General features: G+C 65.2%; 64 protein-coding genes, 2 tRNA genes and 1 pseudogene. 13 read left to right on the plus strand and 54 right to left on the minus strand.

Annotated features, from left to right (window positions below):
• Positions 1–411: 411 nt before the first annotated feature.
• A complete protein-coding gene (locus tag BOO71_RS03805) occupies positions 412–1344 on the minus strand; it encodes a phosphotransferase family protein (protein WP_075830648.1) in 933 nt (310 codons plus the stop codon).
• Between the two features lie 64 nt (positions 1345–1408).
• On the opposite strand from BOO71_RS03805, the gene xpt reads away from it, so the two are divergent.
• The 4 genes from xpt (at position 1409) to BOO71_RS03825 (ending at position 5176) form a co-directional block, all read left to right on the plus strand.
• Entirely contained in the window at positions 1409–1990 is a 582-nt protein-coding gene (gene xpt / locus BOO71_RS03810; RefSeq protein WP_075830649.1) for a xanthine phosphoribosyltransferase, read from the plus strand.
• Between the two features lie 106 nt (positions 1991–2096).
• Positions 2097–2585, plus strand: a complete 489-nt coding sequence (locus tag BOO71_RS03815; protein ID WP_075830650.1) for a general stress protein — start codon at positions 2097–2099, stop codon at positions 2583–2585.
• Positions 2586–2631: 46 nt separating this feature from the next.
• Positions 2632–4194: an acyl-CoA carboxylase subunit beta gene (locus BOO71_RS03820; RefSeq protein WP_075830651.1), complete on the plus strand. Its 1563-nt coding sequence runs from the start codon at positions 2632–2634 to the stop codon at positions 4192–4194.
• Positions 4195–4429: 235 nt separating this feature from the next.
• Complete coding sequence (locus tag BOO71_RS03825) at positions 4430–5176, plus strand: type 1 glutamine amidotransferase domain-containing protein (RefSeq protein ID WP_254843010.1); 747 nt, start codon at positions 4430–4432, stop codon at positions 5174–5176.
• Here the strand turns inward: BOO71_RS03825 and BOO71_RS27570 are convergent.
• The 5 genes from BOO71_RS27570 to BOO71_RS03850 all read right to left on the minus strand — a co-directional run bounded on the left by BOO71_RS27570 (position 5173) and on the right by BOO71_RS03850 (position 10255).
• Positions 5173–6258, minus strand: a complete 1086-nt coding sequence (locus BOO71_RS27570) for a hypothetical protein (RefSeq protein ID WP_075830653.1) — start codon at positions 6256–6258, stop codon at positions 5173–5175. The two genes, BOO71_RS03825 and BOO71_RS27570, sit on opposite strands and share 4 nt — an antisense overlap.
• A gap of 30 nt (positions 6259–6288) precedes the next feature.
• Positions 6289–6717, minus strand: a complete 429-nt coding sequence (locus tag BOO71_RS03835) for a GNAT family N-acetyltransferase (protein ID WP_075830654.1) — start codon at positions 6715–6717, stop codon at positions 6289–6291.
• Positions 6714–8678: a serine/threonine-protein kinase gene (locus tag BOO71_RS03840; RefSeq protein WP_075830655.1), complete on the minus strand. Its 1965-nt coding sequence runs from the start codon at positions 8676–8678 to the stop codon at positions 6714–6716. The genes BOO71_RS03835 and BOO71_RS03840 overlap by 4 nt, the downstream gene beginning before the upstream one ends.
• Before the next feature lie 50 nt (positions 8679–8728).
• Positions 8729–9898: a hypothetical protein gene (locus BOO71_RS03845; protein WP_075830656.1), complete on the minus strand. Its 1170-nt coding sequence runs from the start codon at positions 9896–9898 to the stop codon at positions 8729–8731.
• 90 nt (positions 9899–9988) lie between these two features.
• Entirely contained in the window at positions 9989–10255 is a 267-nt protein-coding gene (locus BOO71_RS03850) for a hypothetical protein (RefSeq protein WP_075830657.1), read from the minus strand.
• A 64-nt stretch (positions 10256–10319) separates the two neighbouring features.
• Between BOO71_RS03850 and BOO71_RS03855 the strand changes: the two genes are divergently transcribed.
• The 7 genes and pseudogenes from BOO71_RS03855 to BOO71_RS03875 all read left to right on the plus strand — a co-directional run bounded on the left by BOO71_RS03855 (position 10320) and on the right by BOO71_RS03875 (position 14595).
• The gene (locus BOO71_RS03855; protein WP_075830658.1) at positions 10320–11639 is read left to right on the plus strand and encodes a replication-associated recombination protein A; all 1320 of its coding nucleotides are present in this window, start codon (positions 10320–10322) and stop codon (positions 11637–11639) included.
• Positions 11640–11677: 38 nt separating this feature from the next.
• Positions 11678–11754: transfer RNA gene (locus BOO71_RS03860), tRNA-His, on the plus strand.
• 92 nt (positions 11755–11846) lie between these two features.
• Positions 11847–11979: transfer RNA gene (locus BOO71_RS27575), tRNA-Leu, on the plus strand.
• A gap of 39 nt (positions 11980–12018) precedes the next feature.
• A pseudogene (locus BOO71_RS29150) lies at positions 12019–12276 on the plus strand (phage integrase SAM-like domain-containing protein); the annotation flags it as partial.
• Between the two features lie 3 nt (positions 12277–12279).
• Positions 12280–12894, plus strand: a complete 615-nt coding sequence (locus BOO71_RS03865) for a tyrosine-type recombinase/integrase (RefSeq protein ID WP_254843011.1) — start codon at positions 12280–12282, stop codon at positions 12892–12894.
• A 50-nt stretch (positions 12895–12944) separates the two neighbouring features.
• Entirely contained in the window at positions 12945–13406 is a 462-nt protein-coding gene (locus BOO71_RS03870; RefSeq protein ID WP_139322727.1) for a hypothetical protein, read from the plus strand.
• 91 nt (positions 13407–13497) lie between these two features.
• Entirely contained in the window at positions 13498–14595 is a 1098-nt protein-coding gene (locus BOO71_RS03875; RefSeq protein ID WP_075830661.1) for a DNA cytosine methyltransferase, read from the plus strand.
• Here the strand turns inward: BOO71_RS03875 and BOO71_RS03880 are convergent.
• The 27 genes from BOO71_RS03880 to BOO71_RS04015 all read right to left on the minus strand — a co-directional run bounded on the left by BOO71_RS03880 (position 14477) and on the right by BOO71_RS04015 (position 41844).
• Positions 14477–15643 (minus strand): HNH endonuclease, encoded by a 1167-nt coding sequence (locus BOO71_RS03880; RefSeq protein WP_075830662.1) that lies wholly within the window; start codon positions 15641–15643, stop codon positions 14477–14479. The two genes, BOO71_RS03875 and BOO71_RS03880, sit on opposite strands and share 119 nt — an antisense overlap.
• 335 nt (positions 15644–15978) lie before the next feature.
• The gene (locus BOO71_RS03890) at positions 15979–16569 is read right to left on the minus strand and encodes a hypothetical protein (RefSeq protein WP_075830664.1); all 591 of its coding nucleotides are present in this window, start codon (positions 16567–16569) and stop codon (positions 15979–15981) included.
• A gap of 78 nt (positions 16570–16647) precedes the next feature.
• Positions 16648–17496 (minus strand): glycoside hydrolase family 19 protein, encoded by an 849-nt coding sequence (locus BOO71_RS03895; protein WP_075830665.1) that lies wholly within the window; start codon positions 17494–17496, stop codon positions 16648–16650.
• A gap of 383 nt (positions 17497–17879) precedes the next feature.
• Positions 17880–18185: a hypothetical protein gene (locus BOO71_RS03900; RefSeq protein WP_075830666.1), complete on the minus strand. Its 306-nt coding sequence runs from the start codon at positions 18183–18185 to the stop codon at positions 17880–17882.
• The gene (locus BOO71_RS03905; protein ID WP_075830667.1) at positions 18182–18607 is read right to left on the minus strand and encodes a hypothetical protein; all 426 of its coding nucleotides are present in this window, start codon (positions 18605–18607) and stop codon (positions 18182–18184) included. Before BOO71_RS03905 ends, BOO71_RS03900 begins: the two co-directional genes overlap by 4 nt.
• The gene (locus BOO71_RS03910; protein WP_075830668.1) at positions 18594–19064 is read right to left on the minus strand and encodes a hypothetical protein; all 471 of its coding nucleotides are present in this window, start codon (positions 19062–19064) and stop codon (positions 18594–18596) included. Before BOO71_RS03910 ends, BOO71_RS03905 begins: the two co-directional genes overlap by 14 nt.
• A 73-nt stretch (positions 19065–19137) precedes the next feature.
• Positions 19138–21639: a hypothetical protein gene (locus tag BOO71_RS29025; RefSeq protein ID WP_175607354.1), complete on the minus strand. Its 2502-nt coding sequence runs from the start codon at positions 21637–21639 to the stop codon at positions 19138–19140.
• The gene (locus BOO71_RS26735; RefSeq protein ID WP_075830671.1) at positions 21636–22043 is read right to left on the minus strand and encodes a hypothetical protein; all 408 of its coding nucleotides are present in this window, start codon (positions 22041–22043) and stop codon (positions 21636–21638) included. The genes BOO71_RS29025 and BOO71_RS26735 overlap by 4 nt, the downstream gene beginning before the upstream one ends.
• A gap of 11 nt (positions 22044–22054) precedes the next feature.
• Positions 22055–23803: a hypothetical protein gene (locus BOO71_RS03930; RefSeq protein ID WP_139322729.1), complete on the minus strand. Its 1749-nt coding sequence runs from the start codon at positions 23801–23803 to the stop codon at positions 22055–22057.
• 244 nt (positions 23804–24047) lie between these two features.
• Complete coding sequence (locus BOO71_RS03935; RefSeq protein WP_075830673.1) at positions 24048–25763, minus strand: hypothetical protein; 1716 nt, start codon at positions 25761–25763, stop codon at positions 24048–24050.
• Positions 25764–25774: 11 nt separating this feature from the next.
• A complete protein-coding gene (locus tag BOO71_RS03940; RefSeq protein ID WP_075830674.1) occupies positions 25775–26158 on the minus strand; it encodes a hypothetical protein in 384 nt (127 codons plus the stop codon).
• 2 nt (positions 26159–26160) lie between these two features.
• On the minus strand, positions 26161–31599 hold the full coding sequence (locus BOO71_RS03945) for a hypothetical protein (RefSeq protein ID WP_075830675.1): 5439 nt from the start codon (positions 31597–31599) through the stop codon (positions 26161–26163).
• 12 nt (positions 31600–31611) lie between these two features.
• Positions 31612–32067, minus strand: a complete 456-nt coding sequence (locus tag BOO71_RS03950; protein ID WP_175607355.1) for a hypothetical protein — start codon at positions 32065–32067, stop codon at positions 31612–31614.
• A complete protein-coding gene (locus BOO71_RS27585) occupies positions 32006–32389 on the minus strand; it encodes a hypothetical protein (protein WP_075830677.1) in 384 nt (127 codons plus the stop codon). The genes BOO71_RS03950 and BOO71_RS27585 overlap by 62 nt, the downstream gene beginning before the upstream one ends.
• A 146-nt stretch (positions 32390–32535) precedes the next feature.
• Positions 32536–32865: a hypothetical protein gene (locus BOO71_RS03960; protein ID WP_075830678.1), complete on the minus strand. Its 330-nt coding sequence runs from the start codon at positions 32863–32865 to the stop codon at positions 32536–32538.
• Positions 32866–32930: 65 nt separating this feature from the next.
• On the minus strand, positions 32931–33596 hold the full coding sequence (locus BOO71_RS03965) for a hypothetical protein (protein ID WP_075830679.1): 666 nt from the start codon (positions 33594–33596) through the stop codon (positions 32931–32933).
• Between the two features lie 51 nt (positions 33597–33647).
• Complete coding sequence (locus BOO71_RS27590) at positions 33648–33812, minus strand: hypothetical protein (RefSeq protein WP_175607356.1); 165 nt, start codon at positions 33810–33812, stop codon at positions 33648–33650.
• A gap of 12 nt (positions 33813–33824) precedes the next feature.
• The gene (locus BOO71_RS03970; protein ID WP_075830680.1) at positions 33825–34199 is read right to left on the minus strand and encodes a hypothetical protein; all 375 of its coding nucleotides are present in this window, start codon (positions 34197–34199) and stop codon (positions 33825–33827) included.
• On the minus strand, positions 34190–34522 hold the full coding sequence (locus tag BOO71_RS03975; RefSeq protein WP_075830681.1) for a hypothetical protein: 333 nt from the start codon (positions 34520–34522) through the stop codon (positions 34190–34192). Before BOO71_RS03975 ends, BOO71_RS03970 begins: the two co-directional genes overlap by 10 nt.
• Positions 34516–34845: a hypothetical protein gene (locus tag BOO71_RS03980; RefSeq protein WP_139322731.1), complete on the minus strand. Its 330-nt coding sequence runs from the start codon at positions 34843–34845 to the stop codon at positions 34516–34518. The genes BOO71_RS03975 and BOO71_RS03980 overlap by 7 nt, the downstream gene beginning before the upstream one ends.
• Positions 34846–35009: 164 nt before the next feature.
• Entirely contained in the window at positions 35010–35564 is a 555-nt protein-coding gene (locus tag BOO71_RS03985) for a hypothetical protein (RefSeq protein ID WP_075830683.1), read from the minus strand.
• Between the two features lie 62 nt (positions 35565–35626).
• Positions 35627–36862 (minus strand): phage major capsid protein, encoded by a 1236-nt coding sequence (locus tag BOO71_RS03990; RefSeq protein ID WP_083652960.1) that lies wholly within the window; start codon positions 36860–36862, stop codon positions 35627–35629.
• 137 nt (positions 36863–36999) lie between these two features.
• Complete coding sequence (locus BOO71_RS03995; RefSeq protein WP_075830685.1) at positions 37000–37806, minus strand: HK97 family phage prohead protease; 807 nt, start codon at positions 37804–37806, stop codon at positions 37000–37002.
• The gene (locus BOO71_RS04000; RefSeq protein WP_075830686.1) at positions 37803–38021 is read right to left on the minus strand and encodes a hypothetical protein; all 219 of its coding nucleotides are present in this window, start codon (positions 38019–38021) and stop codon (positions 37803–37805) included. The genes BOO71_RS03995 and BOO71_RS04000 overlap by 4 nt, the downstream gene beginning before the upstream one ends.
• Positions 38018–39418, minus strand: a complete 1401-nt coding sequence (locus BOO71_RS04005) for a phage portal protein (protein WP_075830687.1) — start codon at positions 39416–39418, stop codon at positions 38018–38020. Before BOO71_RS04005 ends, BOO71_RS04000 begins: the two co-directional genes overlap by 4 nt.
• 16 nt (positions 39419–39434) lie before the next feature.
• A complete protein-coding gene (locus tag BOO71_RS04010; RefSeq protein ID WP_075830688.1) occupies positions 39435–41129 on the minus strand; it encodes a hypothetical protein in 1695 nt (564 codons plus the stop codon).
• A 118-nt stretch (positions 41130–41247) separates the two neighbouring features.
• On the minus strand, positions 41248–41844 hold the full coding sequence (locus tag BOO71_RS04015; RefSeq protein WP_075830689.1) for a terminase small subunit: 597 nt from the start codon (positions 41842–41844) through the stop codon (positions 41248–41250).
• A gap of 72 nt (positions 41845–41916) precedes the next feature.
• On the opposite strand from BOO71_RS04015, the gene BOO71_RS04020 reads away from it, so the two are divergent.
• A complete protein-coding gene (locus BOO71_RS04020; RefSeq protein ID WP_075830690.1) occupies positions 41917–42315 on the plus strand; it encodes a hypothetical protein in 399 nt (132 codons plus the stop codon).
• A 361-nt stretch (positions 42316–42676) separates the two neighbouring features.
• Here BOO71_RS04020 and BOO71_RS04025 read toward each other — a convergent pair whose 3' ends face one another.
• From BOO71_RS04025 to BOO71_RS04075, 13 genes are all read right to left on the minus strand, one after another.
• The gene (locus tag BOO71_RS04025) at positions 42677–43231 is read right to left on the minus strand and encodes a hypothetical protein (protein ID WP_075830691.1); all 555 of its coding nucleotides are present in this window, start codon (positions 43229–43231) and stop codon (positions 42677–42679) included.
• The gene (locus BOO71_RS04030) at positions 43207–43833 is read right to left on the minus strand and encodes a metallophosphoesterase (protein WP_175607357.1); all 627 of its coding nucleotides are present in this window, start codon (positions 43831–43833) and stop codon (positions 43207–43209) included. The genes BOO71_RS04025 and BOO71_RS04030 overlap by 25 nt, the downstream gene beginning before the upstream one ends.
• Positions 43834–43869: 36 nt before the next feature.
• On the minus strand, positions 43870–44088 hold the full coding sequence (locus BOO71_RS04035; protein ID WP_075830693.1) for an Acb2/Tad1 domain-containing protein: 219 nt from the start codon (positions 44086–44088) through the stop codon (positions 43870–43872).
• Between the two features lie 46 nt (positions 44089–44134).
• Positions 44135–44644: a hypothetical protein gene (locus tag BOO71_RS04040; protein WP_075830694.1), complete on the minus strand. Its 510-nt coding sequence runs from the start codon at positions 44642–44644 to the stop codon at positions 44135–44137.
• Positions 44645–44716: 72 nt separating this feature from the next.
• Positions 44717–44971 carry a hypothetical protein gene (locus tag BOO71_RS04045; protein WP_075830695.1) on the minus strand — a complete coding sequence of 85 codons (255 nt, stop codon included), beginning with the start codon at positions 44969–44971 and terminating at the stop codon, positions 44717–44719.
• Between the two features lie 51 nt (positions 44972–45022).
• Positions 45023–45379, minus strand: a complete 357-nt coding sequence (locus BOO71_RS04050; RefSeq protein WP_075830696.1) for a hypothetical protein — start codon at positions 45377–45379, stop codon at positions 45023–45025.
• Between the two features lie 10 nt (positions 45380–45389).
• On the minus strand, positions 45390–45554 hold the full coding sequence (locus BOO71_RS27595; protein WP_175607358.1) for a hypothetical protein: 165 nt from the start codon (positions 45552–45554) through the stop codon (positions 45390–45392).
• Entirely contained in the window at positions 45551–46339 is a 789-nt protein-coding gene (locus tag BOO71_RS04055) for a DNA-methyltransferase (protein WP_217694841.1), read from the minus strand. Before BOO71_RS04055 ends, BOO71_RS27595 begins: the two co-directional genes overlap by 4 nt.
• The gene (locus BOO71_RS27600) at positions 46306–46461 is read right to left on the minus strand and encodes a hypothetical protein (protein ID WP_175607359.1); all 156 of its coding nucleotides are present in this window, start codon (positions 46459–46461) and stop codon (positions 46306–46308) included. The genes BOO71_RS04055 and BOO71_RS27600 overlap by 34 nt, the downstream gene beginning before the upstream one ends.
• 156 nt (positions 46462–46617) lie before the next feature.
• The gene (locus BOO71_RS04060) at positions 46618–46938 is read right to left on the minus strand and encodes a hypothetical protein (RefSeq protein WP_075830697.1); all 321 of its coding nucleotides are present in this window, start codon (positions 46936–46938) and stop codon (positions 46618–46620) included.
• On the minus strand, positions 46935–47147 hold the full coding sequence (locus tag BOO71_RS04065; protein WP_075830698.1) for a hypothetical protein: 213 nt from the start codon (positions 47145–47147) through the stop codon (positions 46935–46937). Before BOO71_RS04065 ends, BOO71_RS04060 begins: the two co-directional genes overlap by 4 nt.
• A 54-nt stretch (positions 47148–47201) precedes the next feature.
• Positions 47202–47852 (minus strand): hypothetical protein, encoded by a 651-nt coding sequence (locus BOO71_RS04070; RefSeq protein ID WP_075830699.1) that lies wholly within the window; start codon positions 47850–47852, stop codon positions 47202–47204.
• 55 nt (positions 47853–47907) lie between these two features.
• Positions 47908–49011, minus strand: coding sequence for a hypothetical protein (locus BOO71_RS04075; RefSeq protein ID WP_075830700.1), 1104 nt, complete (start codon positions 49009–49011; stop codon positions 47908–47910).
• Positions 49012–49083: 72 nt separating this feature from the next.
• Between BOO71_RS04075 and BOO71_RS27605 the strand changes: the two genes are divergently transcribed.
• Complete coding sequence (locus BOO71_RS27605; RefSeq protein WP_175607360.1) at positions 49084–49251, plus strand: plasmid mobilization protein; 168 nt, start codon at positions 49084–49086, stop codon at positions 49249–49251.
• A gap of 85 nt (positions 49252–49336) precedes the next feature.
• On the opposite strand, the gene BOO71_RS04080 is transcribed toward BOO71_RS27605, so the two are convergent.
• The 8 genes from BOO71_RS04080 to BOO71_RS04115 form a co-directional block, all read right to left on the minus strand.
• Positions 49337–50104, minus strand: coding sequence for a hypothetical protein (locus BOO71_RS04080; protein WP_075830701.1), 768 nt, complete (start codon positions 50102–50104; stop codon positions 49337–49339).
• On the minus strand, positions 50101–50376 hold the full coding sequence (locus BOO71_RS04085; protein WP_075830702.1) for a hypothetical protein: 276 nt from the start codon (positions 50374–50376) through the stop codon (positions 50101–50103). The genes BOO71_RS04080 and BOO71_RS04085 overlap by 4 nt, the downstream gene beginning before the upstream one ends.
• The gene (locus tag BOO71_RS26740) at positions 50373–50588 is read right to left on the minus strand and encodes a hypothetical protein (protein WP_139322732.1); all 216 of its coding nucleotides are present in this window, start codon (positions 50586–50588) and stop codon (positions 50373–50375) included. The genes BOO71_RS04085 and BOO71_RS26740 overlap by 4 nt, the downstream gene beginning before the upstream one ends.
• A 161-nt stretch (positions 50589–50749) precedes the next feature.
• Positions 50750–51109 carry a hypothetical protein gene (locus BOO71_RS04095; protein ID WP_075830704.1) on the minus strand — a complete coding sequence of 120 codons (360 nt, stop codon included), beginning with the start codon at positions 51107–51109 and terminating at the stop codon, positions 50750–50752.
• Complete coding sequence (locus BOO71_RS04100) at positions 51106–51417, minus strand: hypothetical protein (protein ID WP_075830705.1); 312 nt, start codon at positions 51415–51417, stop codon at positions 51106–51108. The genes BOO71_RS04095 and BOO71_RS04100 overlap by 4 nt, the downstream gene beginning before the upstream one ends.
• A complete protein-coding gene (locus tag BOO71_RS04105; protein WP_139322733.1) occupies positions 51414–51737 on the minus strand; it encodes a hypothetical protein in 324 nt (107 codons plus the stop codon). The genes BOO71_RS04100 and BOO71_RS04105 overlap by 4 nt, the downstream gene beginning before the upstream one ends.
• Positions 51738–52229: 492 nt before the next feature.
• Complete coding sequence (locus BOO71_RS04110; RefSeq protein ID WP_075830707.1) at positions 52230–52616, minus strand: hypothetical protein; 387 nt, start codon at positions 52614–52616, stop codon at positions 52230–52232.
• Positions 52616–53302, minus strand: coding sequence for a hypothetical protein (locus BOO71_RS04115; RefSeq protein ID WP_075830708.1), 687 nt, complete (start codon positions 53300–53302; stop codon positions 52616–52618). Before BOO71_RS04115 ends, BOO71_RS04110 begins: the two co-directional genes overlap by 1 nt.
• Positions 53303–53578 lie beyond the last annotated feature (276 nt).

A 53578-nucleotide genomic window follows, 5' to 3' on the forward strand; every position in this document is an offset into this window, starting at 1 on the left:
GGGAGGGCTTTGGCAAACCAACGGCGGAAGGTGCGTTCATCCCAGCCGCTGTAGCGGCTGAGATTCAATGCATTGATTCGGCCAGGAATGGCCTGCCACAGCGGCATCAGGTGGAGGAAGAAGCGCTGTTGGGTAAGAGGAAGATGTAGCAAAGTCAGCAGTACGGGTAAAATGGTCATCGGGTCTCCTGGGGGCAGTCTTGAGAACTTCACCCTAGCGGAGACCCGTTTTTTGGTCCATTTCAATTTTTCGTCAAAACTGTCCGAACCATTGCTCATACGGACTCCGATTGAATCGTTTGCAAAAACGATGAATATCCGAGCGGAGCGAGAATGAGAAGAACGGGTTCCGGGCGTGGAGTTGGCAAACTGGCGCTTTCCCAGTTTGTCAACGAAACAGACGGAATCCGTATCAGCCCTGACGGCCCAGCCACTCCTCCCACTCTGGAAACTGCACCGACACGCGTAAAAGCTGCATCAGCGCAGTGCCGGGGCGGGTGTACCACAGGTCCGTCTCGTGACCCTCGGGAACGTAGGCGAGGCGGCGCGTGGCGTCTTCAAGCAGATAGGCCAGCAGACGCAGCGACGCGCCGCCGTCCAGCACGGCCTCCTCGTGGTAGCCGCGCAGCAGTTCGGGGGCGGCCAGCGGCCCGGCGTAGGTCAGGTCCAGCACCGGATCGCCCCAGCCCGCGTCTCCCCAGTCGATCAGCGCCGTAACTGCGCCCGTGTCCGTGACCATCAGATTTCCGGCGTGTAGATCGTTGTGCAGGAAGACCGGGGTGGGGGGCGGGGCCGCAGCCAGCAGGCGCGAAACCGTTTCCGTGGCCCACATCGCGTCGGCCAGTCCCAGCTTTTTGCTGTCGGTCACGCGGGCCAGGGTGCGGGGCGGGTTGGGCGGGACGATAGGATTGAGCCTGCCCTGCGGATCGGGGGCGGCGGTCACGTTCCGGTGAAGCCGTGCAAGCTCTCGCCCCGCCTCCCGGTAAGCGCGCAGCAGACGCGGATCGCCCTCGGCCCAGCCATAACTTTCCAGACTGCGGCCCGGTGCGAAGGCGTAGACGGTGACGGGCGCGTCCACCACATCCCGGTCATCGTCGAAGATCAGCAGTTCCGGCGTCCTCACCCCGGCGTGAAAGGCGGCGGGGGCGGCCACGCTCTCGGTCAGGGCGTCTTTGACGTCGCCGGGCATCGGAATGCGGAGAACTATGGGCTGGCCGTTCAGGGCCGCGCGGTAGACCCGGTTGACGATACCGACGCTGGGCAGCCGCTCCGGCGTCCCCTTCAGCCCATACTTTTGCGAGAAGGCGGCGAGTTCGGCAGGGGTCAAGTCGGGGAGGGCGGGCACGCGGCCCAGTCTGGTCTAAATTCATCCACGCCGCAGCGGCCACCCGGCGGATACACTTTCCCGCATGCAATCACTGGTGGACGCGATTCGTGAACAGGGCGTGATCCTGCCCGGCGGTTTTCTCAAGGTGGACGGGCTGGTCAACCACCAACTGCTGCCGGGCCTGACGCGCGAGATGGGCGTGCGCTTCGCGGAACTGTTCGCCCCCCTGAAGCCCAACAAAGTTCTGACCATTGAGGTCAGCGGTATCGCCCCCGCTATTTCCGCCGCGATGGAACTGAACGTGCCGATGGTCTACGCCCGCAAGAAGAAGCCGCTGACCATGAAGGAACCCGCCTTCACCGCTAGTTCGGTCAGCCGCACCAAGGGCGGCAACGTGGACCTGTTCGTCAGCTCCGAATTCCTGGGGCCGGAAGACCGCGTGGTCATCATCGATGATTTTCTGGCCTCCGGCGGCACGTTGCGCGCCCTGACCGGGATGATCGAACTCAGCGGCGCAACCCTGCTGGGCCTGGGCTGCGTGGTGGAAAAGCAGTTTGAACTGGGGCGCGAATTTCTGGCCGATCTGGGTGTGCCGATCCATACCCTCGCCAACATCGTCCGCATGAGCGAGGCCGAGGGAATCGTGGTGGAGGTGGGGCGCTAAACGCCAGAAAGCCAACGCTCTCTCTGGCAAAGGTAAAACCGGCTGAACACGGCGCTCAGATGGGCGGTGGTCCGGTTCTCTAGGCTGGGGCCAAGGAAGTGACCCCATGACCCAGCCCGATCCCCGTTCCGCCCTGATTCCAGACCAGAGTGCCCGCATCAACGTGGCAACCTACAGCACCTACCCGGAGGCCCAGCGCGCCGTCGATTACCTGAGCGACGAGAAATTCCCGGTGGAGCGCACCGCCATCATCGGTGAGGGCCTCAAGACCATCGAGCAGGTCACGGGCCGCCTGGACTGGGGCCGTGCGGCGGGCCTGGGCTTTGGGCAGGGGCTGTTTATCGGCCTGTTCGTGGGCCTGATCTTCAGCCTGCTGGGGCTGGGCGGCGGCAATCTGCTGTTCTCTATCGCCTACGGCATGGTGGTGGGGGCCGTCTTCGGTCTGGTCTGGGGTCTGGTCGGATATGCCCTCAGCGGTGGGCGACGTGATTTCACGTCCATTGGCGGGATGCGCGCTGACCATTACGTGATCGTGGCCGACGCCGAGGTGGCCGAAAAGGCCAGGGCGCTGCTGGCAAACCTGCCGACGCGCTGATTGGGCCGAAGAACTTCCTAACGCCCGTTTGGATAGGATGCACCCCATGACACAACCCGGCATGGAGTTGCAGGAATTGATCGCCGAGATGGAGCAGCGGCGCGGCAAGGTAGAAGCGGGCGGCGGCGCGGCGCGGCAGCAAAAGCAGCGCGACGGCGGCAAGCTGACCGCCCGTAAGCGCATCGACGCCCTGCTTGATCCCGGCAGCTTTTTAGAGATGGGAACCTTCGTGGAACACCGGGGCGGACGCCTGATGCAGGGCGTGGAAGCTCCGGGCGACGGCGTGGTCACCGGGAGTGGCACCATTGACGGGCGGCAGGTCTTCGTCTTCTCGCAGGATTTTACGGTGCTGGGCGGCAGCCTGGGCAAGATGAACGCCGCCAAGGTGACCAAGATCATGGATCTGGCCGCCAAAACAGGTTGCCCGGTCATTGGCCTCAACGATTCGGCGGGGGCGCGCATTCAGGAAGGAGTGGACTCGCTGTCAGGCTACGGCGAGATCTTTTACCGCAACGCGATTTACTCAGGCGCGGTGCCGCAGATCAGCGCCATTCTCGGCCCCTGCGCGGGCGGCGCGGTGTATTCCCCGGCGCTGACCGATTTTATTCTGATGAGCGGCGGCAGCAGCTACATGTTCATTACCGGGCCGGAAGTGATCAAGAGTGTGACGCGCGAGGACGTGACCCTTGACCAGCTCGGCGGCGCGGACGTGCATACCCGCAAGAGCGGCGTGGCGCACCTGGAATACGACGGCGACGAGGCCGTGCTGGCGGGGATACGTGACCTGCTGGGCTACCTGCCCCAGAACGCCCACGAGCAGCCCCCGGTGCGCCAGACCGATGACCCCGTGACCCGCCGCAACGACAAGTTGCTGGACATCGTGCTGCCCGATCAGCGCAAGCCCTACGCCATGCACGCGGTCATTCACGAACTGGTGGACGACGGCACCTTTCTGGAAATCCAGCCGAACTGGGCCAAGAATATTCTGGTGGGCTTCGCGCGATTGGGCGGGCAGAGCGTGGGCATCGTCGCCAACAACCCGCGCGTGATGGCCGGGACGCTGAACATTGACGCCAGCGACAAGGCCGCCCGTTTTATCCGCACCTGCGACTGCTACAACGTGCCCATCCTGACCCTGGTGGACGTGACTGGCTTCCTCCCTGGCGTGGCCCAGGAACACGCCGGAATCATCCGCCACGGTGCGAAGATGCTGTATGCCTACGCCGAGGCCACCGTCCCCAAGATCACCCTGATCACGCGCAAGAGCTACGGCGGCGCGTACCTCGCCATGAACAGCCGCGATATGGGTGCGGACGTGGTGTACGCGTGGCCCACTGCCGCCGTCGCCGTGATGGGCGCGGAGGGGGCGGCCAACATCGTCTACCGCCGCGAGATCAACGCCAGCGAGAACCCCGAGGCCACCCGTGCCGAGAAAATCGCCGACTATAAGGATGCGTTTGACAACCCATATGTGGCCGCCAGCAAGGGCTACATAGACGACGTAATTCCGATGGAAGACACCCGCGCCCGCCTGATCCTGACCTTTGCCATGCTCCGCGACAAGGCGGAGGTCAGGCCGTACCGGAAGCACGGGAATATGCCGCTGTAGGAAGATTAGAAGAATCAGGACGCGGCTCTGAAACTTGGGGCCGCGTTCTGTTCTCTGATTTGCCACGCATCTGCCAGATACCCGGTCATAAACGAACGGCCAAGATTCTCCTTTCTTCCCGCTGGCACGCCGTTTCCCACCTCCAGCGTGTCCTGTCTGACACAGCGCCCCCTAGGCTGGGTCTAGGGTGTCCGGCATGACTTCTCCTACTGCTAGCAAAAAAATCCTCGTCATCATGTCCAGCGATTCCGAATTGCCCTTGCAGAACGGCAAAACGCACGCCACCGGCTTCTACCTCAACGAGTTCGGCGTCCCCGCGCACCGGCTGGTGCAGGCGGGCCACACGCTGGAAATCGCCACGCCGCGCGGCAACCGTCCGCCACTGGATGCGGGCAGCGACAGCAAGGACTTTTTCAAGGACGAGGCGGAGTACGGGGAGATCAAAAAGTTCGTGGACGAAACCCTGTCCGGCGAGATCGTGCCGCTGGCCGACGCCGTGACCAATCTGGACGCTTTTGACGCCGTGTTTCTGCCTGGCGGCCACGCGCCCATGATTGAGCTGATGCACAACCACGATCTGGGCCACGCGCTGCTCCACTTCCACGAGCGCTCGCTGCCCACCGCGCTGATCTGCCACGCGCCCGTCGCTTTGCTGGCCGCGCAGCCCGCCGCCGGGGCATACCAGCGGGCGCTGGAAGCCGGGGAAACGCCCACAGCCGAGGACTTCACGTACAGCGGCTACAAGGTCACCGTCTTCAGCACGCCGGAAGAAAAGGACGCCGAGAGCGGCTTTGACGCCCCCATGCTGTACTACCCCGCCGATGCCCTGACCGCCGCAGGTATGACCGTACAGAACGGCGAAAAATGGACCAGCAACGTGGTCCGGGACCGCGAACTGATCACGGGCCAGAACCCCATGAGCGACGAGGCATTCGTGGAGGAATTCCTGAAGGCGCTGGGAGAAACGCCCGCGAAGGGCTAACCCTCTCCCACTTTCTCCCGCGCCACCTGCACCCGGACCCTGGCCGCCAGCGTGCGGTAGAACTCCGGGCGCTGTAGGTAGGCCATGTGGGGCGAGCGGCCTCCCAGCGGAAAGTCGGTGTCGTGCGCTCCTGGCACGCTGCCCTCGGCGGGAAAGCTGAGCAGATCGCGCTCGCTCCAGACATTCCAGAAGTAACCCAGGTGGGGCGAGGCGTCCAGCGCAGTTCCCCCGCCCGTCTGATCGTCCAGAAACAGGCCCAGGGCCTTGCACGGCCCCACCTGACTGGCCGCCGCACACCACACCGCCGCCCGCAGGTCCGAGAGTTCGGGATCAGCGGGCAGAAAACTGGTCAGGGCGTCGTAGATCAGTTGTCCGCCCATGCTGTGCGTCACGATCACCAGCGGTTCGTCCCGCTCCCGGCTGAGGTGCCAGGACTTCTTTAAGGCGTCCAGCACGCGGGCAGCAATCGGGCCGGGCTGCCGGGGCGTGCCGCGCAGCGTGAAGTATTCCAGCGCGTCCCCGACAAAAAAGGGAATGAAGCCCTCCAGCGGGCGGCGCAGATCCAGCATGGCGCGGCGCATGTTCTGATGGCGGCGCAGTCGCAGACGCTGAGGCAGGTGTGCGCCGTTCAGGTCCAGGCGAGCGCGAACAGCGGACAGCGCCACCGGCCACTGGGCGGCGACGGGAACATTGCCGATGGCTGCCCGCACACCCGCATCCCGGGCGATGGCCCAGCAGACCTCCACCAGTTCGGGCCAGCGGTCTGCCAGGACTTCCGGGCGCAGATCACGTTCCAGACTGTCGGCCAGCGCGGCGGCGTCCAGCGTCAGCGGATGCGTGGGCGGGGGCCACCCGGGTTGCCCGTGGTTTGTGTAGGCGAGGCTGGCCCCCAGATCGCCCCAGTACACCCAGTCCACATTCACGCCCTGCGGATCGGTGGGGTTGACACTGGGCGCGACGTGGGTTTGCAGCGCCGCACGGACCTCGTCCCACAGCGCCCCGTGCGTCACGCGCTTGAGGGTCTCCCACTGCGGCTGATCGCCCTCGCGGATGGCGACGCCGTGGACGTAGAGGATGGACATGGGCCACTGTAACGGGTCTGATATGGATGGCTAGCGAAGGGTGAACGTCATTTCTGTAGTGCTGGAGGTGAAACCCAGGGACTCGTACAGGTGCCGGGCCTCGGAGGTGGTGCCCAGGCTCAGGCGGGTGATGCCGCGCTCACGGGCTGCATCTACACAGCGTTCCACCAACTCACGCCCCAACCCGCGCCGCCGATGGTCAGGATGCGTCCAGACGTTTACGATGCGGCCCCGCCACGGCTGCGGATCGCCGTGCGTCGGTCCCCATTCCAGCAGGGTCAAGCCCGCGCCGGCCACCATCTCTTCACCGTCCAGCGCGAGGAATCCTTGATACAGGCCGCGCTGTATGGCCTCTGTCACCCATGCGGCATAGATCGGGCGTTCGGCGGCATTCGCATCTGCTGGAAAACGGTAATGGGCGATGATGGGGGCGTCATCAAACTGAACCGGGCGAATCACGCGCCCTCCGGCGACTCCGGGTGGTGCTGGCGGTAGGCGCGCAACGTGCCGTCCATGAAAGCCACGTACAGCGTGCCGCCCGCCGCCAGAGGGGTGGCCTGCACGCCCGTGGCTTCCTGCTGGGTCCAGCGCACCGTGCCGTCGCGCACGTCCAGCGCGCACAACTGCCCGCTCTCGGAGGCCAGGAAGACCAGCCCCGCGCTGATGACCGGACTGGCGGTCACGCGGCCCGACATGCGGTGCGCCCACACGTCCTCGCCGTCGTGCAGGCGCAGGGCACGGACGGTGCCGTCCCAGCCTGCCAGGATCGCCAGCCCGGAATCGCCGGTTCCGCTGTGGGTCACGGCAGGGGAGGCCCACACCTCGTCCTCCAGATCGTAGGTCCACAGGATCGCCTCGTCCTCGGCCAGCGCCACCCGGCCAGAAGCGGCACTCAGGGCCAGCGCGTGGACCTCGCCTTCCCAGGTGGCCACCACCAGCGTGGCCTCGCCGGAGGTGCCGGGCAGCAGCGCGGGCGTGCCGTGGACCGTGCCCACCTCCACCTTCCACAGCGGGCTGCCGCTCAGGGCGTCCAGCGCGTGCAGCCAGCCGTTCTCGTCGCAGACCAGCGCCGCCCCGGCCCACACCAGCGGGCTGGCGGCCACCGGGCCGTCGGTGCGGTAGGCCCAGGCCAGTTCCCCGGTGCGGGCGCTCAGCGCGTGCAGGTGGCCGTCGCGGCTGGAGGCCAGCACCCGCCCGGCCCACAGCGTCGGTGCGCCGGTCAGCTCGGCGCGGGCCTGATGCCGCCATACTTCCGCTCCGCCCTGGAGTTCCACCCGGCGCAGCGTGCCGTCCCACGCGCCGAAGAAGATATGCCCACCCTGAAAGGCTGCCGGGGCCGTCACCTCGTCTCTGGCTGCATAGGTGGCGAAGGGCCGCCCGGAGGCGTGGGTCAGCACCAGTTGCCCGCCGCGCGTGCCCACCGCCACCAGATCGCCCTCGCCCACCACGGCGGCGGGCCAGGTGACCTCGCCGGGCAGCGGCACGCTCCAGACTTCTTTCAGGTTTGAAACGCGGGCCGGGCCGTCGGGATGCTCCCCCGTGCGGGTGCGTCCGCCCCGGTACTGGCCGCGCGCGTGCCCGGTCCAGATGTCGCGGCGGGCCAGTGCCCACAGGTGCGCCAGCGCCTCGCCGGATTCGGGGCGGTCCTCGGGCTTCTTGGAGAGCAGCGCCAGCAGCACGCGCGCCACCGCGTCTGGGATGGCCGGGTTCAGGTCGCGCGGGTCCGTGATTTTCTCGTAGACATGCTGGAACAGCACGCTCTGATCGCTGTCGCCCACGAAGGGCGGACTGCCGCAGGCCACGCGGTACAGCACCGCTCCCAGCGCGTAGAGGTCGCTCAGCGGTCCCACGCCGATGCCCTTGGCCTGCTCCGGGGCCATGTAGGCCGGGGTGCCCAGGGTCAGGCCGCTGCGGGTGAGTTGCCGGGTGTGTTCCGACAGCGCCACCAGCCCGAAATCCATGATGCGCGGCAGCCACGCCTCGTCCAGCAGCACGTTTCCGGGGGTCAGATCCCGGTGGATAATGCCGCGCGAGTGGATGAAATGCAGCGCCCGCGAGGCGAACGAGGCCGCCGTCAGATAGCGGGCCAGCGAGGTAGGCGCATCTTCCAGCGGTCCCAGCACCGTGATCGGGCCGCCGGTCATCAGCGGCATGGTGAAAAAGGGCCGTCCGTCGCTGGGGTCGAGGCCCAGATCCAGCACGGGAATCACGCCGGGGTGCGTCAGCCGGGCCAGGGTGCGGACCTCGCGCAGGAAACGCTGTTTGTCGGAATCGGGCACATGCGCGTGCATGACCTTGACGGCCACGTCGCGGTCCAGCAGCGAATCGTGCGCCCGGAACACCAGCGCGCTGCCGCCCTCGCCCAGCGGGGAACGCAGGTCATAGCGGCCCGCCAGGCGTGTTCCTACCTCCAGTGGCATATCGGCGGCAGTCTAGCGTGTGGGCAGGAGGTCTGAGCGTCCAGAGTGCTTCAGCCCGCCGCCAGTTGCCCAGGCGTCAGCGGTTCGCGCAGCAGACGGCCAAAGCCTTCCGGGCCGTGTTTTTTGGTCCAGCCCTGCACCAGATCGCTGCCCACGGCGTAGGTGAAGATGTACGCCCGGAACTGCGGCTGCCCGATAAAACGCAGCGTCTGGCGGGCGCGTTCGGGGGTGGCCAGGGCGTAACGGCGCAGAAAGTCCAGCACCTCGGCCTCGGACCGTTTCTCGCCGTGCAGCATCAGCGCCGCCGTGCCGCTCACGTTCTTCAGCCCTTTTTGCACCCCGGTGACGTCCAGAAAGACCCGCACGTCCTTGCTGTCCAAGCCTGCCAGCGTGGCCAGTTCGCCGCACAGCCAGTCGTGGACCTCGGCCTCGTCCATCACGGCATTTAGGGCATTGGTGGCAATCCCCTCCGAGACGGCGCATTCGGGGGCGTTCATCAGTTGGATGCTGTGTTCCAGCCAGCCTTTCTCACGGACCAGCAGGGCTTCTTTCGTTGAATGCTCGGTGTGGTGGCCGGGGTAGCCCTCGTGGGCCAGCAGATCGGGCAGGCCAGTCAGCGGCACGGGCAGATCGGTGTTGATGTCAATCCGGCTTTTCAGGTTGCCCAGCGGCCAGTTGTACCCGCCCCACGGCTTGTCGGACACCAGCGAAATGCTGAAATCCTCGCCTTCGGGCAGGCCGAAGCGCTCCTGGGTGCGCTGTCGGAGTTCGGCCAGAATCGGCCCCGCCAGCCGCAACAGATCGTCTTTGGGGACCACCACCTTCTGACGCAGCTTTTCAATGCGTTCAGAGAGTGGTCCGCTTCCCGGCACCGCCGTTTCCAGGGCGTCCAGAGCGGCGTCCAACTCATTCGGATCGGCACGCACCGGGTCAATGTCGTACAGCCCGCGCACTTCATCCTCATAGGGGATGGCCTCGCCGCCCACGATGCGGGTCATGGTCTGCATGGCCGAAACCTGCACGCGCAGAAATTCGCGGCGGGCGTCGTCGGTCACGCCCTGCACGTCTTCCAGCAATGCCCCGGCCTCGTTCTGGAGTTCGGCGGGTTCGCGCCGGGTGAGGTCTGCCCATTCCTGCGGGCCGCCGTAGCCGTCCACGAAACCCTCGGAATGCACGCCGATGGCGTGGGCCAGCCGGATGTAACGCTCTGCGATGTCCATACGGGGCAGGATAATGGGAAGAGGGCAGGATAATGGCAAGGCGCGCGAATGTCCTTTTCCGTCAACCTTTAACCATCAACCCTCCCCGGCTCAGTCCCCCACGAACACCGCCCGCTGATACTTACCGTCCTCGCCGACGGTGGGCAACCCGGCCTCCGCCGCTTTCTTCAACCGCTCCAGCGCCAGCAGGAGCGTCGGTCCCTCGCCGTACATCTTGACGGCGTCGGTGGTGACCATGAGTTCCAGCCCGCGCCCGGATTGCACGGCCTGAAAGATGCGGCCTTCCGGGGTCTGGCGCACCGTCACCATCACCCCGGCGGGAAAACGGGCCAGTTCAACCTGCTTGGCAAAGTCCATACGCACAGCATAAATCGGGCTTCGGTCCACAAAGCGCGGGGCGCAACCCATTATTCTCGGCCCCATGACCCTGTTTGACCCTCCCGCCCCGCTGGCCGAACGCCTGCGCCCGCGCACCGTCTCGGAGGTGGTGGGCCAGACGCACCTGCTGGGACCGGGCAAACCGCTGTCGCGCGTGCTGGCCTCGGGCCGCCTGGGTTCGCTGATCCTGTGGGGGCCGCCCGGCGTGGGCAAAACGACGCTGGCGCGTCTGCTGGCCGGAGAGGTTGGTGCGCACTTCATCCCGCTGTCCGCCGTCTCTGCCGGAGTCAAGGACGTGCGCGAGGCTACCGCCGAGGCCGAACGCCTGCGCGGGCGCGGTCAGAAGACCATCCTGTTTCTGGACGAGATTCACCGCTTCAACAAGGCCCAGCAGGACGCGCTGCTGCCGCATGTGGAATCGGGTTTGCTCACCCTGATCGGCGCAACGACTGAAAATCCATCGTTTGAGGTCAACCCGGCGCTGCGCTCACGGGCGCGGACGCTGGTGCTGGAAGCCCTGAGTCAGGAAGAAGTGCGTGGGCTGCTGAAGCGGGCATTGAGTGATCCGCGCGGGCTGCCGGGAATCACGGCGACGGACGAAGCGCTGGACCTCCTTTCCCGGCTGGCCGACGGGGACGCCCGCCGCGCTCTCAGCACGCTGGAAGTCGCCAGTTCACTTGCCAACCCAGTCACCCCCGAATCCGTGACCGAGGCGTTTGGCCGCCACCTGCCGCAGATGGACAAGAATGGCGAGGACTTCTACAACCTGATCTCCGCGCTGCACAAATCGGTGCGGGCCTCGCATGTGGACGGCGCGCTGTACTGGCTGGCGCGCATGCTGGAGGGCGGTGCGGACGGGCTGTACGTGGCCCGCCGCATTGTCCGCATGGCCGCCGAGGACATCGGATTGGCGGACCCGCAGGCGCTGCGGCTGTGTATTGCCGCCCGCGACACCGCCGAGTTTCTGGGCAGTCCAGAAGGCGATCTGGCGCTGGCGCAGGCCGTGGTGTATCTGGCCCTCGCCCCCAAGAGCAACAGCGTGTACGTGGCCTGGAAACGCGCTCTGGATGCGGTGCGGGACGGCGAGAATCTGCCTGTGCCCCTCCACCTCCGCAACGCCCCCACCGCGCTGATGCGGCAGCAGGGCTACGGCAAGGGCTACGCCTATTATTTTGACGATCCCGGCGGCTCCTTCGCGCAAAATTATTTGCCAGACGGCGTTCAACTTGGCCTGTACCATCCCACGGGCGAGGGCTGGGAGGCGCGCGTGGCGGAGCGCTGGCGCAAGCTGCAACACGCCCACGGCGAGGATGAAGGCGGGGCAGAAGCCGGGGTCATTGACACCCCGCCCGCGCACGTTTAGGATGTATAGGCCCGTGAGACGTAGTAACGCGGCGAATGGTGGGTTTAGCTCAGTTGGTTAGAGCGCCGCTCTGTGGCAGCGGAGGCCGGGGGTTCAAGTCCCCTAATCCACCCCAATTTTTTCCGGCCCACCGCCTTCACGGGTCAGGGCCGGATTTTTCTTTGAGTTCAGTTCGTTCGGTTAGGATGATCAGGTCAGGCGGCACATGCGGGGATGGCGGAACTGGTAGACGCACTAGACTTAGGATCTAGTATCCGCTCGGTAACGCCCCAGCGCGTGCAGGACAGGGTTTCTGGAGTTTCCGGGGACCCTTTTTCATCTCGATCTCATGCCCTCCGCAGCCACAGGAGGGGACATGAACACAGAGGAACTGCATCGGATGCACGCTCGGCACCTGGCTGCCTCACGGCGGGCACCGGGGACCGTCACGTACTACGGGAACTGCATGAAGCGGCTGTCGGAGTACATGAGCGCAGAGGGGATCAGTGCGCCGTCCGAGCTGACTCGCGGTCATTTGGGAGGGTTTATTTTATGGCTGCGGGAACGGGGCTTGAGTCCCGGCGGAGAGGCGGCCGTGATGCGTGGGGTGAGGGCGAGTCTCAGGTGGGCGCATGAGGAGGAGCTGCTGGAGAGTAACCCCATGGCACGCATCAAGCTGGCGAGCGTTCCACAGGTGCGTCCGCCGGCGGTTTCAAGCGAGGCGGCACGTGAGGCGCTGAAGGCGTGCGCGCAGACCAGGCACCCCCTGCGTGACCGGGCGATGCTCTTGACTATGCTCGACACCGGGGTACGCATGTCTGAGCTCCTCCAGCTGCGCGAGAGTGACCTTGATGTGATTGGCGGGTTCCTGCGGGTGCGGGCGGAGACTTCAAAGCGGCAGAGAGAGCGGCGCATACCTGTGGGTGTTCGGGCGATGCGCGCGGTGACCACGTACCAGCGGCGGGAGCGGCGGCCTGCGCGGGCGACTGTTGACACGCTGTATCTGAACCGCTCGGGGGTGCCGCTGAGCGTCAGTGGGCTGCATCACGTGCTGATCCGGCTGGCTGAGGTGACGGGGCGGAGCCGGGCAGAGCTGGCCCCTCACGCGTGGAGAAGGGGCATGGCGACGGCGTACATGAGCAACGGTGGCGACATCGTTACGCTGCAGCTGATACTCGGGCATGCGACGCTTGATCAAACAAGAGTTTATTTGAGACTCTCAGACGACGACCTCCAGCGGCGACACCTGCGGGCCTCGCCGGCGGACAACCTGTGACCTTTGGGGCGATGGGCTGGGACTGCGATACCACAGGGGTGGTTGTCAGGGTGCTGCGTGCCTATGAGGAGGGCGGTGCGGAGCTGGCCGCCCGCATGGCCCGGCTTCAGACGGTAGGCGGGTACAGCATGGCGGCGGCGTACGGCCTGCTGGCGGCGGCGCGGGCGCATCAGGGCGGGGTAGTCGACCCGGCCTACTGGGGCGTGCTGAGCGGCGGGCTGGGGCAGGCAGCGCGGCACTGTGGCCCCGTGTGGGTCGGGGTGTTTGAGCGGCCTGATGCAGACGGCATAAACGAAGACTGGGTAGTGCCAGAAGAGATGGGCGCGCAGGCGCACGTGGCGCTTGACCTGATGCAGCTGGCTGGCGATCTCAGGTATGGGCCAGGGCTGCGGCCTACGTGCGTTGATGAGCCGGGCACGCTGGCCTTGTACGTGCGCAGGGGTGTGGTCCTTTCCGGCCTGGCCCGGCAACTGGTGCGCGAGACGTTCCGCCTGAGTACAATGAGCAGATGAGTAATTATGTTCCTTGCTTAGTGCAGGGGCAGTTGATAGCATCCCCGGCGATAACAGACCGCCGGCGGGTGCGCGATGGAGGAGTGTGGCGATGACGAAAAACGGAGAACAGTTCACGCCACGGCTGGCCTCGTTTTTCTCGGGGATCGGCGGTTTCGATCTGGGGTTTGAGCAGGCCAACTATCAGGTGACCATGCAGTGCGAGATCGACGCTTTCGGGCGCAAGGTGCTCAACATGCACTGGCCTGAAGCCTTGCTGCACGGGAGCATAAAGGAGTTAAAGAGTGCAGACATCCCTGTTTCCGACGTTTGGGCTGGAGGCTTTCCTTGCCAAGACGTCTCGCTTGCCCGCATGGGCCAAAGGGCGGGACTTAAAGGCGCTCAATCAGGACTTTTCCACGACTTTGCTAGACTTCTGGGCGAGTCACTTCCCAGAGTTGTTGTCATCGAAAACGTGCCAGGTTTACTATCTTCCCACGGCGGAAGAGACTTCGGAACCGTTATTCAAGCGCTGGCCGAACTCGGGTACGCTGTCGGATGGCGTACTCTTAACAGTAAATACTTCAACGTCCCCCAGTCACGTGACAGAGTCTTCATTGTTGGATGTTATCGAGATGCAACAGGACCATCCGAGATATTATTTGAGCCAGAACGCGGCGGAAGGCATCTTGAGAAGGGCGGATCGCATGGGAAGGCCGCTATATCCCCCTTTAAGAAGGAGCTTGGAGATACTGAAGGAGAAGGGCCAGTCTTCCAAGAGTTAGCGTACTGTCTCTATGCAACATCGGCCCGCCACACAGGCACAGACTGGAGCCGCACCTATGTAACCTATCCGAAGCTCGGAAAAGTCCGCAGGTTGACCGCAGGCGAGTGCGAGGGCATCCAGGGGTTCCCGGCTGGCTGGACGATGCTCAAGAACTACAGCGGGGACTTTGACAAGCTGGAAAGCGCCCGATACAAGAGCATCGGGAACGCCGTGACGGTCGGTGTTGCCCGCTGGCTGGCTGAGCGGATTGATCTGTACCTGCAGAACAGGTTTGAGGCGTCTGTGGCCGATGAGCAGGCGGCTGCTAGTCCAGCTCCTGGTTCGCTGCCAGGATATTCAGAAACTCTCGCCGTGGCCGTAGGAGAGGATCTCGTGGCAGCCGCGCCTCAGGGATCACGCCGACGAAAGACTCAAGCCAGCTGAGCATCGCCGTTTCACCTCGGGCCAGGAGCGCATTCCTGGCCCGCTCTGGTATCTCCACACGGTAGTCGTCGGAGGCGTCGTCAGCGATGATCGCCAGCAGCCGGTTGTCGAAGGCCCAGTGATGCGTTTTGCAGAGGCAGACGCCGTTGTACACCTCATCCAGCTCGTACTGACGCCAGGGCAGCACGTGCGCCGCGTCCACGCCCGCCGCGTTGCCTGGGGTCGGTGGCAACCTCACGCCGCAGATCAGACAGGTCGAGTCGTACGCTGCCCGGACGCCCTCGCGGAACACGCGTCCCGAGTGGCCGCGCGAGCTGGTGAGCTGCCACTTCCTCCAGGCTGCGATGGTCCTGCGCTTCAGTTCGACTTCCTGCACGGGGATCAGTTCCACGTCGAACAGCGGGCGGCTCACGGGGGCGTTCGTGAGGGTTTGCAGGCCTGGCAGCAGGTCCCCCGCGCCTTCCATCAGTTCCTCAGCCTCTGGGTCTGTAGACGCTACGAACTTGGGCAACTGCTCGTAGGACTTGAACGTCGCCTTTGAGACGGGGTTGCCGGACGTGACACCTTCCTGGTGCTGCTTGATGGCCTCACTGACGTAGAACGGCAGTTCGTCGGCACGTCTCCACAGCTCCTGCACTTCACCGGCCCGCTTTGCCACGTTGATGTGCGCCTCGGCTGTGGCATCACTGAGCTGGATTGTCTCCGCGTGGAAGACGAACTGATCGCCGTTGATCTCGATGTGGCTGGCCTCGATGTAGTCCAGCAGCTGCCCTCCGCTGTCCACCCCGGACTGCGAGCGCACGGTGGGGTTGAGGAGCAGGGCCGCGCATACCTGCCGCTGCACACCGATATGCTCACCTTTGACCTCGGACCGAATGCGGGTCTTCCCTTCGGCGCGTCGGATGACCAGGCCGGTGTTGATACGCCAGTTCGGGGAGAGGACCACAGTCAGGTGTTTGTCCACCACGTCGGCGGTGGTGTACCCGTCGCTGTCGCCGCTCATCTCGTACTCGCCGCGCCCCCTGCTGTGCCGGAAGATGATCTTCATGTCGGATGAGTGTATGTGAGAACATCCCGCTTTGGCTGCCCCCTGTGTGTTTTCATGAACGCTACCGCCTGTTTTGCGATGAACACGGCGAAAAAGCCCGAAAGGTCAGACCTCGGGGGATGCTCGATAGTCATCCATGTAACCACAGTAGAGTCCTCCTCTATCTCCTTCCCCTTCTTCCCCTTTATGAGGCAGTCTCGTGCGCCGCGCATGCCGAAACGCGACAAACACGGCGAAAACATGCGAAAGGTCAGACCTCGACGGGCCGTGTGGCTCATCGGACACTCATAATGGGACCACGAAAAAGCCCTGGCGGTGAGTGCCAGGGCCGGGGGTTACTTCTTGCCGATGCGGGGCTTGACCCAGTTGGTGTACGCGTACTCCAGGCCCTTGATCAGCCCGCTGATGGTGCCAGCGGTGATCTTGCTGCGCAGCCAGCTGGGTGCCCAGGCGGGAATCGGCACGTGGGGAATGATGTACTTCACGATGAACGTCGGCAGCACGAGGATCACCAGGTCGCGCGCCGAGGTGCCCTTGATCGCTGGAGCTGCCTGACCGACGGCCAGGCTGATCAGGTTGCGCACCTGGGTCGCGAGGTCAGCGATTTCCATGATGCTGAGCTTCCTGTCCCCGAAGGCGGCCAGCACCTCCTTGACCAGATGTTCGCCTGCGCTGATCACGTCGGTGAGAATGACGGCCAGTTCGGCGTCAGGAACGGGCACTTCCACAGGCGCGGGCGCGGGAGTCGGCGCGGGCGCAGCCGCAGGGATGCCCACACTCTGCGCGCTGAACCCGCCGCCGATGCTGCCGCCGGTGCGGGCCGGAGGGGTGGCGGGGATGCTTGCAGGGGTGAGGGTTTTGGTGATGACGATGCCTGCGGTTTTGCGGGCTTCGAGGATCGCGGTGATGCGGGGGTCGATGGTCATGGTGTGTGCCTCCTGATGGCGTGAGAGGGCGGACCCACAGGCGCGTGACCTGTGGGCAGTTCAGAATCTGGACTCGGGTTAGAGGCGGGCCAGGATCAGCGCGCCGTCGTCGGCCACGGTGATCTGCAGGCCGCCGTGTGGGTAGGTGCCGGGGTTCGGGTACATCGCCCGCACGCGCCCGAAGAACGCTTCATCCAGCGCGTGACCCCCGTAGATGCCGCCGGGCTTGCCGTCCCACAGGCTGCGCACAGGCGGCTCCCCGCTGTGGGTCAAGAACACCGACGTGCTGCGCGCGGGCGGCACGGGGGCCGTCTGCTCAGCGGGGAAGATCTGCATGAATCTGTGGTACAGCTCCGCCCGGTGTTTTAGGCCGTTGTCGCCGCCGTTGATCGTGCGGGAGACGCGGTCCACGTCACCGCCGCCCAGGATTCCGAGCAGGCCCTTCCGCTTGCAGAGTTCAAGGGCAGACAGGGCGCTCGCTCTGTGGGTCAGGAGCAGGTCCGGTTGGCTCTCCAGGTCCAGACCGATGGCGCGTCCGATCGCGCGGTACATGTCCCGTCCCGTGATCTGCATGTACCCGCGTCCCCGGAAAAGGAATCCATCGCCGGGGTTGACGTTGCCCATGCGCCCGCCGTACGCGTAGTTGCCGAGCTTGACGGGGTTACGCACGTAGGGGAGGGTTGACGCGACCGTGGGGAACCTGCGATCCCAGGCTCCCATCATGGCCTCTGTGCTGTAGTTGAGGTTCTCTGACACGGGCATGATGCTTGACTCGTGGGTGAGCTGCGCGAGCAGCATCGCGACGGCGGGGCGGGTGGTGACGCCGTAGCGCTCGCAGGCTTCGTCGAGCGCGGCTGCGGCGGCCTGCGGATCGGGATGACGTGGAACCGCCCGACGGATGATGTCGGGCGTGATGGTGTATCTCATGGGGTCCTCCTGTGGGTGTCTCTTTTAAGGACGCACGCGGGCGCGCCGCGCACGCGGCGCTGTGCCACATCAGCCTGCATCTCTACTCTTTGTGCTTTCGCTAGGGTTGGGCTGCTCTTTAGAACGGGCCTGCGGGCGCGCCGCGCACGCGGCGCAGTGCACATCCCCCTGCATCTCTACTCTTTGCGCTTTCGCTGGCTGTGGGTTGCTCTTTTAAGTGGGCACGCGGGCGCGCCGCGCACGCGGCGCCAGGCCACACCTTCCAGAGATGCAGCCCTACTCCTCGCGCTCCGGCCCTTCCCACGCCGCTCTGATGCACACCCACGCCACAGCGCACAGCAGCAGCACATGCACGCCGCACAGGAGCCAGATCAGCGAGCTGCTCATCGGCGGAGGTTGATGTCGGCGGCTACGGCGATGCTGAACAGCGCGTGATGCCTGACCTTCGCGTCGAGCTCGTCGCCTGGGCGCAGGCTGAACCAGAAGACGTTCGGCTTGACCACCTTCCCGGCGATCCGGTAGGTGGTACTGAAGACACCCACCACCGGCTTGCTCTGGCCGAGCCCGTAGAACTGCCGCTCTACCGGTTCAACGCGTATCACCTGGTAGTGAAGCGCGCTCAGTGTGGGTTCTCTTGCTGCTGATGCGAATCCGAAAGCCAGCACGGCGGCTATGATGAGTTTCTTCATAGCACCTCCACATCCCGGCCTTCCCTGCGCCACTCCAGCCGCTTTTTGACGTAGTGCACGCGCCACAGGATCGCCATCAAGATCAGCGCGAATCCCAGGATTGACAGCGCACCGTTTGCGACCAGCAGCCGATGCGGGCTTGAGGTGCGGTTGAACTCAAAGACCGCAGCAAGGGCCAGGTATGTTGCCATCGCCGCGACTCCAAGCGCCATGAGCCAGTTTGAGATCCTGAAGCGCTTGCAGTCCGCATCACTCCAGATCTTCTCCAGCTCGTTTGGCTGCACCGCGTTCCAGGTCCACAGTGCGGCTGCCAGGCCAAACAGGGCGGCGCTGGCAGACCGTACGCCGAACAGCAGCTCGGGCCCAGCCTCCGAGTCAAGCCACCACCCTTGACACATCAGAAAAAGTTCATGCGGGGTCATACGGACTCGCCTCCTCCGGCGCGGCTTCCGGGAAATCGATCTCGATCGGCTCCGGGGGTGCGGGTTCCTCCAGCGCTTCCGTGGTGTGGGGCGCTGGGTCCGTGCCGCTGCGGTTGTCCATCTGCGCGCGCATCGTGTCGAGCATCTGATTCAGGTCGCTCAAGTCAACGCCGAGGCGCTTAGACACCCACTTGAGCGCCATGAAGCTAACGAACACGACCGGCAGCACGCCGGTCATCGCTCCGATGATTGCTGAGAGGGTCGCGCTGAGGTGCACGACCTCGGCCAGAAAAAGCGATGCTCCGCCCCCGGTCCCGGCGGCGATGAACATCGCGCCGAACGTGCGAAGGGGCATGATCCGGATGCCCAGCGCCCACATGAGCGCGAGCTGCATCAAAGACGCGAAAAGACTGGGTACCAGCAACTGACTGATGACTGAGATGTTGCGTTCAGGCATGGTTTTGCCCCCCGTCATGCTGCGGCGGGGGGCGGGGCGTGGTGTAGTGCATGTGCGGGCCTCCTGTGTGGGTTTATGCGAGGTTGTAGCCGTACTCGAGCAGCTGCAGCGAGACTGCCCACTCGCCGCCCGAGGTTCCCGTTGCGCCGCCTGTTACTGCGAGAAAGCGCAGGAACGCGCGCTGGCCGTCTACCGCCGACTCAATCTGCAGATCAACGTTCTCTGACTGCACCGGCTTCGCCCCGCTGCCGTCTTTCACGATGCTCAGGCCGGTGATCTCGGGTACCAGAGTCCAGTCCCCTCCCTGCACTGTTTTGGTGCCCTTGACGCGCAGGCTGCCCTCGATGCGCCAGGTGACAAGCTCTGGCGTGGTGAAATACGTGCCGCTGTCGCCCCCTGAGGTGCGAGAGACGCACATCGCCATTCCGCGAAACGTCAGGCACTGGTCGACGCCGATCTCGATGCGGTTCGCGCCGGTCTGCGCGCTGCTCGAGTCGCGGTTGCTGCTGCTGCCGTCGGTGCGCAGCTCAACGGTCGAGCCGTTGTTGACCGCGCCGGGGCTGTGCAGGGTGACAAGCGCGGCCTGCGCCATCCGGCCCGCGTCTGCGCCGAACGTGACCTGGCCCGCGCGCCTGCTGATCGTGGTGCCGAACGCCAGCGCGTTCTCAGCTTTGGTTTGTGCACCGCTCCCTGCCGCGACTGCGCTGTTGTTGCCGAACGCCGTGTTTCCGGTGCCGCCGATGACCACACCGTTGCTCGCGTCTGTCACGGTATTGTTGGTGCCGCCCACAATCGCCGCAGCGACGGTCCCGCCGCCCCCGATCGTGTTGCTGCTGCCGCCTACCACGACCGAGTTCGCGAACCCACCCGCGCTGTTTGCCTCGCCTCCGATGACGACCGCGTTCTTGCCGGTCGTGAGGTTGGTCTGGCCCGCGAAAACACCGCTGTAGTTGCCCTGCGCGCTGTTCTGCAATCCGCCTACCACAGAGGTGTAGTAGTTGGTGGTGGTGTTGCCGTAGCCGCCCAGGATGCCAGCCGCGTACCCTGCCGACCTGTTCGCGTACCCGCCGATCAGTGCGCTGTAGTCGCCTGATGCGATCTGATCGGCGGCGCTCCGGCGCATCTGAAGATCGACCGAAGATGAACCCCTGCCCATGCCCGGAGCGGTGTCGCCCGATTTGTTGAAGATGCCCTTCGCCGGGTCAACGAACAGCAGGCTGCGCCCCAGCACACTGCCAGTCTCATCGGCGTAGTTTGCCAGCTCGTACTGCGTCCCGGCCAACTCAGCAGGCGGAGTGATGCCGCCGCCGCCGCCGGTGCCGTCCGCGCCTGCGGGTCCAGCTGGTCCCTGCGGTCCAGCGGGTCCTTCTGGTCCGGCGGGTCCCACTCCTCCATCAGCGCCGGTGTCTCCCTTGGGTCCCTGAGGTCCGATGGGTCCGTCAGCGCCTGCGGGTCCAGCTCCGCCGTCTGCCCCAGTGTCTCCCTTGACGCCCTGGGGTCCCACGGTTCCATCTGGTCCTGCGGGTCCGGCTCCACCATCTTCTCCGGTGTCCCCCTTGACACCCTGGGGTCCCACAGGTCCGTCGGTTCCTGCGGATCCCACTCCACCATCTGCGCCGGTGTCTCCCTTCACGCCCTGGGGTCCGATGGGTCCATCCGCGCCCGTGTCGCCCTTGACGCCCTGAGGCCCCACAGGTCCATCAGCGCCTGCCGGTCCGGGCGTGCTCGCGCCGCCGCCCGACGCTTTGATCTCGTTGATCGCCGCGACGATGGTGCCCTTCTCTGTGGTGGTGAGCGTGCTGAGATCGCCGACCTTCGTGGTCAGCGCAGCAACGGTGCTCGCGTTCGCCTTGAGTGCCAGCGCGCTGGCGACCTCGGTCTTGACCGCGAACAGCGAGTGGTCCACAGCCTCGAGCGCATCCGTGCGGTCTCCGAGACTATTCCAGTTGGCCTCCGCCTCGGTGCGCAGGGCCTCGACGTAGGTGTCGAGACTGATGAGCGCCGTCTCGTTCGTGCTCACGCGTGTGGTCAGCGTGTTCACTGAGACTTTCGTCGCGTAGCCGCTGAGGTCCGGGGTCGCTCCCGCTGGCCCCTGCGCGCCCTGTGGTCCGATGGGTCCAGCGGGTCCTACTCCTCCCGCAGGTCCAACTCCCCCCTGTGGTCCAGGTTCGCCTGGGGTGCCATCCGCTCCAGCGGGTCCAACGCCTCCTGCGGGTCCGACTGCGCCCTGATCGCCTTTTGTGCCAGCGGGGCCGATGGGTCCGGGTCCGCCAGTCGGGCCGGGGATGCCCTGCGTGCCGTCGTCTCCCTTGACGCCGGGGTTTCCCTGATCGCCCTTGCTGCCCACAGGTCCGGGTCCGCCAGCAGGTCCAGTTGCTCCAGCGGGTCCAGTCTGTCCGACGGGTCCGACGGGGCCAGGTCCACCGGCGGGTCCGGGAGTGCCCTGCTCTCCCACTGCTCCTGTTCCGCCAGCCTGCCCCTGCGCGCCGGGTGGGCCAGCGATGCCGCCCAGCACGCGCACAGCGCCGTCTGCTTCTATCACGGTGTCGGTGATGTCGATCGGTAGTCTGATCATGGTGTACCTCCTGCGGTCTGGGTTACGCGGCCTTCCGCTTCGACTTCAAAAGTCATGAGCGCCCGCTGATGCCCAAGCGAGTCGATCAAGAAAATGTCGGCGTAGCAGACGGCCCGCAGCTTGTCTGCCTCGCTGGCCCTGATGCGAAAGAATGGCCCCGCTTCATCGAATCCTGTGTTGGGGTTGGTTGTGACCGCGAAGCCCAGGTACTCAGCCTCAGCCAGGAGGCAGCCGCCGTGTGGCCGCGTCCTGAACTGCATCTTGTAGGTACACGCCTCGTATGCCAGCAGCTCCGCTCCGCTGATCGGTACTCCGTCGCGGCTCAGCGGGTGCTGAATGTCTACATCGCTGCCCCGGTACAGCCGCAGCGCCTGCGCGGGCGGGATGTTGTTGATCTCCTGCATGTGTGCCTCCTTTAGAACGGCCAGTCGAGCGCCGGTGTCATGTCTGTAGCGAGTGATGCGTATACCAGCGTGATGCCCGTGATCGCCCGGCGCGCAGCGGGAATGACTGTGATGGTCAGCTCGTCCGGCCCGGCGTCTTCCCTGAGATGCCACACCGCAGCGCCGTCCGGGTTCTCCACGTCGGCGGCCAGCGGGTTGTTGATGCGGGTGCGGTCAGACTGGTAGGTCGTTGAGACTGGCGTCTTGATCTCGCGCACCAGCAGCGCCCACAGGTCCCAGCCGTCCTCAGGCAGCCCGGTGAACTTCACGGTCAGCAAGCCGTCGCCGAGGCTGCCGCCCGCGTCGTACCAGGGCGTGGAGGCGTCCGCAGGCGTGGGTGCCGTCTGCCCGTTGAGGTCAGTTACGGTTGCCTCTGACGGCTGAAACTCCTGAAGTGCGCGTACCCGGGTAGCCAGGAACGAACTCACAGGCGCGGCGAGACGCGGACGGATGCCCAGCCGCTGCGTGAGCGCGTAGCCTGGGTTGCTCACTGACAGCACCGCCGGCCCCTGGTGGTCGGGGTTGCCGAAGATGTTCGGGTCTGCGCTCAGCCACACCGCGCCAGCGTCGTAGCTCAGCATCTTCAGGCCGCCGACTGTGGGTTTCGCTGCGCCCTTCACGCCCGCCAGAATCAGCGGCTGCGTGTCTGTAACGGGCTGCCGCCAGACGCCCTTCCCGATCTGCACGGCTGGCCCGGTCAGCTGCACCTGGTCCTGCGTGCTGCCGGGAACGACCGTGCTCAGGTCTGGCTCGGGCGTCTCCATGCTGTCAAGCCAGGTGTTCAGCTCTGACATGCGACTGTTGACGGCCGCCGCATAACCGGCGTCGACCTGTGGGGCCAGGTCAGTGATCGTTGCGGATGCCAGGATGGTGCGCGGTCCGACTGCCTGGCCGATGATCTGGCCGTCCAGTCCAATGTCCACGGTCGCCGCGAAGCTCTGCAGTTTTAGGTTGGCCGTGATGTCGCTGAACCCGATGTTCGCGTTGTACCCGTCGCCTGCGTCGCCGTCCCAGCTCATACCCTGCAACAGCAGCCGCATGTGGACGCGCCAGCGGTCAGCCAGCATCTCCACGGCGTACGCCATCGCCGGTTCTTTCGCCGGGATGCCGGGCGCGAGTGGCCGGTCGTAGTAGGCTGGCTCGCCATACTTGCCATCGTCGAGGAGCGTGTTGTGCTCTGCGGCGCTCGGCTCCGGGGTGGCCCTGAACAGCCAGCCGGACTGCGCTATCTGCTTGTCGGGGTACAGGTCTTCAGGGCCGATCTCGATGCGCGCCTCTCGGACCTCAACCCTGAGCAGGTCGATGTAGGCGACGCCGCTGTGGAAGCCGGGCGTGCGGTCTGTCCAGTTCTTTCTCGGGCCGGATTCGTACAGGTTGCCGACTTGCAGGTATCTGAGGGTGTTGCTGCCGGTCCTGATCCAGTTGCCGCGCGGGCCGACGCCGGTGGGTCCGAACGGGCTTGATAACCCTTCGTTCGTGGTGTCGCGCGGTACCCAGCCGCCGGTCAACGGTTCGATCTGGCGAACGGGCCAGGCTTTGATGTACGGCACTTTGATCCCGCCCGGAGCGCTGCGTGCCCGCCGTCTGCGCGGTTGAGTCAGCAGCAGGGGAGGGTGCATGTGCTGGGTTCCGGGTGGCACCTCGCCGTGGCAACCGATCCACAGCACGCGCCCGAGCGCGTAGTCGCCCTTGCCCGTGTGCCGCTGTCCGTCTTCGGTCACGAACCCGCCGGCGGTGCGCTCCACAACCGTGTGAACCGCAGGCTCGCACGCGGGCGGCGCGCAGGCGCAGCAGGGGTCTAAGCAGTCCCGTCTACCATCGCACCCCATACTCCACCTCCCAGATAGACAGCCGTCGCTCTTGATCCGAGTGCCAGATCAACCTTGCTCTGAGCGTTGACCCTGCGCCCGTCATCTGTGGCGATGACGTACCCCTTCCCGGCGAGACGCTCCACTACGATCCCGCTCACGCGGTCCATGAGGTCTCGACCGTCTCGCTGTACGGCATTTCTAGATCTCGCATATCAGCAACCACAGACAGCGACCGAACGGCGTCCCCGCGCCGCAGCCCGCTCGGGAGGGCGTACGTGCGTTGATAGCTGTGGCGCGGGCGGCCCCGGAGCGTTGCGGCCAGGTCTGCCGCGTCCTGCACAGCGGACTGCCCGGCGAGCCAGGGAATGTCAATGGTCACGGGTTCGCCGTAGCCCAGCGTGCCCTTGACTACCTCGGGCGTGACAGAAAACTTCGCTGCCCCGCCGGTTTCCCCGCTGAGGTTGCGCAGGCCATCGTCAGACTGCGGGGCCATCTCAGGCGGCCCAGAGTCGGGGCTTACCCGCGTCTGCACCTGTGGGATGTTGATGTAGTACGCGACCTCGTCCTCGTCGTCGTACACGGGCGCTTCAGTCGGGCTTGAGGTCTGCTGAACGCTGCTCCACCTGTCGCTGCCGCTGCGCACCCATGACGTGATGTCTGTTGACGTTGCGCTGTAGATCACCGCGTTGTCCTTGAGCTGCTCCACCACAGTGGTGACGCTCACCAGGCGCACCCAGCCGCCGGGGGTCCAGGTCTTGCGCGTCGCCGTGGTCGTCCGGCTGCCGTAAACCGCGATGTCAAGCGGCGGGTCAAGCGTGGGGGCGGTGCCGATCAGCTGCTGCGCGGTCTCCGTGACGGTCGTCGAACCGGTCGACACGCGTCGGGTCTGCAGCATGCCGTAGCTGTGGTTGACGGTGGTGGTGTCGGTGCTGCGTGCCGTCAGGGGGTAGCGCTCGCCGTCTGGCCCGGTCACGGTCACAGGCTGAATGTTGATGGTGGTGCGCACTTCCTGGGTGACGGCGAAGTTTACCTTAGTCTTCGTCTCCGTCACTTTCTGGTAGCCCACCTCATCTGCAGCCCTGTCTGCTGTGAACTCCTCGTGCTCAAACACGCCGTCTTTTGACAGCTCCCACACCTCTTCATCGCTGATGCGCCCTTGCGCGTGCGACTCCTGCATGATCGCAGCCACACGCAGCCGCCGGGCCTCCTGTTCGGCGGTCTCCGGGGGCGGGGTGTCAACGATCTCCTCTTTCCCGCGCACCGTCATGAAGCGCGGTACAGACAGCGTGTCAACGTTGCGCGGCCCGGACGTGAAGGGCTGTGCAGAGTTCACAACGTCCCCCACAGCGCCGCCGCCGAGAACCCAGCCCAGGCCTGCCTCCGACTCGATCAGCGAGTAGCCGAACGCGCCGAGCAGGTAGTCGAAGAAGCCGTAGTGGTCCTCAAAAGCGAGGGCGGCCTCCAGCGGGATGTTGACCGGCGTGTTCAGCAGCCACGCGGGGATGCGGTTGATGCCGATGAGGTCAGGCCAGTTCAGGTTCAGGTTCTGGCCGACCGTCTGCCCCGTGCGTGGGGTGAACGGGTAGCCGCTCTGGCTGCTGCCCTGATGCACCAGGGCGATCACGGTGATGCCGGTCTCCGGCGTGTGGCTGAAGTGCCCTACACCCTTGAACGGCCCCCACGTCTCGCTGCTGATCTGCCCGGCCTCCTCGATGTTGATGATGAGGGCGATGTCTTGCGTGTACGCCAGCGCCTCGCCGTCGCCAGCCACAGTCAGCACACCGGTCACGCGCTCGCCGCTCTCTGGCACGTCGAGCGAGACGGCGATCACCGGCAGGAGCGAGGGGAACATCTCAAAACTCAGTTTCATGGTGCCCTCCTTTAGAAGAGAATGTTGATGACGAAGGCGTACTCACAGCCAGCGTTTTCGCCGTCTGTGATGTACTTGAAGATCGGCTGCTCGAGAATGATCGCGTGCTCTGAGATCACGTCGCCGCCGCTCGGACCTGCGCCCTGTGCGATGACGGGGAAGTTCACCCGGTCAGCCCACAGCGCCCAGATGCGATACGCGTCTGCCGGGTCGATCAGGTTCTCCCCGCTGACGGTCAGGGTCAGCGCCTCACGGTTGGGCGTCTCGATGACGACCAGCTGGCCGTTCATCAGCCTGTGGACCACGGCACCGCCCCCGCCGCCCGCCAGTCGGACGTCAGGAACGAACCGCATCCACACGCCGTTCAGCTTGAGGTTGTTGTCGAGATTGACCATGTTCACCCCCTCCGTGCCGCGTACTTGAGGCCCTTCTGAGCGGCGCAGTCGAGAATGGTCTGCGTCGCGCGCACCACAGCCGGCGGTGCGGTGGTGGAACGGCCGTCGATGTTGATGGTGTTGTTCACGGTCGTGGTGACGTTGGCGAGACTCGGAGCCAGCCGCTCCAGGTCAAGCCGCGACCTGCTCAACTCGGAGATCATCGCCCGGGCAGCGATCTGGCCCAGCACCTCGCCAGCCGGCTTGACCTGTTCGGCCAGCTTGGGGTCGACGCTGATGGTCAGCACGTTGCCGCCGTCTCCCAGCACCCCCTTCAGCAGCTTCTGAGCGCCGCCCAGCTTGCGCTCCAGTCCCACAGCGCCCGCCTGCGCAGCGTTCAGCGCGCCTACGATGTCAAGCCCCAGCCCCTGCTCGGCCAGAGATGAAGCCAGGTCTTCAGCGGTCTGCTTGATCTTGTCTGCCTGCCGCTGATAGGTGGCCTGCTGAGCGTCCTGGGTCTTGCGCAGCACCTCAGGCACGGTTCCCATCGCATCAGCCGTTCTCTGGTACGCCTTCGCCTGTTTCCGGGCGCTGGCTTCCACAGTTGCGGCCTGGTTGTCGGCTGCGGCCTTGATGGCCCCTGATGCAGCCTGAAAGCTCTTCGCGCTCAGGTCCACAGCGGCGGCGTACTCGGGACTCCCAGCGCCGTAGCGGGCGCGGGCGTCCTGCGCTGCTCGCAGGCTCTCCGCGTACGCGTTCTGCGCGCGTGCGGAGATGCCGTCGAGCACCGCCTGGTTCTTGGTGGCCCCAGCGAAGGTGTTCAGACTGGAGTTCAGGCTGTCAACCGCGCTCTTCTGTGCCTCCCACTCGCTTCTCAGCTCGGAAAGGGCCTGCTGCGCGTTGCTGATGGCCTTGCTCTGGTTGCTGATGGCCTCACCGGTAGACTCGATGGCCGACTCCCCGATGCGCACCGCCCCTGTGGTGCTCTTGAGTGTGGTGCGGTACGTGCCGGTCGTGCGTTCAAGCTCAACAAAAGCGGCCTGAGTGCGTACCAGCGCGCGGTTTTGCCTGTTTGCCGCGCTGTCGTCCATGGCCGCTGCCCACACGTCGCGCAGTTCTGCGGCCTGTGTGGTGAGCGTCTTTGATGCGTCAGCGAGGCGTTTCTGATCATCAAGCTGTTCTTTGACCAGATCACGCACGCGCGTTTCTGCTGCGCGCCTGCCGTTGATGGCGTCTCCGATCTCAGACTGCGCGCGGCCCTGCTCGCGGTACAGCCGCTCCAGCTCGGTGTAGTAGCTCACCTGTTCCTGTGCGTCGGCGGCGAGGTTCCGCCGTGCTGCCAGGCGTTCGGTGGCGCTCCGGGCTTCGTTCAGTGCGGCGTCCAGTGTGGCCGCCTGCTGATCCCGTGCTGCGCTCAGGTCACCGAGGCGGGCCTTCCGGCTGTCCTCAAGACTCCGAGCGATCTGGCGTTGCAGGTCAGCGGCTTTATCGAGGTAGCCGTTGCGCTCCTGCTCGCTGGCCGCCGTGGCTGCGATGCGGGTGTACGCCTCGGCCTCTGCTGCCAGGGATGCCCGGACGTTCCCCTCGTACTTCTCCCGCAGTCCCGCGTTAACGGTCATGCTGGCGGCGTACTCGGCGGCGGTGCGGTAGCGGGCGGTCTCCTCAGCTGCGGAACTTACCCGCTGCTGCCGGTCCTCACGCTCTGCATCAGACACAGCCTTGCGTGCCGTGATGACGGCCAGCTCAGCGGTGATCTGCTCCCCGCGTCCCTGCGCCTGGCCCGCTGCCTTGACCTTGAGCGCGACCTCTTCCCTGAGTGCCTGAAGTGCCAGCCCCCGCGCGGTGGCCGCGTCTTTCTCGGTGGCCGACTGATCAATGGTGAGCTGCAGGCGTGCTTTTGCCAGGTCCAGTTCCTCGCCAGCGCGCTGGAGCGGTGCGGCGCGGTCCTGGTCCTGCGCGTCCCGCAGCGCTGCTCGGGCGACGATGAGGTCCTGTTGTGCGGCCAGCGCGGCGGCGGGGTCGGTTCCCCGGCTTGCCACAGCGGCCAGCTGCACCTTCAGCGCCAGCTCGTCCTTGAGCGCAGAGATGACGGCCTGCCTCCCGGCGGCCTCCGCAGCTGTGGTCTTCGCCTGCTTCAGCGCGTCTTGAGCGCGTGCGGTGTTCAGCTGCGCGCGGGAGACGATGAGTGCGTTCTGTTGAGCCACAGCCTGCTTCTCGGCGTCCTGAAGCGCGTTGACGGCGGTCCGGTTTGCCTCTCCGACTTCCTGTGCGTACTTCGCGGCCATGGTGCCCAGGTCCGTTCGGTACTGCGAGGTGAGGGCGTTGCGCTCTCCCCGGGTAGCCTTGGGGTCAGCCAGCGCGTCGTCCAGCTCCCGCTTCCTGGCCTGCTGTGCGGCGGCATACTCTTCCTGTATGCCCGCCACACGCGCGGCCAGGATGCGCCCGGAGTAGCGCTGAATGACGGCCAGCTTCGCCGCTTCGTTGCCCTCGGTGCCCCTCAGGTCCTGCGCCTGGTCTGCCTCCGTGCTCGCGCGGATCAGATCAGCCAGTTCCCGGCGGCCTCGGCTTTCCGCGTCGCTGATGGCCCGTAGGCGGTCGCGCGTGGCCCTGACAGCATCAGCGACTTCTTTCGCTGCGTCCTCTGCCTTCTTTTTGGCCGCTTTCGCTTCCTCTGCCAGGTCTTTCTGAAGCTCGACCCCGCGTGCCTGCCGAAGCGCGTTCCCGGCGGCCACGATACGGGCCACAGCGGCTCGGTCTCCGCCGACCTGTCCGATGGCTTCGGTCTGCCTGCGGTTGATCTCTGACACGTCCTGTCCGGCCTGCGCTGTGATGCCAGCGACTCCGGTCTTTGCCTTCGCTATCGCAGCGGTGGCGTCTGCCTCTAGCTTCGTGACGATGCCGGCGATGTAGTCCCGGTCGGCACGCGCCCCTTCCTGCCTGATCGCTGCCACTTTCTGACGCGACTGCGCTTCAAGTTCAGCGACCTTCTCGGGAAAGATGGCGTACTTGCGGGCCAGCTCCTTGGCGTTGCGCTCCACCTCACCGACGGCCAGCTCTCGCAGCGCCCGCTGTTTCGCCAGGCCGTCCTGCATCGCGTCAACGCGCGCTTTCTCTACCTCCAGCGCGCCCTTCGCGACCTCTGCCCCCGCGTCGGCCCGCTCCTGCGCGACGGCCAGCCTCAGCCCGCGCTCCCGCTGCGTGTTGATCTTCTCCAGCAGTTCGGCCCGGAGCTTGTCGTCTACCACATTCTTTTTGACCTGCGTTTCCAGCGCAGCATAGAAGTGGTTGATCTCTGCCAGCTTCTTCGCCGTTGCAGACAGCGATGCCGTGTAGTCCTTTTCCCGCTGAGTCCGCAGGTCTTTGTTGACCTGAGAAGCGGTGTTGCGGTCCACCACATCGCCGGGCGCGCGAATCAGTGCCTTGTCCTCGCCCTCTGTGGCTTTCTTTGCCTCCTCGATCGCGGCCTTCACATCACCGCGCACCACAGTGAGGCGCGCAGACACCTTAGCCAGGCGGGTCTCCATGACCTTCACCTGCGCCTCGTCGCCTGCGTTCCTTGCCGCCGTCAGGTTTGCCACAGTCTCGCGCCGGATGGTGTACAGCAGATCAAGCGTGCGGGCCGCGTTTGCGCCCTGCTCGCCGTATCTTGCCACCATGTCAGCGTCGTACTGGTTCTGTGAGGCTTGCGTGGCCTTCAGGACGTCTTGCTGCTCAAGGAACAGCCTCGTCATGTACGCCAGCGGGCCAGCGATCGCGGTGATCCCCACAGCCGCTGATCCGAAGGCCAGCAGGGCGGGGGCCGCGTTCAGGGCGGCTGCGCCCGCGCCCGTGAAGATGCTGCTGATCTGCACGGCCTTGAGCGCGGTCCATGCCGTCGTGAGGCCGGTGACGACCGAACGCTGGCGGGTGAGGTTGGTCAGCAGCGACACGCCGCCCGCCGCCGCGCCTGCACCAGCGGCCCCGAGCTGCGCGGCCCGGAGTGTGGCGAACGCGCCTGAGGTCGCCAGCAGTGTGGTCCTCAACAGCAACAGCGAGGTGATGCCGATGCGCAGGCCGACCAGTGATGCGCCGACCAGGATCAGCCCGTTGCCCAGGTCCTTCACGGGCTGCGGGAGGGCCTCGAAGCTCCGGAAAAACTCAGTCGCGGAGTTCGCCCCCTGTGCCAACAGTTTCACCGTGGTGGTGGCTGCGGGGATGAACTGGTCTCCGAGCGCGATCTTCAGGTCCGCGAAGGAGTTCTTCAGACGGACGCTCTCATCGTTCCAGTTCTTCGTTGCCTCCCCGGCGACGCGGGACAGACTCGCGCTGTCCTTTGCTCCAGCAGCCGAGGTTTCAGCGGCCTTGCGCAGGTTGGGCGCGGTCTTTGCGAGTTCGGCCATGACGCGGTTAGCGATGACGCCCCGGATGCCGACGCGGGCCAGCACGGTGTCGTAGCTCTGCCCGGCCTTACTTGCCTGCTCCATCGCCTCAGCGAAGCGGACCAGGATTTCGTAGGGGTTGCTGCGCCCGAGCTTCTGGAACTCCTCGGTCGTGATGCCGATGATCGAGGAGAAGGCTTCCGCCCTGTCCCCACCATCGTTCAGCGCTCCGAGGAGCTGCTGAGAGAATTTGGTCAGCGTGCTGCCAGACGCCTGCGCGCGTGCACCGACGGATACCAGGCCAGCGGAGACGCCGAGGATTTGCTCTTTGGTGAAGCCCGCAGCCTTGCCGAACGAAGACCAGTAGGTCGCCAGCCCGATCACCTGTGGGATCTGAACGCCAAACTGGGTCTTCAGGGCGGCCATGCTGTTGGCCGCGTCTTCCAGGCCCGCGATCATGTCTTCCGGGCGGGTGTCGATCGACCTCAGGAACTTCACCAGCTCCTCCCCGGTGTGGCTCACGTCGCCCGCCTGCCCGTTCACGTCACGCATGACCAGTCCGAGGTCGGCCATGATTTTCACGAAGCGCTCGGTGCCTTCCACACCATGGATGCCGACCAGCTGCGCCTGCCGTCCCAGCTCTGCTAGTTCCAGCGCAGACACGGGGATCTCACGGCTGAGGATGCGGAAGTTGTCCTTGAGCACTTCGTACTGGTTGGTGTCGAAGTGCCCCACAGCGGCAAGCTGAGTCATGCCCTGCTGCAGGTCTGCGGCGGTCTTGAAGGTCGCGACCAGAGTGGCCTGAAACACAGCGATGACCTGATCGACGGCGACCACAGCGGTCTGGAGGGCCAGCATGCCCGCCGCGCCGTCGCTGCCCATCGTCGTGAAGTTCGTGCCCGTCTTAGTCGCCGTCTTGCCGAGGTCTGATACCTGGGTCTTCACTTCTTTCAGCTTGCCGAACTCATCGAAGTTCGCGTAAAACTTCACCCGCGCGTTGAAGCCGTTCAGGCCAGCGATCTCTGCGCGAACCTGCTGCGCCTGACGCAGAAAAGCGGTGATGTCCATGCCGATCGGGAAACGAATATCTGGGTCAGTCGCCATGTCTCACACCTCCTATAACTTCTTCAGTTCTTCTCGAAAGCGCCTGTGCATGTGGAACGTTGCAGCTAGCGCGGCGGGGGCGATGAAAGGGCCAGGCACACGCCAGTTCAGCCCGGAGCGCCCGATGCTCACCGTGCTCTGCCTCAGGTTGCTCATGCCAGGAACGCCGCTCACCGCGCCGGCCTTAAAGTCAGCGTTGATGGTCACCCAGTCCCACGCGGGCGGGCTGCCGAACTCCACCTTGTAAGCGCCGTAGCCGGCGATCAGCAGCCAGTCCTTGCCCCAGCGCTGAATGCGGATGCTCCGGCGCGTCTGCCCGGTGCGCACGTACCCACGTCCCGGCACGGTGTTGTAGATGTTCAGGTCTGCGCCTGCGACAGCGGCGGCCAGCGCCAGGGTTGCCGCTTCAGCCGGGAGTGTCTCGCTCAGCATCTGCACGGCCTGGATCAGCTTGTCGAGGCGCTTCATCGCTTTGCTCGTGTCTGCCATCGTCGCCTCCCAGGTCCAGCCGTTGCACGTCACGCCCACCGCGCTCTGCCCGCGCGGCCCGCTGTCTCTCGGAGCGCGCGGCTGCATGCTCGACGGCGCGCTGCTCTGCTTGCCAGGCCTGGCCGGCGGGGGTGTCCAGCCAGTCGGGCACCCCGCCTGTGGTGATGTTGAGCGCGCGTCGCCTCCGCTCTGCGTATCCAGCGGCGGTTTCCTCTGACTTGTCGGCCTGCTCTTTCGCCTTGCTGGGATTCTTGGCCTTCCAGCCGGTGCGCACATCTGCGGTGTCCGTGATGTTGTCCATGTCCCGCAGGATGGTCAGCGCTTCCCGCAGGTCCCACGCATCGCCCAGTAGCTCCCGGTTGATGCGCTCGGCTGTCCAGTCGGCCTTCAGGACGCTCTCCCAGGCCTCTACTCCCCACCGTGCGATGACGTGTGTACTCAGGGGTCTCAGGTCCGCAGGCGGCCCTGCACCCGGAGCGCTTGGGGGTACAGGGCCAGCAGTTTTCCCAGGTTGTCCAGGTCGTTCAGCTCCCACAGCGCCGGGAGGATCTTCAGCGCGTCGGCGATGCTGATCTCTGCGGGAAGCAGGCTGTCGGTGCTGCGCCGGATGATCCGGTCCGCCAGCTGCCCCAGGTCTGTCTTTGAACTTAGTGCACCGCTCTCCACGCCCGCGCCGAAGCTGCGCACGAAGGTCAGCAGGTCCGCCCAGCATTCCGCGTTCTGGCGGATGCCCCACGGCTTCAGGGTGATGTGGCCGAAACTTGTCTCTACCAGCATGCTTTCCCCCCGGTGTTGCTTCAAAAAGTCTCTAAAAGCAGGGGGATCACTCCCCCCGCTTACGTTTAGACGATGCTGGCCCACAGGATGTCGAGCACCGCGCCGACCTGAGAAGTCAGGCAGTCCACGCGGATCAGGATCAGCGGGCCGTCGTCCGCCGTGCTGGTGGCGCTCTTCAGAGACGCGGGCGGAGTCCACGCCGTCGCGGAGGCCACGGGGGTGATGATGAACTCCTTGCCGGGGAGGCCGTCCAGCTCCACGCGCGCGTTGCCCTTGATCCGGGCGTACGGGGCGAAGTAGATGGCGCTCTCGATGGCGTCGTAGCTCTCAACCACAGCCACGGCTCCGAAGCTGGGACGGGTAGCGGCGGCCTGCATGTCGGTGATGGTGACTTCTCCGCCGCCGACTGCTGCGGTCCACTGGTTTTCGGTGCCCGAGTACAGGGCGTTCAGGAAGCTGTCGCTCCCCAGGGTCTTGACGTTCAGGCTCATGTTGAGCGCGGTAACGCGGTTCAGCAGCTCGCGCGGGGCCAGGCCGCGAGGGTCGAGCACGGTCTTCCTTTCCTCGGTGGGTTCGCTGGCGAACTCCATTTCCTGCACCAGCTCGTCGCCGAGCTTGACGGCGTTGCGCTGGACGTACCACGCGTAACCCTTGTTCTGGCGAACCTGATCGGCCAGCGCGGTTCCGGGTGCGGGTGCGTTGGCGACCGTCTGGTTGAAGATGTCTGGCATGTTGATCTCCTTTGGGTGAGGGGGCGGGGTGTTCAGCTGGACGCGCCGGGCTTACTCGGCGGGCTTGTCCTCGGACTGTGGTGCTTCCGGTGCGCCGATGAACTGCTTCAGCGCGGCGGCGTCCACAGGTGCGGCCTTCCTCTCGGCTGCGGTCTTCTTCGCGCCGATGAACTGCTCCAGCGTGGTCTGCTCTTCCTTGCTCTGCTTCTTTGCCATGCGTGTGCCTCCTTACCTGAATGCCGTCCGCGTGCGGTAGACGTTCAGCGTGATGGTGTGTCCCACAGTGGTGTCATCGGCGGCGCGGCTCTCCAGTCGCCAGGGACTGCCCGGGCGGATCACCTGGCCCTGCACCTGATCGCTCAGGGCCTGCGCTTCCTCGCGTGAGGCAGCGATGCACAGCAGGGGTTGCCGTTCGGTTTCCCCTGCCTTGCCGATGCCAGTGGACGTGCTGGCCTCAATGAAGACGAACGCGCCGACGCGGTGCAGGTACGCAGCCGGACCGTCGATCTCCCGGTTGCCCACTCGGATGCGGGCTTCACCGTTCACGGCGCGCGCATCCCTTTCTGTGGTGATCCCGGTCAGGCGTGCCTCGATCAGCTCCATGACACGCTCCCCTCCCTCATCCCGGTGCGGTCAGCGGGCCCGAGGTCTCTCAGGGTCACGCCTTTCAGCAGTCGGGGATGGTCGCAGGTGCTCTCCCGGTCAGGCCACAGCTCATCGGGATGGATCCGCATGATGCCCTGGCCGCCGGAGAAGATCGGATCCTTGAGGTACTGCGCGGCGGCGTACCCCAGCGTGCTGAACGCGATGACCTCGCACCTGATGGTCAGCTCGCTGCTATCAGGTGCAGTCCAGGTCACCGTGTCGTACAGCGCTCCGGACAGCGAGCGGCGCAGGGCTGCTCCCAGGAGCAGGAGGCCTACCATCTCGTCCGCCGCCAGGGGGCCAGGAGTTCCCGGACTTCCTGGGGGAGGTGTCCGCCTTCCTTCGGTGCGTCCCGGAACTGGACGCTCAACTCCGGGAGGCGGATGCTGCTCACGTTGTCGGGGATGCTCACCCCCGCCAGCGCGCCCGCATGCTCTGCGGTCTGGATGATGGCCGTGCGGATCGCCAGGGGGACGGACTCACCATCAAGCCAGCCGCTGCGGTAGGTCACCTCGTAGCAGCCCTCGACCGGGTACGGCAGTTGAACTCCGAACGGGGTCAGCAGCTGCGCGTGGTCGGTCAGGTCGCTCCCGGAAACGGTCACGTCTCCGAGCCGAGAAGCGGGACTCTTCAGCCGGATAGTCCGGCCTCTGATGATCCCGTTCTCCTGATGGTTCTTCGCCGCCAGTGACTCGACGCCGATCCACAGCAGCACCTGAGTTTCTGCCCGGTCTACTGCCTCCTGCGTGAGTCCCTGCGGCGCGATCATCAGCTCGCCTTGGCCTTACGACGGGCAGCGGGCTTAGCCTTCGCTTTGACCTCCACCACGGGCACGGGGGGGGTCTCGATGACGGGGGTGGCCGGAGTCTCCAGTGCGGGAAGGTCATCCTCGGGGGTCTCCAGCACGACCTCGGGAGGGGTGATCTCCACAGCGGGGATGGCCTTGACCTCGGGGCTGCCCAGGTCTCCGATGGGGCCGGGGGTGCCGGGATCTCCGACGATGCCGGGGTAGCCTGCGATGCCTGCATCGCCATCAGTGCCAGGCGCTCCGATGGGGCCGGGGCCGCCGGGCTCGCCGACGATGCCGGGGTAGCCTGCGATGCCGGGGTCGCCGGTCAGTCCGACGGGAGCGCCGCCGGGATCGCCGCGAATGCCAGCAGGACCGGAGAAGCGTCCGCTGGTGCCGCTCGCTTCCTGTGGTGCGCCGTCGTGTGGCTCAACCAGTCCGGCCTGAACCATCGGCTCGGCTGCTGCGTCGGACAGTTCGATCACGTCGCCGCGCTTGCCGCGTACGGTGCCGAACAGCATCTTGTAGTTCTTCATATCAACCTCGCTTTCAAGGGGGTGGAGGGCCGCAGAGAAGGGGGATTTCTCCCCCTCTCAGATCAGACCGTGTAGGTGCCCTTCACGAACGCCGTGATGTCGAAGATCACCAGGCCGAGACGCTCTTCAGCGCGGATGGTCATCAGGTTGTACGTCACGTTGTCCGCGTCCTGCTCGAACGTGCGGATGTTGATCTCCTCGCGCTGGAACACCTGGCCGGAGCCCGCGAAGTCGCCAGCGATGAACTGGCCTTCGTCGACGTGGGGGGTGTCCACCACAGGCATGCGCCAGACGCGGGGGCGTCCGTCGGGGCCCATGGTCACGCCGTAGATGTAGTGGTCATCGTTGCCCTTCAGCAGCTCGATGTCCTCCAGGTCGTACGGGTGCACGACCAGGGCGTCAGGCACGTGCTCGTTCATGCGCAGGTCGGTGGCGGCCCGGCGCAGCACGTCGAGCTTGGTGTCCCCCACAGCATGTCGGGCGAAGGTTGCACTCTGCGCCAGGACGCCCTTGATGGTGTCGTCCGCGCCGTCGCCCTTGATGAACGCGGCGTTCTCAGCGCTGCGCAGGCCACGCTGCAGGCGCTCGTCGATCACCGACTGCACGAAGGCAGCGTCGTTGATCATGTTGCGGTGGACGCGCACGAAGGTGGCGATGTCCACCACCGGGAAGGTCACGACCTTGAAGTTCCCGGTGCTCTCGGGCTTCTTGTTGCCGGGCTTGACCTGCGCGGCGGCGTTGGTCCAGCTCTGCACCTGCGGCAGCTTGATGCTGTCGCTCTCGGTCTGCCCCTGCGCGAACAGGGGGCGGATGGCGAGGGCCTCGCGGCTCTCACGGTAGCCGAGCACCTGAGCCTGAACCACACCTGGGGCGTTGGTGCCGCTGGTCATGGGTACGGCCTTGGCCTCGAACATCACGTCAACGTGGCCCGCCTTCAGGCCAGCCTGCGCGTTCTTGAACGCCTCGGACCCGACGAACTGGCGGCCCAGGCTCTTGTACTCCTCGCGCTCACCACCGGCGGGCAGGCGTCCGGCCTTGGCCTCGATGCCGTCGATCCGCGCCTTCATCTCGGCTTCCAGGGTGGTGTACTTCTCACCCAGGGCGCTGATCTGAGTGCCGGTTTCCTGCGTGGTCTGGCCGAACTTCTTCAGCTCGATGCTCTGCGCGTCCATTGCGCCCTTCATCTCGGTGCCGATGCGGGCCAGCTCGGTCTTGATGACTTCGGTGGTGCTGTCGGGCTTGCTGTTGGTGCCTTCGTTCTTGGTTTCGTAGCTCATGGTGTGTGCCTCCTGTGGCATGTGAGGGGTCGGTGTGCCTTGACATCACGGACGGCATAACCAGTGCGGGGGCGGCTGGTCAGCGGGTGGGTGCGGCTGTGGGGCGCTTGAGTGCGTTGGCGGCTCCGCGTGTCTCCCCAGAGTGCGAGGTGCTGGGTTCAGGTAAAGCTGATGTTGCGGATGGCAGCGGCGATCTCTGCCTCGATGGTCTGCGCCTCGTTCTTGACCTCGGTAGACGTGAAAGAGAAGCCGGACAGCGCAGACACCAGGTCAGACGCCTTTGCTTCCTCGGCCACCTGTGGTTGCTCTGCCACCAGCGCGCCCAGGTGTTTGTACGCGGCCCGGATGCCCTTGATGTTCTCGGCGCTGAGGGGCCGACCGCTCTTGATTCCGGCAGCGATGATGCGGTCAAGCTCCAGCACCGTGGCCTCGATCTTATCCACAGCGGCCTTCGTGCCCGTGATGGTTGCCAGGGGATTAGAAGGGATGTTAACGGGCGAGATCTCGTACAACTTCAGTTCCAGCAGCTGCCGGAAGTAGGTATCGTTCTCTGCACCCTCCATCCACTTCACCGTGCTGTACCCGATGCTCATACTGTCCACGATGCCCTCGGTCATGAGGTTGCGCACGTCCTGCGCCATCTGCGTGCCTGCGAAGTCTGCGGTGAACGCCAGGCCCTGGCTGTCTTCTTTCAGCTCAGTGGGCCTGCCGATGGGGAGTCCCCACATGTCGTGGTTCCACAGCAGCTTGACTTTGCCCTTCCGCTCGGTGATGGTCTTGGTGAACGCGCCAGGCTTGATGATGTCGCCGTGGCTGTCGGTGCTGTCAAAGTGCGCCGCGTGGCCCTCGAAGCTGCCGTTGTCGCCGCTGTCCGCTGCCTTGAACTCAAACTTCGTGATGATGCTCTTGGTCTCAGTGCCCGGCATGGGGCCGGACGGCTGAGCGTTCTTTCTTTCGTAGGTCATGCTGTTCCCTCCCAGTCCTCTGTGGGGACGGTGAGTATGTGCGCTCTATAGGCTTCAAGCTCCATCCGTGCCATCGGTTCTGAGCTAGGGAACCACGCCCGACAGAAGCCCTGTCCGTTCTCCTCGCTGTACTCCAGATCGCCGCCGAACTCGCGGACGAGTTGGCGCATCTCCCGCAGGATGGGGTCGTGATCAACTGGATCAAGTCTTGTCATGCTGTTTCCTCCTTGATTCGGCGCACCAGGTTCATGCACTGCGCGGGCGTGAGTTCGTCCAGTTCCAGCGCGTGCTTGACTTCCAGATGCGCCCGGGCGGCGGGCGACAGGCTCTTCAGCGCTGTGACTGCGACGGCTTGCTCAACCGTGACCAGGTTCAGCCCGACAGCCTCGGCGATGCTCTCCGGGGTGAACTGCCCTCCCCGCAGCAGGAGCGCGGCGGCCCCGGCCTGGGTGCTGATGTTCTTCAGACGTGTGGCTTCGTTCTCTCTCAGCGCGGGCACGTTGGTCAGGTCAGGAACGATGCGGTATTTCTTGGGGTCAAGCTGGAAATCTGCCAGGAGGTCTTTCCCCAGCGTGGACGCGATGTCTTGCAGGAGCGGAACCAGCGTGTCTTCCCACAGGTGCCGCTTTGCTGCCTCCATGTTGGAATACGTCGCGTCCTGACCCTGGCTCACCAGGATGCTGGGCACTCCCAGGACCGCGCAGATTTCGTCACGGGAGAATTTTCTCCCGGCCAGGAAGTCCATTTCTGCGGAGTTCCAGCCGAAGCTCTCAACCTTCGTCGCCCCGCCGAAGACCATAAAGCGGGATGCGCCGCTCGCTCCACTGATCTGCGCGTTCACCTGGTCATACGCCAGTTGCTGCTCGTCTTCGTCCAGCGCGCCGTCAAGGAGCACTACACCCGCAGGCCTCGCGCCGCCGCCGATCACGCTGCGGTTCCAGCGCTGCGCCTCGAGGTCGGTGTCTACTGCGAGCGCTGCGGACTTCGCCGGGGACAGTCCCCAGTGCAGGTCTGCGGGATTCTGATACATGAAGTGCGAGACTTCGTTCAGCGGCAGCGTGTGGAGCTTGCCCCTCCGGTCCCGGTACTCGTAGCCGGTGATCCACAGGTCCGTCCGCTTCGGCTTGATGGTGCTGGGGTCGATCGGCTCCAGTTCCAGGGTCCGACCGTCTGAGGTCTTCACCCGGTGCAGCAGCGCGTTCCCGGTGATCTCCAGATGCATGACCATCCGCTCGAGGATGTCCTGCATGCTCAGGTGTGGGTGCGGGGTCGCCAGGAGTCCGACAAGCAGGCCAGCCGGATCTTTGCCGCCTTCCTGCCGGATCCAGCCCTTCCTGCTTCTGTGCTCCAGCATCAGTGGGACAGACGCTGCGGCCCTCGCCTTCTTCGTGAGTGCGGTCTGCAACCAGCTTGACTGTTCAAGTCCTGCCGAAACCGCGCGGGAAAGGGTGATGTTGCCGGACAGGCTGGGAGGCCGGACGCCCGCCGCCACTGGGATGTACGGCGCGTTATTGCTCTCGGTCGTGATGGTCACGCCCTTGACCTCGTGTGGCTGTTCAGACTTCTCTTCCCGTCCCCACAGCGGGCGGTTCATGCGTTCCCATAGGTTCATGTCTCACCTCCTTCCTTCATCGCACGGTGCCGAAGAAGAATTTCTTCTTCTTCTTGAGGAACAGTTGCTCTTCCGCAGCGCACAGCACGAAGCCGTCCCCGTCGTCCGGGCTGCGCTTGTGCCGCTTCTTGAAGTCGTCTTTCTTCTCCAGCTTCCTGACGACGCGCTTGTCTCTGCCGGGCCGGAAACTGATCTTGCGATCAGTCAGCTCGATCTTGAGCTGCGGGTCGTCGGCCTCGACTCTGTGGTACGCCAGCACGTCATCTGTACTCGCGTACATCTCAGTTGCAATGTCGTAGTAGGCAGTCGGATCAGATGCCGACGCGCCGAACGAAACCTCGTGGATGGTCATGGTCACGCCCGGAGGCATCTCCACCAACTTCAGGAGGTCGATCAGCGTGGTACCGTAGCCGCCGCTGCCGTCCACCCGGATACTGACCTCGACCGGCAAGCCTTCGAGGTCATAGCAGCCGGCCTCGGCGATCCCGGCTTCCATCGCTTTAGCGACTTCAGCCAGGTACGCGTGCCCGTCTTGCTGATGAATGCTGGCAATCTTGCGGATTCGAAGCGACTGCCGCATGTAGATCGTGCCCACATCCGTGCCGAATCTCGCCATATCCGCCCCGATATAGATCTTGCGCACATCGTCCACGGTTGGCTCTACCTCGCGGTGCAGCGCTCCCAGATACCTGCCCTCACCGATCACGGTGTCGGACATGGCGTTGGGCGGCGTGATGCCGCGCGCCCGCCACAGGAATTCACTGTTCGGTAGGAGTGGATGACCCGCGGGAACCTGGGTGCCGTTCTTGTCCACAGTGGGCCAGTCAACCGAGAAGGTGAACTGGTTCTCGTCGTGCACGGGTGTGGCGGTGCAGTCCATGCCGATGCGCAGGTTTACCCAGGTGCGCCCAGTGCCGCCGGGGATGATCTCGTCTCCGCTCAGCACGTTCGGATAGTCCAGCACGTCGAAGTTCAGACTCATGACGCCCGGCGCGTCATGCCGCCTGTGGAACTCGCTGCTCCGGGACTGCGGGTTGCCGATGCGCAGGAAGATCGCCACGTTACCGGGCGCGATGCTGGTCATCATGCCGGAAACAGCCTCGTACAGGTACTTATCCACCCCGTCCGCTTCATCAAAGATGAACAGCATGAACGGCGCGTGCTGTCCCTGCATGCGCGCTGATCCCTGGCCGCCTGCGTTTGATGTGGCTGAGCCGAGCGCCCAGTGTGTCGCGCTCTTGCTCATGCTGCTTTCCACAGGTTGGAGGTGATGCTGGCCTGCTGCGGGCCGGGTGCGCCTGATGTCCTTCCAGAGCAGCAGCTTCACCTGTTTGGCTGTGGGTGCCGAGGTCAGGATGATGCTGTCCGGGAACGCATCAAAAAACCAGTTCACCAGGACTGCCGCAGAGATGGTCTTCCCGAGGCCGTGGCCGCTCTTGATAGAGAACTCGTACGTCGCAGGCTCGCCGTCAAGCTGCGCGTTCACGCTCTGCTGAATGGCACGATACAGGCCAGCCTGCGAGTCATGATCCCCCGGCGACTCCCAGGGGACGAAGCCACACTCAGAGGCGGCGTATCCCAGCAAGTCACGCTGATACCGGTTCAGGTCATTGCTGCGCGCGGCCTTCAGCAGCTCTGAGGGATTGATGGTGCCGCTGTGTTCGGGGCCGCCCCTGCCGAGGATGCGGTCTATCTGCTGTTGGATGCTCATCGGACCCCCTTAGACGTGCCTTTTATGTTCAAGGCGTAGCGTCTAGCGGGATGCAGGCCATATCCCGGACTTATGACCTGCTTAGAGGCATATTTTTACGCCCCTTACAGAAAGATGCTCACTTCACCTGGTCCAGCGTCAGGGCGGGCAGGGCTGAGGCCAGGGCGTCAAGCTCCTGCTGTGACAGCTTCAGGCGCTGCTGGATGACTTGCAGAGACTGGAGCATCCAGATCTGGACGTGGTTCTGGACCTGGTGCTCAACCTTCACAGGGGCGTACCCACCGCGCATCTTCTGGAGCTCACTGGCGGCCTTGATGCGGTCGCCGGTCGGAGGTGGTCCAGTGAGTAGGCCGCTCTTCGTCGGATAGATGTGGTCAACCTTGCCCCTGAGGATGTCGGTCAGGGCTTCGTGCACCTCGATGGCGTCGGCGATGCTGTCGCGGGCGCTCTGGGCGCTGAGGTTTTGCAGGTGCGTGATGACCATAGGACTTGATAGGAGTTCGCTGCCCTGCGTCTGCGCACTACGGGGACTGTATCCCGCCTGTATGGCTGCCTGGGTCGCGTTCCCGCCGTTGTGGTGGAACTCGTAGGAGAACAGGCGCTCACGGTGCGCCAGGTCAATGCGTGAACCGTTCTGCTTTGCTGCGCTCGGCTTCTTTACCACTGCCTTCTTCTCTACCGGGGCAGGGGAGGGCGTCTTTGGTTTCCTGGTCATGTGGCCCTCCTTCCCTGCGTGCGGCATGAGATTTTTGCCTCTTGTGTGCTCTACCCGGGATAGCCTGGACGGATGAAAAAGATCTTTCTGGCGGCGGCCCTCGCCCTCACCACAGCGGGTGCGCAGGTCACGCCAGTGCAGCGTGCGGAGCTGAACCAGATGGTGCAGGCGTTCACGGGCACGTACAGCTGCGGGAACGGCAAGGTGTTCAGGCTCGTTGATACCGACACCCCCGGCCCCGACGGACTGTTTGACTACGGCGCGCTCGCAGGGGCGCAGATAGATCAGCTGGTCAACGTGCAGGTGGGCAAGGGGAACGCGACAGTCAAGAAGGTCGGCCCGGTGCCTGGCGGCGGCAAGCAGGTGTGGCTCCTGACGAAGGAGCGCACACAGATGTTCTTCTCTGTGGTGCCCGCCCCTGAACTGAGCGCGCTGGTCGTGCAGGCCTGCGAGCTGGTCAAGGTCAAGTAGCCTCGCCACAGGCCCGCTGTCGCCCTCGGAGAAGGGCAACCCGTCCAGTCCCTCCCCCTGCCCCACAGCTCCACCTAATGGCTGTGGCGGGCGGCGCGGCGCAGGTTCAGGCGGGTGCTGTTGTGCTGCTCTTTTTGCGTGTGTGAGCGGTCTGAGGGCCTCGCTTACCTGAGGGCCGTAGGGGCGGGGCGGAGGATCTTGGTCTATCTAGCCTCTTGCCCTGCCTCTCTACCTTGCCAGCGCTCTATGTAGATGTTCTGGCGGGTGTTTAGGGGGTGTGGGTTGGTGTCGGGGAAAGGCCCTGAGGCGGAGCGCTCTCAGTTAGTGAAATAAGTTTCAAGGGTTCAGATTCTGAACTGGGTCAGCGCCCCCGCAGCTCTTCTTCTACCAGGTGAAGGAGTCGGGTCGCTCCGGCTCCGAGGCTTTCACCCTTCAGCGAGGCGATCAGCTGATCTATCAGCGGGGTCGGCGGGTACACCTGCACCTGGGGCGCGGCGTCGACCACAGCGGGCGAGATGCGCTCCTGTGCGATGAGTACGCGGGTCTCGTTGCGGGTCAGGTGCAGGAGCTGCTGCTGCTCAAAGCTGCGGTCCGGCTGCGCCCTCGCTTCATGCCGCTGCAATGGTTCGCGGGCCGGGGCGGTGCGCTGCGTGCGGGCGTCAGCGAGTGCTTCTCTCAGTGAGGTCATACCCAGAAAGCCCCCGCCGATGAGGGCGGGGGCGGGGTCCTGCGCTGCGTTGAACTCCAGAAACTCCACGAACTCGCGCAGATGCTCTGCCCCGCGCGCGGCCCGCTGCAGCAGCTCCCAGGCGGTCATGTACTCCTCACGGTGGACCAGGAGGGCGGTGCGGTGATGGCGGTCGCGCAGCTCAGCCTCCTGGTCCTCGTCGGTCACGTGATGGCGTGCGGGGTCCATGTCTCGCAGTCCAGCGCGGTCAGCGTCCCCCAGAAAACGGCACCGGTGTCGATCAACCACAGTGCGGTGCCATCCTGGAGGCCGACGCGCTTGGGCTGCTGCTGCGGGGTGTGGCCGTGCACGCTGACCGTCACACCTTCAGGCAGGGGGTAGACGGGCGTGTTACCCGGGCGGCCCCACAGGTGGGCGTCGTCGTCCTGGCCTGTGGGGTCTGGCCGCATCGCGTGGCTGAACATGGTCCCGTCCTGCACGTGCCAGGGCTTCAGGCTGGCGATCATCCACCGCGCATCAGCCTCCAGCGCGTCCGGCTCACCCTCGTACCCCGCCAGCGTGGTGCTGCCGCCGTTCATGATCCACAGCTCGCGGGACTGGCCCCGCAGCACGGCCTCCACCATGAACAGGTCATGGTTTCCGAGCAGCGCCACTGCCCTCCCGCTGTCAACCAGCTCCCTCACGCGCTGGATGCAGCCGCGAGAGTCGGGGCCGCGATCGACATAGTCTCCGAGAAGGAGCAGCTGGCGGTCGGGGAAGCGGGCGATGGCGGCGTCGAGCAGGTCGAGGCGGCCGTGGATGTCGCCGAGTGCGATGGGTGGGCGGGTCATACGCAGAAAACCCCGCATCTCTGCGGGGCGGGGCGGTCACTCAAACACGATCCCCTTGTTCGACCACATGCTGCACTCCTCGATTTTCGTGATCGCGAGCGCGCGGCAGCGGCCTGCGGGTACGTGCTCCAGCAGGGCATCCCGGGCGGTCTTCAGGGCCTCGCGGACGGCGGTGATCTGGGTGATCTGCTCGGGCGTGGGGGCCTGGTATTCAAACGCATCTTTGGGCGCAGGGCCGCTCTCTGTGTGTGTCATACGCAGAAAACCCCCGCCTGCATCTCAGCAGCGCGGGGGCAGGCGGTCAGAATCGACCGTCGTAAATCGGGATGTAAGGCCGGGGCGGGGGCGGCGACTTTGGGGCCGGCTTGCTGAGGTCGCCAGGACGGAAACTGACTACCAGGACGACATACTCGGGGCACCGATGTCCAGGCTGCCCGCAGTCATCGCTGAAGCACTGAAGCGGAACAATTTCCAGGGCTTTGACAGAAAGACCTTGGGCCAGACACCGCTCAAGAAAAACGTCCTGAAGATCGTGGTCATATGAGAAGGTCACGATGACCTGAAGCTCGCCATTCTCAGCCGCAGCGCGTAGTAAGTTCCACTTTGGTGCGAGCTTCTCGTCCGTCGTCGGCCCGTTAGCGCCGTCCAGCGCGACCGGGAGTGTAGTTCCCCGGTCGCGCTGGACGCGGCCCAGACGAAGGGTATCCATCAGTTCCGGGATCGTCGGGGATGCGTTGATGCGCGAACCGGCTATGACGGCGCTCCCGAACGGGCCACTCGCAGGGACAGTGCTGGAGGTGACGTTGTTCACTGCTTCACTCTGTGTATGTGTCATACGCAGAAAACCCCCGGCTGCACAGTGGCAGCGCGGGGGCGGGGGCGGTCAGGCCCAGGAGACCAGGTATGTTTTCAGGTCAGGGTTGCCGGGGTCGGTGTCGGTCACGCCGAGCCCACCATCTGCGCAGACAGCCAAAAAATGGCTGCTCTGGGCTGCGCCGATCTGCACGGTCCGGCTGTAGTCGCCCTGTGCGGCAGCGTCGCGCAGCTGCTGGTACTGCGGCTCCAGGGCGGCGTCGTTTTGTGCGGCGTTGAAGGCGTCGGCGGCGGCTTTCAGTTCGGTGCGGGTGGGTGCGGTCATGGTGCCTCCTGTGGCTGAGTGAGGGCGATGGGTTCATGCGGGCGCAGCCACTCAGGGCGGCTTCGGCTTCCCAGGCGCGGTCCGCTCGGCTATCAGGAGCCAGGGGTCAGCGCGGGAACGGCGCACCTCCACACGTCCGGGCTGCGACAGATCAACGCGCATTCCAGTCGGAGGCAGCGCGAACTCAGCGCCGCCGGATAGCCGTACCCACACACCCGCCTGTGGGTCGGCGGCGTGCATGACGCTCACGGTCTCGCCGTCGAGTGTCACCAGCACCAGCGCGTTAGGCATCACCCGGATCAGCGGGGCAGGAGCAGACACCACAGGGGGCGGCGGCGCGGGGTCAACGGCGGACGGGGCGCAGGCGGTCAGGGCGAGGGCGGCGGCCAGGATCAGGAATCGTTTCATGCGTTCTCCTTCAGTTCGGGCGGCTCAACAGACCCAGCCGTCGCAGCTCGCACCATGCCGGGTGATCGGCGGTCAGCAGGCCCTGGCGGTGGCGCTCAAGCAAGATCGAGACGCTGTAGTAGTCGGTGCCGGTCGGCGTGCGGATGCCGATCAGGGTGGGACGGGCGGGGGTCATCTCGCGGACTCCAGCGGCTGGCGGAGGCGTTCGGCTGCGATGTCGTAGTAAGCCGCGTCTCGCTCGATCAGCACTGAACTGCGTCCGGCCCGGATAGCTGCCACGCCAGTGGTGCCGCTGCCCGCGCAGTTGTCGAGCACCGTGTCACCAGGCTGGGTGTAGGTGCGGATCAGGTATTCGAAAAGCGGAACCGGTTTCTGCGTCGGATGCTGAGCGCCAGACCTAATCTTGAGATAGCTCAGAATCGTTGAAGGATTCTTGTGTGTGTATACGCGCGCGGGAGCATCTCGGTCGATGTACTGATCCAGCGTGGTCAGATCGCTCTTCCCGTAGGCCTTTCCCTTGATGGGCCTGTCTCGCAGCACCATCTGAGGGAAGTATCGAGGAGTGGACGGCGAAAAGACCAGCACGTCTTCATGCTGTCGCATGGGTTGATACCGCGCATAGCTCATGCCACCCGGAACCTTCTTATCCCAGACCCAGGCGTACTTAAACAGATCAGGAGCGCTCATCACCAGCGCGCTCGTGAAGGGCTGTGCAGCAGTGAGCACGATAGCCCCTCGCGGCTTGATGAGTCTTCGGTACTGGTGCCACAGTGTCGCGAGCGGGATCACTGTGTCCCACTTGCAGGCCGTGATGCCGTAGGGAAGATCACACAGGATCATGTCCACCGACTGATCTGGGAGCGTTGGCATCACGGTCAGGCAGTCCCCGTGGATCAGTGTCGTGACGCTCGTGCGGACCTGCATCATCAGCGCTTCCGTGGCGGGTTCAGCTTCATCCACACCATGCAGGCGTTGCAGGCGGGGTGAGTCTCCAGGTCCTCGCTCTCAAGCACCAGCGGCGCGCAGTAGCTGATGCCGCCGACAGTGACCCAGTATTTGGGCGACCAGAAGCGGGCGGGCATGCGGGGCGGACGGTTCTCAGGTGTCATACGGCAAAAAGCCCCGCGCTGCACGGGTGGCAGGCGGGGCGGGTGAGTTCAGAATCTGAACTGGGTTGTAGGGGTCCTGCAGTCATTACTGACCTATAACAAAAAGTGTACCCCGGCGCGGCGAGAAGGTCAAGCTCCCCCGCGCCCCAGCAGCTCCCGGCCCTCGGTGCTCAGCTCGTAGGTCTGGCTGCCCGGCTCTGTGGTGATCAGGCCGTCTCGACACTCACTCAGCGCGTCCTGGGCGGCCATCAGGGGGCAGCAGTAGACACTAGCGAGGTGCACGGCCAGGCGCGGGCGCACGGTCAGCTCACCGGCGGCGGCGAGGCGCAAGATGGAGAAGATGGTGAAGGGGTGGCCGTAGGTGGCGGGGCGGGTGGTGGAAGGGGGCCGCGCTGGCGCGGCGCGCTCACTGGGGTGAGCGCCTAACTTGCCCTCTGCGGTACGGCTCACGCGCGCACCAGCGAACCGTCGAGGATGACCTGGTCGTTCGCGGTCACTGCGAACTCAACCACAGTGTCGTCGCGCATCAGGGTGATCTGCGCACCCCGAGTCGGCAGTTTCAGCGCGACTAGCGCAGCGATAACGGCCTCCCGCTCGGTGCTGCAGGTTGCGGCTGGGATGGTCTGCCCGGCGGCGCGGACTTCTAGGGGGTGGGTCATGGTTAGTCTCCTGGAGTGTGAGGGGCCCCGGCGTGGTGGCCGGGGCGGGGTGGGTTAGTCGAGCCTGACGCACGCCAGGCCATAACCGCAGGTCTCACTCGCGCGCATCAGGGCACCGATCAGTAGCTCCTCCCGCACATACGCCGCGTCGCTCTGGAGCAGCCCGGCGGTGCGGGCCTCGCAGCCAACGTACTCAGCCCACACCTCGTCAGCCGAGAGAACCAGCAGTCGGTCGGTCTCAGTCAGATACAGGGCGACGATCTCCCGAGCCTCACATCTGCGTGTAAGGTCATTGAGTCGTGCCCCGGCTGCCAACTGCTTAGCCAGCGCGTACATCATCGCGCGATCGGCCTTCTTCTCGGCGGGGCTGCCTTCTGGCGCGGACTGCCATACGGCTTGTGCGACCCAGAAGGCCTCGTTCTCTTCAGCAACCTCAGTCTCAACAGTCGCGATCTCTTCGGGCGAAACGCACAACTGCTCAAGTCTCGCCAGGAGCCTGCGTTCACGCTCCAGCGCCACGGCGTCGGGGATCTCGGGAGAGGCGTAGCACAGGTACTGTTCGCCGCCGGAGGTGATGACGGCGTGGCGTGTGGCGGTCGGGGCGAGTGCGGCGGTCAAGATGGCCTGCGCGCGGCCTTCGGTGTCTGCTTCGGTCCGAGCCTGTGCGGCGGCGCGCTTGCGGGTGTGGGCGGCGATCTGGGTCATGGTGGGCCTCCTGTGGGTCTGAGAAGCCCCGGCGGTGAGGCCGGGGCGGTGAGGGTTAAAGGAAGATCGGCGCGTCTTTCTCTGCGGTGTCTACCAGCCAGCCGTCCGGTTCGGTGCGCCCGGCGTCGATGATGTCGTACCAGAACGCGGTGCTGTGCGAGAAGAGCTCCACGGCGTCCTCAGTGGCGAGGTAGCAGTCCGACTCTTCGTCTGCGATCTTCAGGTGCACGCTCTCACCAGCGAGCAGCATGCGCCGGTTTTCGATCGTGTTCGTTTCGAGGGCCGGCCCCCACACTGCATCACTATCTGCATCGAAGAAGATGTAGTGGCCGGGGAAAACTTCCTGCGTATCGCCTTCCTCGATCTTCTCTTCTTCGAGGGGGAGCAGGTAGACGCCCTTCTCCTCGATGATGTTGTAAGGGCTGCTGATCTGCCCGTCAGCAAGCTGGAGCGCGCTCCGGCTCAGGCTTGCAAGCGCGTGACCGTGCTCTTCGTGATTGACCAGCACCAGAACGCTGGTCAGACCGTCGGGCACGTACAGGTCTCCAGTCGGCATGGTCTTCAGGTGTGCGTCGGCGGCGTTGAGGGCTGCGATGCGGGCGGTCAGTGCGGTGCTGTGGGTCATAGTGTTCTCCTCGGTGGCGAGAGGCTGCGTGGCGGGGGCGGGGTTGAGCGGGCTGTTCGTTTCGTTGGTCATGGTGTTCTCCTCGGTGTCGGTGTCGTCGTCTTCCTCTTCGTCGTCGTCCAGCGCATCGGCGGCCAGCTGATCGGCGACGCGCTCCGCCTCCCCGGTGAGCAGTTCATCGAGGTTGCCCAGGTCGGTCAGGTCAACCTCGAGGCGGGCACAGTCGGCGCGGATACCCTCGATCAGGGTCAGGGTGTCGGAGGTGGTGCCCCAGCTGCGCGCCCAGTCTTCAACCTCTTCGATGTGACCGATGGCGGCGTCGACCAGCTTCTCCAGTTTCTCGTCGTCGATGTAGCCGTCTTCGCTGATCTGGTCTGCGAGCTTGCGAGCGCGGGCGGCGATGCGGGGATGGTGATGCCGTCTGCGCGGATGGCCTTGAGGAGGGCGGGGTAGGTGAGGGGGGCGTCGCTCTCGGGGGCGGCGGTCAGTGCGTTCTTCATAAGAGAAGTATATACCGTTAACGGTAGTTGTCAATCAGGTGCGTACCGTGCGATGGGGGTATCGGGGGGGTAGCGGTATACGGGGTTTTGCGTGTTACCCTGAGTCATGAAGAAAGACACGCGCACCCCGATGGTCACCGAGCGAGAGAAGGTGGTCGGCGTCAGACTTTCCGACGTTGAGCACGCAAAAATCAAGGCTGAAGCCGATAAGGCAGGTCTGAAGATCTCTCAGTATCTGCGTATGGTTGGGCTGAGGTCGGCTGATACCCCCTAACCGACACCCACAGTCTGCGGCCCTGGCATCACGTCAGAGCCGCAGACTTTTGTTGATTTAGCGCAGATTAGCTGCGCCTGCGCGCTCAGCTAATCTGCGCGGCTGAGACTCGATCCTGTCGCTGTCGCCACTTCACATCTGCGCGCCGTGCAGCCCTCACGCCGTTCTTCTCTGCGCGCTTGCGTGCCAGTCGCTGTTCTTCAGTCCCGCTCCAGGCCTCGTCAACCCGCAGCAGCTCCACAGCGGCGGCAGCGGCGAGCCAGCGCTGGCGGTGCTCGGGCGCGGTCCAGTCTGCCCACACTAGGCGCTGCGTTTTTCCGTCAACCTTCAGCCGCACGGGTTCGCGAGTTTCAAGCCTGAGGTGATCCCAGAGTGTCACGGGCGTGCCGTCTTCCTTCGCCGCGACGACTTGACCGAGGGAACCGGACAGCAGCAGGCCCGGCGCGGCGACGCTCAGGGTGTAGCCGTCGCGGGTGTTGATGCGCACGTTCGGCCTGACGGCGTATGTCGCTGTGGGGACGCCAGCCACAGGTGCGGGCGCGGCGGCACGGTATCGCTCCAGCGCGTCGATCTGCTGCTGTGAGGCCTGGCCGGCAGCGACCAGCACCTGCTGCTTTCGCGCGCGCGCTGCTGGTGCGCTGACGGGCGGGCGGGTCGTTTTGAGCGGGTGGAAACTCCCGAGGTCGAGCGGGACGAACGCAGGCGGTCCCGCAGGCCAGTCCTTCCCGCCTCCACACGTCCTTCCCGGGCGCAGCTCTGACCCGTTGATGATCGCCAGACTGATAGCAGACACCACAGCGAGTTGCATCTGCCTGCGCGCGTCCTGTCGGTTCCTGGTGCGCAGAGTCTTCATTCCAGCTCCTCCCTGTCCCTGCGGCGCGCCTTCTTGATCTCCCGCCGCCGCTTCGCTTCTTGCTGCACCTCAGGGTCATAGCCGGGCCGCTCTGGCTCCCCCTGCGCCCGCCTCAGCCGCCGCAGGTGCGTGCCGATGCTGCGCGCGGTGTCGTGGTCCTGCGGGTGGCCCTCGCCGTCATCGTCAATGGTCCGCATCCGTTTCCGGGCAGCCTTCCGGCGGCGCAGCTCCTCTCCGATCTGCAGGGCCTGCGGTGTGTACTCAAACGTCATGTCAACCTCTCGATGATGCTCAGGGGTGCGGCGAGAAACGCGTCTGCGCGCAGCCAGATCACCGGCAGCCCGGGCAGGCAGAGGCCACACCACCAGGGGCCGTTGTTCCAGCGGTGCGCGATGACGGCAATCTTCTTCCCGCCCGCATCTCGCTCTGCCTGCGCCCTCCAGTCGGCCACAGCGGCGGGGGCGCTCATGCAGTTGTCTTTCATGCGCTTAACCTCCCAGTGCACCCCGGGCATCGAGGAGCACCGAACGTCAGGCGACTCCACACCGCCCGCATGCTGCACGCCGCGTTCGGCGGGGTGTCCTGCGGCGGTCAAGAGTTTCGCGAACTCGAGTTCTCCCCTCGCACCTTTCGCTCTGCTGTTCGTCATCTGACCCTCCGACGCTTGATCCCCAGGTCGCTCAAAAACTCTTCGATCTCTTCGCGCTGCACCCGTTCAGCAGTTGCTCGACTGTGCGTGGGGATGCAGTGCACGGCCGTCATACCCTCACCACTCACCACAGCGATGCGGCCCTCGTGCTGGAGCCGGGCGAGTGCGTGCAGGACGTGTGTGGCGGGGCGGCTGAGGGTCATCGAGATGTCGGGTGCCGTGGCTCCACAGGTGTAGTGCTCAGACAGGCAGGCAAGCACCTGGGCATCCAGCTTCACGGCCTGATCTGAGTTCAGAATCTGAACTGCGCTTGGACGCTCAAGCCGCGTCGCTGTGGTCAGGTAGGGAAAGATCATCTGATCGCCTCCTGCGCCCGCGTCATCGCCAGCAGGGCCACAGCGGGCGAGGTCCTGGGCGTGGCATAGATCCACTGAGCAGTAGGTGGCAGCCGCACAGGAGGCAGATCAACCTGAGGCGCGGTGATGATGACGCTCTCGCTGTCGGGGCCGCTACTGGCACCCCAGGCGAGAATGCTCAGCGCTTCGTGGTCCGGCCCGTGCGCGTAGCTGCTGCGGTCCTGCACCCGCACCCCCGGCAGGTAGTGCGACGCGCGCAGGGCTAGTTCGTGGGCTGCCGGGCCGGTGATCACCACCACCGCACTCACAGCGACAGCTCCTGCGCCAGCCCGGCGGCCAGCGCGCTGATGTCGCAGCCAGCCTGTGTTCTGACGTGACGGCAGTAGGGGGGAAGCTCAGGGTCCCCGATCGGCTCGGAGATATACACGATCACCGGGTCTGACTCGTCTGGGTCGCAGTTGAGCGACCTATCCCAACACGCGGCGTCGGCGGCCAGCGTGGCGGTCTCGTCAGGACAGCGGGTCTGCCGTGCGTCTACCGCACGTCCGTTGGTGTACGCGGCGACAGACTCAGCCAGCAGTTTGGCGTGCGGCCCGCTGATGAGCGCGAGCGGCTGCAAGGGCCTCACGACTGCTCCAGACGCAGGATTTTTCTGACGCGGACCTGTGGATCAGGTGCGGGTTGGGGAGGGTACGGACGGGGGACAGGTACAGGCATGAGGGCCTCGACGAATGACTGAGTGCGAGCGGCAGAAACGCTCTAGCTTTGTCCTCATGTCATCCACCTGTGCTGTGCGGCACGTCTGCATACATACATAGTACCAGCGTTTTCCGCGTGCTGCACGCGAAGCACCCCCGGCAGTGGGGGGTAGGGGGTACTATCCGCGTTTTGTGTCGACAGCGCTTTTGCATTCTCCAGCGTGCTGCGCGGCGCGTTTTGCAAAGTGCTGAGGGGTGAGGAGCGGGGGTTACTGGGGACTCGGGCGCGCTGCGCGCCCGAGTCCCTTCTGCAGGGGCGGTCGCGGGTCGTTCGGCGGGCGGCGGCGGCTGGCGGGATGAACCCAGGGTGTAGGAGGACTACCCGGGCGCGCTGCGCGCCCGGGTAGTCCTTGGAGGGGCGGTCAGGCCGCCTCTGTATCTCGCAGCCACTGCGCAAGCTGCTGCGCCCCGAGACGCGGCGGCGGCACTAGGCCGTGCGCTGCGCTGTAGGCGCGTAGGGCGGCCAGTAGGAGGGTGTCGGCGTCTGGGTATCCCCAGGCACTCAGCCAGGCGTCTTGGGCCATACGGTGAGCGGCCTGCCTGTCCCCCGTGTCGTCGTGGTGGTGCGGGCAGACAGAGACGACCACGTAGTCCCTGAGCGGGTTGCGGAGTTTTCGCGGCAGACCCCACACGGCGAGGTGGTGCAGCACCACAGGCTTGACCCCGCAGCACACGCACCCCTGGGTTGCAAGCCAGGTCATGTAGGTACCGGGGCCATGCTTGAACGGCAGCGTGAACGCGATCAGCATCAGTCAGCCCCGGCGCGGCGCTGCAGCTCTCGCAGCACGTCGATGTGTATGAGCACGTGATCCTGCGCGCCGAGCAGAGCGGCGAGGCCTGCGTCGGGGAGCGCGGACACGGCCGTGATCAGCGCGGCGAGTTGCTCCGGCGCGCCTGTGGGCATCTCTATCCGCTGCTCACCGGCCACGCGGGCCAGGCGTTCTTGCAGGGCGTCGAGGGTGTCTATGGCCTCCAGCGGCACCGCCCGGAACGTGCAGCCATCAGGCGCTGATGGGGCGGCTTTTCGTCTGTGTTTGCCTGCGTCAACCTGCCCCTGCACCTCTGCAACGGCAGCAGTCACTGTTGACCCCACCAGCGCATCTTGCAGCGCGTAGCCCGCCGCCGTCGCCTCAGATGGCGTTGCGCAGGTCAGGCCGCGCGCGAGGGCTTCGCCGCCCCTGAGCCAGCCGTACAGCAGGCTCTTGCCGTAGGGTTTGAGGCCCTGCATGTCGCGGCGGGCGTTGACGGCGGAAAAAAAGGATCCGCCGGGCTTCCCGGACTGCTCCCACAGCGCATGAGCGGCTGCGGTGTCGCGCTGCTGGGTCCAGGCGTCTTTCTCGGCGGCATCGTGGCGGGCGCTGATGGTGTCGGCTAGGTCAAGCCAGGAGGCGGGGGCCGTGATGGTCAGGGCGGGCGGGGTGAGGGTAATGTGCATATACATAGTCTAGCAGCGAGTTCGGAATCTGAACTCACGCCCTAGTGGATGCCAGTCCCCCGCACATGAGAAAGGTGAGCGAGAAGGCGTTTCGAGGTCTGACCTTTCGCGGTTTTTCGTCGTGTTCATCGCGCTTCGGGTTGCGGGCGCGCAGAACGGCTCTCATGTTGTAGGTCTGACCTTTAGGGGGTTTTCGTCGTGCTTGTCGCGTTTCGGAGTTTTCGGGCGCGCAAGAGAGATTTCCACAGGTTCTTGCGTGAGACGGTGAGGCCGGTC

Origin of the sequence: Deinococcus marmoris, assembly GCF_001949125.1 — a bacterium.
Lineage (GTDB): Bacteria > Deinococcota > Deinococci > Deinococcales > Deinococcaceae > Deinococcus > Deinococcus marmoris_A.

Excerpts from the sequence above, each read along its gene's own strand:
- xpt (WP_075830649.1), top strand. The coding sequence starts at position 1,409 with ATGCAATCACTGGTGGACGCGATTCGTGAACAGGGCGTGATCCTGCCC.
- BOO71_RS03815 (WP_075830650.1), top strand. The coding sequence starts at position 2,097 with ATGACCCAGCCCGATCCCCGTTCCGCCCTGATTCCAGACCAGAGTGCC.
- BOO71_RS03820 (WP_075830651.1), top strand. The coding sequence starts at position 2,632 with ATGACACAACCCGGCATGGAGTTGCAGGAATTGATCGCCGAGATGGAG.
- BOO71_RS03825 (WP_254843010.1), top strand. The coding sequence starts at position 4,430 with ATGTCCAGCGATTCCGAATTGCCCTTGCAGAACGGCAAAACGCACGCC.
- BOO71_RS27570 (WP_075830653.1), bottom strand. The coding sequence starts at position 6,258 with ATGTCCATCCTCTACGTCCACGGCGTCGCCATCCGCGAGGGCGATCAG.
- BOO71_RS03840 (WP_075830655.1), bottom strand. The coding sequence starts at position 8,678 with ATGCCACTGGAGGTAGGAACACGCCTGGCGGGCCGCTATGACCTGCGT.
- BOO71_RS03845 (WP_075830656.1), bottom strand. The coding sequence starts at position 9,898 with ATGGACATCGCAGAGCGTTACATCCGGCTGGCCCACGCCATCGGCGTG.
- BOO71_RS03850 (WP_075830657.1), bottom strand. The coding sequence starts at position 10,255 with ATGGACTTTGCCAAGCAGGTTGAACTGGCCCGTTTTCCCGCCGGGGTG.
- BOO71_RS03855 (WP_075830658.1), top strand. The coding sequence starts at position 10,320 with ATGACCCTGTTTGACCCTCCCGCCCCGCTGGCCGAACGCCTGCGCCCG.
- BOO71_RS03865 (WP_254843011.1), top strand. The coding sequence starts at position 12,280 with ATGGCACGCATCAAGCTGGCGAGCGTTCCACAGGTGCGTCCGCCGGCG.
- BOO71_RS03875 (WP_075830661.1), top strand. The coding sequence starts at position 13,498 with ATGACGAAAAACGGAGAACAGTTCACGCCACGGCTGGCCTCGTTTTTC.
- BOO71_RS03880 (WP_075830662.1), bottom strand. The coding sequence starts at position 15,643 with ATGAAGATCATCTTCCGGCACAGCAGGGGGCGCGGCGAGTACGAGATG.
- BOO71_RS03890 (WP_075830664.1), bottom strand. The coding sequence starts at position 16,569 with ATGACCATCGACCCCCGCATCACCGCGATCCTCGAAGCCCGCAAAACC.
- BOO71_RS03895 (WP_075830665.1), bottom strand. The coding sequence starts at position 17,496 with ATGAGATACACCATCACGCCCGACATCATCCGTCGGGCGGTTCCACGT.
- BOO71_RS03900 (WP_075830666.1), bottom strand. The coding sequence starts at position 18,185 with ATGAAGAAACTCATCATAGCCGCCGTGCTGGCTTTCGGATTCGCATCA.
- BOO71_RS03905 (WP_075830667.1), bottom strand. The coding sequence starts at position 18,607 with ATGACCCCGCATGAACTTTTTCTGATGTGTCAAGGGTGGTGGCTTGAC.
- BOO71_RS03910 (WP_075830668.1), bottom strand. The coding sequence starts at position 19,064 with ATGCCTGAACGCAACATCTCAGTCATCAGTCAGTTGCTGGTACCCAGT.
- BOO71_RS29025 (WP_175607354.1), bottom strand. The coding sequence starts at position 21,639 with ATGATCAGACTACCGATCGACATCACCGACACCGTGATAGAAGCAGAC.
- BOO71_RS26735 (WP_075830671.1), bottom strand. The coding sequence starts at position 22,043 with ATGCAGGAGATCAACAACATCCCGCCCGCGCAGGCGCTGCGGCTGTAC.
- BOO71_RS03935 (WP_075830673.1), bottom strand. The coding sequence starts at position 25,763 with ATGAAACTGAGTTTTGAGATGTTCCCCTCGCTCCTGCCGGTGATCGCC.
- BOO71_RS03940 (WP_075830674.1), bottom strand. The coding sequence starts at position 26,158 with ATGGTCAATCTCGACAACAACCTCAAGCTGAACGGCGTGTGGATGCGG.
- BOO71_RS03945 (WP_075830675.1), bottom strand. The coding sequence starts at position 31,599 with ATGGCGACTGACCCAGATATTCGTTTCCCGATCGGCATGGACATCACC.
- BOO71_RS03950 (WP_175607355.1), bottom strand. The coding sequence starts at position 32,067 with ATGAAGCGCCTCGACAAGCTGATCCAGGCCGTGCAGATGCTGAGCGAG.
- BOO71_RS27585 (WP_075830677.1), bottom strand. The coding sequence starts at position 32,389 with ATGGACAACATCACGGACACCGCAGATGTGCGCACCGGCTGGAAGGCC.
- BOO71_RS03960 (WP_075830678.1), bottom strand. The coding sequence starts at position 32,865 with ATGCTGGTAGAGACAAGTTTCGGCCACATCACCCTGAAGCCGTGGGGC.
- BOO71_RS03965 (WP_075830679.1), bottom strand. The coding sequence starts at position 33,596 with ATGCCAGACATCTTCAACCAGACGGTCGCCAACGCACCCGCACCCGGA.
- BOO71_RS27590 (WP_175607356.1), bottom strand. The coding sequence starts at position 33,812 with ATGGCAAAGAAGCAGAGCAAGGAAGAGCAGACCACGCTGGAGCAGTTC.
- BOO71_RS03970 (WP_075830680.1), bottom strand. The coding sequence starts at position 34,199 with ATGGAGCTGATCGAGGCACGCCTGACCGGGATCACCACAGAAAGGGAT.
- BOO71_RS03975 (WP_075830681.1), bottom strand. The coding sequence starts at position 34,522 with ATGGTAGGCCTCCTGCTCCTGGGAGCAGCCCTGCGCCGCTCGCTGTCC.
- BOO71_RS03985 (WP_075830683.1), bottom strand. The coding sequence starts at position 35,564 with ATGAAGAACTACAAGATGCTGTTCGGCACCGTACGCGGCAAGCGCGGC.
- BOO71_RS03990 (WP_083652960.1), bottom strand. The coding sequence starts at position 36,862 with ATGCCACAGGAGGCACACACCATGAGCTACGAAACCAAGAACGAAGGC.
- BOO71_RS03995 (WP_075830685.1), bottom strand. The coding sequence starts at position 37,806 with ATGACCTACGAAAGAAAGAACGCTCAGCCGTCCGGCCCCATGCCGGGC.
- BOO71_RS04000 (WP_075830686.1), bottom strand. The coding sequence starts at position 38,021 with ATGACAAGACTTGATCCAGTTGATCACGACCCCATCCTGCGGGAGATG.
- BOO71_RS04005 (WP_075830687.1), bottom strand. The coding sequence starts at position 39,418 with ATGAACCTATGGGAACGCATGAACCGCCCGCTGTGGGGACGGGAAGAG.
- BOO71_RS04010 (WP_075830688.1), bottom strand. The coding sequence starts at position 41,129 with ATGAGCATCCAACAGCAGATAGACCGCATCCTCGGCAGGGGCGGCCCC.
- BOO71_RS04015 (WP_075830689.1), bottom strand. The coding sequence starts at position 41,844 with ATGACCAGGAAACCAAAGACGCCCTCCCCTGCCCCGGTAGAGAAGAAG.
- BOO71_RS04020 (WP_075830690.1), top strand. The coding sequence starts at position 41,917 with ATGAAAAAGATCTTTCTGGCGGCGGCCCTCGCCCTCACCACAGCGGGT.
- BOO71_RS04025 (WP_075830691.1), bottom strand. The coding sequence starts at position 43,231 with ATGGACCCCGCACGCCATCACGTGACCGACGAGGACCAGGAGGCTGAG.
- BOO71_RS04030 (WP_175607357.1), bottom strand. The coding sequence starts at position 43,833 with ATGACCCGCCCACCCATCGCACTCGGCGACATCCACGGCCGCCTCGAC.
- BOO71_RS04035 (WP_075830693.1), bottom strand. The coding sequence starts at position 44,088 with ATGACACACACAGAGAGCGGCCCTGCGCCCAAAGATGCGTTTGAATAC.
- BOO71_RS04045 (WP_075830695.1), bottom strand. The coding sequence starts at position 44,971 with ATGACCGCACCCACCCGCACCGAACTGAAAGCCGCCGCCGACGCCTTC.
- BOO71_RS04050 (WP_075830696.1), bottom strand. The coding sequence starts at position 45,379 with ATGAAACGATTCCTGATCCTGGCCGCCGCCCTCGCCCTGACCGCCTGC.
- BOO71_RS27595 (WP_175607358.1), bottom strand. The coding sequence starts at position 45,554 with ATGACCCCCGCCCGTCCCACCCTGATCGGCATCCGCACGCCGACCGGC.
- BOO71_RS27600 (WP_175607359.1), bottom strand. The coding sequence starts at position 46,461 with ATGCCCGCCCGCTTCTGGTCGCCCAAATACTGGGTCACTGTCGGCGGC.
- BOO71_RS04065 (WP_075830698.1), bottom strand. The coding sequence starts at position 47,147 with ATGACCCACCCCCTAGAAGTCCGCGCCGCCGGGCAGACCATCCCAGCC.
- BOO71_RS04070 (WP_075830699.1), bottom strand. The coding sequence starts at position 47,852 with ATGACCCAGATCGCCGCCCACACCCGCAAGCGCGCCGCCGCACAGGCT.
- BOO71_RS27605 (WP_175607360.1), top strand. The coding sequence starts at position 49,084 with ATGAAGAAAGACACGCGCACCCCGATGGTCACCGAGCGAGAGAAGGTG.
- BOO71_RS04080 (WP_075830701.1), bottom strand. The coding sequence starts at position 50,104 with ATGAAGACTCTGCGCACCAGGAACCGACAGGACGCGCGCAGGCAGATG.
- BOO71_RS04085 (WP_075830702.1), bottom strand. The coding sequence starts at position 50,376 with ATGACGTTTGAGTACACACCGCAGGCCCTGCAGATCGGAGAGGAGCTG.
- BOO71_RS26740 (WP_139322732.1), bottom strand. The coding sequence starts at position 50,588 with ATGAAAGACAACTGCATGAGCGCCCCCGCCGCTGTGGCCGACTGGAGG.
- BOO71_RS04095 (WP_075830704.1), bottom strand. The coding sequence starts at position 51,109 with ATGATCTTTCCCTACCTGACCACAGCGACGCGGCTTGAGCGTCCAAGC.
- BOO71_RS04110 (WP_075830707.1), bottom strand. The coding sequence starts at position 52,616 with ATGCTGATCGCGTTCACGCTGCCGTTCAAGCATGGCCCCGGTACCTAC.
- BOO71_RS04115 (WP_075830708.1), bottom strand. The coding sequence starts at position 53,302 with ATGCACATTACCCTCACCCCGCCCGCCCTGACCATCACGGCCCCCGCC.